The 57,671-nt window shown below is 42.7% G+C and carries 46 protein-coding genes (2 of these 46 only partly in view); 37 read left to right on the top strand and 9 right to left on the bottom strand.

Features of this window, described 5'->3' with window-relative positions; translation table 11 throughout:
- From Ami103574_RS08235 to Ami103574_RS08305, 16 genes are all read left to right on the top strand, one after another.
- Nucleotides 1–517, top strand: partial view of an AraC family transcriptional regulator gene (locus Ami103574_RS08235; RefSeq protein ID WP_163066472.1) — the 3' portion only. Its footprint begins 368 nt before the window's first position; the window shows 517 of its 885 coding nt (coding positions 369–885); the start codon falls outside the window, past its left edge; its stop codon occupies nucleotides 515–517.
- Nucleotides 501–632: a hypothetical protein gene (locus Ami103574_RS15960; protein WP_281350918.1), complete on the top strand. Its 132-nt coding sequence runs from the start codon at nucleotides 501–503 to the stop codon at nucleotides 630–632. Before Ami103574_RS08235 ends, Ami103574_RS15960 begins: the two co-directional genes overlap by 17 nt.
- On the top strand, nucleotides 629–1,579 hold the full coding sequence (locus Ami103574_RS08240) for an ABC transporter ATP-binding protein (RefSeq protein WP_163066474.1): 951 nt from the start codon (nucleotides 629–631) through the stop codon (nucleotides 1,577–1,579). The genes Ami103574_RS15960 and Ami103574_RS08240 overlap by 4 nt, the downstream gene beginning before the upstream one ends.
- Entirely contained in the window at nucleotides 1,579–2,334 is a 756-nt protein-coding gene (locus Ami103574_RS08245) for an ABC transporter permease (protein WP_163066476.1), read from the top strand. The genes Ami103574_RS08240 and Ami103574_RS08245 overlap by 1 nt, the downstream gene beginning before the upstream one ends.
- 258 nt (nucleotides 2,335–2,592) lie before the next feature.
- The gene (locus Ami103574_RS08250) at nucleotides 2,593–4,224 is read left to right on the top strand and encodes a MutS-related protein (protein WP_163066478.1); all 1,632 of its coding nucleotides are present in this window, start codon (nucleotides 2,593–2,595) and stop codon (nucleotides 4,222–4,224) included.
- The gene (locus Ami103574_RS08255; RefSeq protein ID WP_163066480.1) at nucleotides 4,202–4,897 is read left to right on the top strand and encodes a MerR family transcriptional regulator; all 696 of its coding nucleotides are present in this window, start codon (nucleotides 4,202–4,204) and stop codon (nucleotides 4,895–4,897) included. Before Ami103574_RS08250 ends, Ami103574_RS08255 begins: the two co-directional genes overlap by 23 nt.
- Nucleotides 4,898–5,066: 169 nt before the next feature.
- Nucleotides 5,067–5,258: a hypothetical protein gene (locus Ami103574_RS08260; protein WP_163066482.1), complete on the top strand. Its 192-nt coding sequence runs from the start codon at nucleotides 5,067–5,069 to the stop codon at nucleotides 5,256–5,258.
- Nucleotides 5,259–5,590: 332 nt separating this feature from the next.
- Complete coding sequence (locus Ami103574_RS08265) at nucleotides 5,591–6,610, top strand: M23 family metallopeptidase (RefSeq protein WP_163066484.1); 1,020 nt, start codon at nucleotides 5,591–5,593, stop codon at nucleotides 6,608–6,610.
- A gap of 506 nt (nucleotides 6,611–7,116) precedes the next feature.
- Entirely contained in the window at nucleotides 7,117–8,223 is a 1,107-nt protein-coding gene (locus tag Ami103574_RS08270; protein ID WP_163066486.1) for an S-layer homology domain-containing protein, read from the top strand.
- Nucleotides 8,224–8,458: 235 nt separating this feature from the next.
- Nucleotides 8,459–14,950: a hypothetical protein gene (locus Ami103574_RS08275; RefSeq protein WP_163066488.1), complete on the top strand. Its 6,492-nt coding sequence runs from the start codon at nucleotides 8,459–8,461 to the stop codon at nucleotides 14,948–14,950.
- Between the two features lie 117 nt (nucleotides 14,951–15,067).
- The gene (locus Ami103574_RS08280; RefSeq protein WP_163066490.1) at nucleotides 15,068–15,367 is read left to right on the top strand and encodes an STAS domain-containing protein; all 300 of its coding nucleotides are present in this window, start codon (nucleotides 15,068–15,070) and stop codon (nucleotides 15,365–15,367) included.
- A 20-nt stretch (nucleotides 15,368–15,387) separates the two neighbouring features.
- Nucleotides 15,388–17,337, top strand: a complete 1,950-nt coding sequence (locus tag Ami103574_RS08285) for an ATP-binding SpoIIE family protein phosphatase (RefSeq protein ID WP_163066492.1) — start codon at nucleotides 15,388–15,390, stop codon at nucleotides 17,335–17,337.
- A gap of 28 nt (nucleotides 17,338–17,365) precedes the next feature.
- Nucleotides 17,366–17,848, top strand: a complete 483-nt coding sequence (locus tag Ami103574_RS08290) for a hypothetical protein (protein WP_163066494.1) — start codon at nucleotides 17,366–17,368, stop codon at nucleotides 17,846–17,848.
- 10 nt (nucleotides 17,849–17,858) lie between these two features.
- Nucleotides 17,859–20,039 carry an NHLP family bacteriocin export ABC transporter peptidase/permease/ATPase subunit gene (locus Ami103574_RS08295; protein ID WP_163066496.1) on the top strand — a complete coding sequence of 727 codons (2,181 nt, stop codon included), beginning with the start codon at nucleotides 17,859–17,861 and terminating at the stop codon, nucleotides 20,037–20,039.
- Nucleotides 20,040–20,056: 17 nt separating this feature from the next.
- Complete coding sequence (locus Ami103574_RS08300) at nucleotides 20,057–22,240, top strand: ATP-binding cassette domain-containing protein (protein WP_163066498.1); 2,184 nt, start codon at nucleotides 20,057–20,059, stop codon at nucleotides 22,238–22,240.
- Nucleotides 22,241–22,352: 112 nt separating this feature from the next.
- Nucleotides 22,353–22,577, top strand: coding sequence for a hypothetical protein (locus Ami103574_RS08305; RefSeq protein ID WP_163066500.1), 225 nt, complete (start codon nucleotides 22,353–22,355; stop codon nucleotides 22,575–22,577).
- 121 nt (nucleotides 22,578–22,698) lie between these two features.
- Here Ami103574_RS08305 and Ami103574_RS08310 read toward each other — a convergent pair whose 3' ends face one another.
- The gene (locus Ami103574_RS08310) at nucleotides 22,699–23,523 is read right to left on the bottom strand and encodes a MerR family transcriptional regulator (RefSeq protein ID WP_163066502.1); all 825 of its coding nucleotides are present in this window, start codon (nucleotides 23,521–23,523) and stop codon (nucleotides 22,699–22,701) included.
- A gap of 220 nt (nucleotides 23,524–23,743) precedes the next feature.
- Here Ami103574_RS08310 and Ami103574_RS08315 point away from each other — a divergent pair, with 220 nt between their 5' ends.
- On the top strand, nucleotides 23,744–25,015 hold the full coding sequence (locus tag Ami103574_RS08315) for a RidA family protein (RefSeq protein ID WP_163066503.1): 1,272 nt from the start codon (nucleotides 23,744–23,746) through the stop codon (nucleotides 25,013–25,015).
- Between the two features lie 175 nt (nucleotides 25,016–25,190).
- Here Ami103574_RS08315 and Ami103574_RS08320 read toward each other — a convergent pair whose 3' ends face one another.
- The 4 genes from Ami103574_RS08320 to Ami103574_RS08335 all read right to left on the bottom strand — a co-directional run bounded on the left by Ami103574_RS08320 (nucleotide 25,191) and on the right by Ami103574_RS08335 (nucleotide 29,642).
- On the bottom strand, nucleotides 25,191–25,562 hold the full coding sequence (locus Ami103574_RS08320) for a hypothetical protein (protein ID WP_163066505.1): 372 nt from the start codon (nucleotides 25,560–25,562) through the stop codon (nucleotides 25,191–25,193).
- A 284-nt stretch (nucleotides 25,563–25,846) separates the two neighbouring features.
- On the bottom strand, nucleotides 25,847–26,191 hold the full coding sequence (locus Ami103574_RS08325; RefSeq protein ID WP_163066506.1) for a PqqD family peptide modification chaperone: 345 nt from the start codon (nucleotides 26,189–26,191) through the stop codon (nucleotides 25,847–25,849).
- The gene (locus tag Ami103574_RS08330) at nucleotides 26,181–28,097 is read right to left on the bottom strand and encodes an OPT/YSL family transporter (protein ID WP_163066507.1); all 1,917 of its coding nucleotides are present in this window, start codon (nucleotides 28,095–28,097) and stop codon (nucleotides 26,181–26,183) included. The genes Ami103574_RS08325 and Ami103574_RS08330 overlap by 11 nt, the downstream gene beginning before the upstream one ends.
- 81 nt (nucleotides 28,098–28,178) lie before the next feature.
- Nucleotides 28,179–29,642 carry an aminoacyl-histidine dipeptidase gene (locus tag Ami103574_RS08335; RefSeq protein WP_163066508.1) on the bottom strand — a complete coding sequence of 488 codons (1,464 nt, stop codon included), beginning with the start codon at nucleotides 29,640–29,642 and terminating at the stop codon, nucleotides 28,179–28,181.
- 262 nt (nucleotides 29,643–29,904) lie between these two features.
- Between Ami103574_RS08335 and Ami103574_RS08340 the strand changes: the two genes are divergently transcribed.
- The 5 genes from Ami103574_RS08340 (at nucleotide 29,905) to Ami103574_RS08360 (ending at nucleotide 37,052) form a co-directional block, all read left to right on the top strand.
- Entirely contained in the window at nucleotides 29,905–30,312 is a 408-nt protein-coding gene (locus tag Ami103574_RS08340; RefSeq protein ID WP_163066509.1) for a ribonuclease Z, read from the top strand.
- Entirely contained in the window at nucleotides 30,309–31,259 is a 951-nt protein-coding gene (locus Ami103574_RS08345; protein ID WP_246213113.1) for a DNA/RNA non-specific endonuclease, read from the top strand. The genes Ami103574_RS08340 and Ami103574_RS08345 overlap by 4 nt, the downstream gene beginning before the upstream one ends.
- Before the next feature lie 136 nt (nucleotides 31,260–31,395).
- Nucleotides 31,396–32,826 (top strand): dihydrolipoyl dehydrogenase family protein, encoded by a 1,431-nt coding sequence (locus Ami103574_RS08350; RefSeq protein WP_163066510.1) that lies wholly within the window; start codon nucleotides 31,396–31,398, stop codon nucleotides 32,824–32,826.
- Between the two features lie 10 nt (nucleotides 32,827–32,836).
- Nucleotides 32,837–35,956: a hybrid sensor histidine kinase/response regulator gene (locus tag Ami103574_RS08355; RefSeq protein ID WP_163066511.1), complete on the top strand. Its 3,120-nt coding sequence runs from the start codon at nucleotides 32,837–32,839 to the stop codon at nucleotides 35,954–35,956.
- The gene (locus tag Ami103574_RS08360) at nucleotides 35,931–37,052 is read left to right on the top strand and encodes a response regulator (RefSeq protein ID WP_163066512.1); all 1,122 of its coding nucleotides are present in this window, start codon (nucleotides 35,931–35,933) and stop codon (nucleotides 37,050–37,052) included. The genes Ami103574_RS08355 and Ami103574_RS08360 overlap by 26 nt, the downstream gene beginning before the upstream one ends.
- A gap of 11 nt (nucleotides 37,053–37,063) precedes the next feature.
- Here Ami103574_RS08360 and Ami103574_RS08365 read toward each other — a convergent pair whose 3' ends face one another.
- From Ami103574_RS08365 to Ami103574_RS08375, 3 genes are read right to left on the bottom strand one after another with little or no spacing between them, the layout of a single operon-like run.
- The gene (locus tag Ami103574_RS08365) at nucleotides 37,064–37,486 is read right to left on the bottom strand and encodes a DUF2000 domain-containing protein (RefSeq protein WP_163066514.1); all 423 of its coding nucleotides are present in this window, start codon (nucleotides 37,484–37,486) and stop codon (nucleotides 37,064–37,066) included.
- A complete protein-coding gene (locus Ami103574_RS08370) occupies nucleotides 37,483–38,391 on the bottom strand; it encodes a DMT family transporter (protein WP_163066516.1) in 909 nt (302 codons plus the stop codon). The genes Ami103574_RS08365 and Ami103574_RS08370 overlap by 4 nt, the downstream gene beginning before the upstream one ends.
- A gap of 22 nt (nucleotides 38,392–38,413) precedes the next feature.
- Nucleotides 38,414–39,238 (bottom strand): AraC family ligand binding domain-containing protein, encoded by an 825-nt coding sequence (locus Ami103574_RS08375; RefSeq protein WP_163066518.1) that lies wholly within the window; start codon nucleotides 39,236–39,238, stop codon nucleotides 38,414–38,416.
- Nucleotides 39,239–39,515: 277 nt separating this feature from the next.
- Here Ami103574_RS08375 and Ami103574_RS08380 point away from each other — a divergent pair, with 277 nt between their 5' ends.
- From Ami103574_RS08380 to Ami103574_RS08415, 8 genes are all read left to right on the top strand, one after another.
- Nucleotides 39,516–44,501: a DUF7601 domain-containing protein gene (locus Ami103574_RS08380; protein WP_163066520.1), complete on the top strand. Its 4,986-nt coding sequence runs from the start codon at nucleotides 39,516–39,518 to the stop codon at nucleotides 44,499–44,501.
- Between the two features lie 29 nt (nucleotides 44,502–44,530).
- On the top strand, nucleotides 44,531–45,286 hold the full coding sequence (locus Ami103574_RS08385) for a class B sortase (protein ID WP_163066522.1): 756 nt from the start codon (nucleotides 44,531–44,533) through the stop codon (nucleotides 45,284–45,286).
- 79 nt (nucleotides 45,287–45,365) lie between these two features.
- Nucleotides 45,366–45,899 (top strand): GNAT family N-acetyltransferase, encoded by a 534-nt coding sequence (locus tag Ami103574_RS08390; RefSeq protein ID WP_246213114.1) that lies wholly within the window; start codon nucleotides 45,366–45,368, stop codon nucleotides 45,897–45,899.
- Complete coding sequence (ygiD, locus tag Ami103574_RS08395; RefSeq protein WP_163066526.1) at nucleotides 45,896–46,675, top strand: 4,5-DOPA-extradiol-dioxygenase; 780 nt, start codon at nucleotides 45,896–45,898, stop codon at nucleotides 46,673–46,675. Before Ami103574_RS08390 ends, ygiD begins: the two co-directional genes overlap by 4 nt.
- Before the next feature lie 41 nt (nucleotides 46,676–46,716).
- Complete coding sequence (locus Ami103574_RS08400; protein ID WP_163066528.1) at nucleotides 46,717–47,547, top strand: pirin family protein; 831 nt, start codon at nucleotides 46,717–46,719, stop codon at nucleotides 47,545–47,547.
- A 397-nt stretch (nucleotides 47,548–47,944) separates the two neighbouring features.
- Entirely contained in the window at nucleotides 47,945–49,045 is a 1,101-nt protein-coding gene (rsgA, locus tag Ami103574_RS08405; RefSeq protein ID WP_330586973.1) for a ribosome small subunit-dependent GTPase A, read from the top strand.
- A gap of 133 nt (nucleotides 49,046–49,178) precedes the next feature.
- A complete protein-coding gene (locus tag Ami103574_RS08410) occupies nucleotides 49,179–49,454 on the top strand; it encodes a CD3324 family protein (protein WP_163066530.1) in 276 nt (91 codons plus the stop codon).
- 146 nt (nucleotides 49,455–49,600) lie between these two features.
- On the top strand, nucleotides 49,601–50,320 hold the full coding sequence (locus Ami103574_RS08415; RefSeq protein WP_163066532.1) for an SAM-dependent methyltransferase: 720 nt from the start codon (nucleotides 49,601–49,603) through the stop codon (nucleotides 50,318–50,320).
- A 115-nt stretch (nucleotides 50,321–50,435) separates the two neighbouring features.
- Here Ami103574_RS08415 and Ami103574_RS08420 read toward each other — a convergent pair whose 3' ends face one another.
- On the bottom strand, nucleotides 50,436–52,115 hold the full coding sequence (locus Ami103574_RS08420) for an arginase family protein (protein WP_207710486.1): 1,680 nt from the start codon (nucleotides 52,113–52,115) through the stop codon (nucleotides 50,436–50,438).
- A 136-nt stretch (nucleotides 52,116–52,251) separates the two neighbouring features.
- On the opposite strand from Ami103574_RS08420, the gene Ami103574_RS08425 reads away from it, so the two are divergent.
- The 7 genes from Ami103574_RS08425 to Ami103574_RS08455 all read left to right on the top strand — a co-directional run.
- The gene (locus Ami103574_RS08425; protein WP_246213115.1) at nucleotides 52,252–53,154 is read left to right on the top strand and encodes a LysR family transcriptional regulator; all 903 of its coding nucleotides are present in this window, start codon (nucleotides 52,252–52,254) and stop codon (nucleotides 53,152–53,154) included.
- Between the two features lie 174 nt (nucleotides 53,155–53,328).
- Nucleotides 53,329–54,420, top strand: a complete 1,092-nt coding sequence (locus Ami103574_RS08430; protein WP_163066538.1) for a putative NPN-dependent ornithine cyclodeaminase — start codon at nucleotides 53,329–53,331, stop codon at nucleotides 54,418–54,420.
- Nucleotides 54,421–54,470: 50 nt separating this feature from the next.
- The gene (locus Ami103574_RS08435; protein ID WP_163066540.1) at nucleotides 54,471–54,695 is read left to right on the top strand and encodes a DUF6485 family protein; all 225 of its coding nucleotides are present in this window, start codon (nucleotides 54,471–54,473) and stop codon (nucleotides 54,693–54,695) included.
- A 132-nt stretch (nucleotides 54,696–54,827) separates the two neighbouring features.
- Entirely contained in the window at nucleotides 54,828–55,025 is a 198-nt protein-coding gene (locus tag Ami103574_RS08440) for a CDIF630_02480 family spore surface protein (RefSeq protein WP_163066542.1), read from the top strand.
- 228 nt (nucleotides 55,026–55,253) lie between these two features.
- Nucleotides 55,254–55,595, top strand: a complete 342-nt coding sequence (locus tag Ami103574_RS08445) for a cupin domain-containing protein (protein WP_163066544.1) — start codon at nucleotides 55,254–55,256, stop codon at nucleotides 55,593–55,595.
- A gap of 42 nt (nucleotides 55,596–55,637) precedes the next feature.
- Nucleotides 55,638–56,741, top strand: coding sequence for an A/G-specific adenine glycosylase (mutY, locus tag Ami103574_RS08450; protein WP_163066546.1), 1,104 nt, complete (start codon nucleotides 55,638–55,640; stop codon nucleotides 56,739–56,741).
- Nucleotides 56,742–56,773: 32 nt separating this feature from the next.
- Nucleotides 56,774–57,671: the 5' portion of a methyl-accepting chemotaxis protein gene (locus Ami103574_RS08455; protein WP_163066548.1), read on the top strand. 821 nt of this gene lie beyond the right edge of the window; the window shows 898 of its 1,719 coding nt (coding positions 1–898); the start codon lies at nucleotides 56,774–56,776; the stop codon falls past the right edge of the window.

Raw genomic sequence — 57,671 nt, forward strand, 5'->3', positions numbered from 1 at the left:
AGGGGGTAATGTTATGCCCTACCGGGTGGAAGAAAAAGAAGCCATGAGACTTGTTGGTATCCGCATGCCATTGACAATGGATATGGAGGAGAACAAAAGGAGTGTTCCGCATTTTTGGGAAAATACATTAAAAAGCAGACAATTTGCAAATATATGCAACTTGTCAACTAGGCTGCCCATGAGCATTTTAGGAGCTACAGTTTGCCAAAATGATGAAATATATTATTACATTGCGGCAGCAACCGACCAGCCTGTACCAGAGGGAATGGTTGAATATCAAATTCCAAAGGCTACATGGGTGGTGTTTGAAAATAACGGTTTATTTAAAACATCTGTACAAGATATTTTTAAAAGATTTTTAACGGAATGGCTTCCTTTTTCGGGCTATGCCTATGCAGAACTACCAGATGTAGAAGTCTATCCGATCAGCAAGGAGATAAACCGTTCAGGCTATTGTGAAGTATGGATTGCAGTAAAAAAGGAAAAGGAGAATGAAACCCATGGAATATCAAATTGAAATTAGAAATATTGAGCCAATTCACGTTGCTTACCAGCATTACAAAGGAGTTGCAACAGAAGCAAAGAAGTTCTTCCCTAATGTTTTCAAATCCATTCAGGGAGGAATAAAATGACTGCTATTTATGTGAATGATTTGGTGAAAAAGTATAAAAGCGGAGTGGTGGCATTAAACGGTCTTACTTTAACGGTAAGGGAAGGCGAAATTTTTTCTCTTTTGGGAGAGAACGGAGCAGGAAAATCAACGCTTATTAATATACTGACAACTTATCTAAGTCCTACTTCTGGAACTGTTACCCTGTTTGGAAAAGATACTTATGGTAAAGCGGCTGAAATCCGTTCAAAAATTTCTTGTGTGGCACAAAGAACTTCTATCGATACACACTTATCCCTTACAGAAAACATGATGTTTCAAAGTAAGCTGTATAAAGTCCCGAAGTCAGAAGCTGTAAACCGTATGGAAATGCTCATTTCCTGTTTTGGATTAGACAAGTATTTGAACGATTCGGTTTCGACCTACTCCGGCGGAGTAAAAAGGCGGCTTGATATTGCACTAAATCTGATGTCCAAACCCAACGTGTTATTTTTAGACGAGCCAACTGTTGGTATGGATATTCAATCCCGGATGGCAATGTGGGATATGGTAAAGAAGATTAGAAATAATTTTGGAACTACCATTTTCTTAACAACTCATTATTTAGAAGAAGCCGATCAGTTGAGTGATACAATCTGTATTATGAAAAATGGCAAAGAGGTCATTCAAGGTTCTCCCAATTTGCTCAGGGAGCATCTGCGGCAGGATATGCTGCAAATTAGCTTTTCAGGAAAAAAAGAAGCTGAAAATTATTTTAAAGCCCTAAAAGGAGCCTTGGCTCTCAAAGAGTCCGATTTACGTCAGAATAAAATTCTTACTAGCTTAAAAAGAGGACAGAGCGATTTAGAAAAAACAATCCGTCTTCTGTTGGAGCATGGCATTCCGTTCTTGGGAATTGAAATAATTCAGCCTACCTTAGAAGATGTTTTCATCAGCCTGACCAGTGAAAATAGAAAGGAGGTCAGCTAATGGATAGTCTAATCTTGTTACACCGTAATATAAAATGGCGTTTTCATCATGTTTTTACTATCGTGATTACTATTTTACAGCCAGTGCTATGGCTTGTTTTGTATAGTGTTGTTGCCGGACAATCCATGAAAGGGATTGGAATTGCAAATTATACGGCTTTTGTGCTCCCAGGATTGATTGTGCTGGTTAGTTTTGGGGCACGCAGCAGCAGCGGCATGATGAATTATTTGATGAAAAGAGAGGGGAGCTTTTACCGGATATTGATTGCTCCGGTTAAAAGAAGTACTATTGTACTGGGTCAGGTGTTGGAAGCCGTCCTATGTACTTTCATCGAAGTCCTGATTATGTGCATAATCAGCTTGTTTTTTTCTGTAAGGATTGCCACTGGATTCACGGGCATACTTTTAATCGCTCTTTTGATATTTTTAACGGCTTTTTTCCTTTCGGGCCTTGCTTACGCCATCAGTCTTTGCCTTCCAAGTGAGGTCCTGTATGAAACGATAATGAACGCAATTGTTCTTCCCATCTTTTTTCTAAGTAGCGCATTGTTTCCGGCAGATGGATTGTCTGGGGGATTAAAAATTGCAGTCAATCTAAATCCATTTACTCATGTAATCAATGTTTTGCGTGAGTTAATCTTACACGGAGATATTATCATTCATCATGTCGTTTTTGTTCTTCTTCTGCTTATCAGTATGTGTGGTATCAGTTTTTCGTGGGCTCTTTATAGATTGAAAAAAGAAACGGATTTATAGAAAGAAAAAAGTGCTTCACGACGGAAATTAGAAATGTTGTTTGAGCAAGGAGGTTGTTCTGTAGCCATAAAGATGAATGGACAAGCAGCGGTCTTGAAATAAGCATCAAGTCCGCTGTCTATTGGAAGTCCAGGGACACGAGCCCTTGAGATCGGGTTGCTATGCTGTAGACAAATCATAAAAAATTAAAAAAATATTGACACTCACCTTGGTTTATGGTTTAAATTATGGCTATAATCAAGGAAAAGGGGTGGTGAGATGAGTAGCAGTTCAAGAAAATTACGTCAAGAAAAACTGAGAGAAAGATTTGGGAAGAATCCAGCAGAAAATGATGAAATATTTACAGACAGAAATCAATTTGACAAAATCAAAATCTATCACGATGAGAAGTGTGAACAGTTTGGTGAAGCAGAAATAGACGATATTACCTGGAATGATTTAGAAATGGACCAAGTATTTTTAAGGATGAACAATACGAAGAGCTATATCGGAGAACAGATACTTTATCATCGCTTACATGACTTAGACCGTTGTAGGGATTGGAGTAAACTTGAAAATCAAATTCGTTATTATACAGAAAATGAACCAGGACGGATTCAGATTGAAGAAAAGTTAGTAGCTATCGGGAAGCAAAAAGAGGATTACTATCTACCAACCTTTTTAATGAATCCGGAGTATTGGCATATTCAAAATAGTTTTATTTTACATTTGCTTCAGGTTTGTTTGTCGGTTTTTATAGCTGGAAGTATATTTACGAATAATACTATATTTCTAGCAGGCCTATTAATTGTTGCACCAATTAATCTAATGGTTTATCTTACAACGAAACAAAGCTGTGAAGTGTACCTATACTCCTTGGGCAGTTTGAAACAATTATTGAAATTCAGTAAAATGGTGATGTCAAATGATAAATGGCGAGAAATATTTGCCACAGAAGAAATAGAATCTGCTATTATGGATTTAAATAAATTATCGAGGATGATCGTATACCGGCCGGGCAGGAAATATGCAAGCATACCAGGTGATCTATTAGGTATTTTACAGGATTATCTGCTGGGAATTACTTTATATGATATTGCCACTTTTAATTATATTATGAAAATTATAAATCAAAAGCAGGATAACGTTTTAAAATTATACGAATTTGCTGGAAACATTGATATGGGGATTGCTATTGCATCGTTTCGGAAAAGTAAAGCTATTCATTGTCAGCCACAATTTATAGATGTGTCTGAAATTCATGTTCAAGGGATATCCCATCCATTAATTGAACAGGCAATAACAAATGACTTTACCTTAAAAGACCGAGCTATTATAACAGGTGCCAATGCATCTGGAAAATCAACGTTTATGAAAGCCTTAGCAGTAAACATCATCATGGCACAGACGCTTCATACCTGTACAGCGAAGTCTTTTCAACTACCGATGCTTCAGGTGATGACCTCTATGTCTCTACGCGATGACATTCTGACAGGTGAAAGTTATTATATTAAAGAAGTAAAATATTTAAAGAGAATGTTAGATCAAACGAATAGTCCGATATTAACATTATTTATAATAGATGAAATCTTGAGAGGTACAAATACCGAAGAAAGAATGGCAGCAGCTTCTGCTATTCTTGATTATTTTGCGTATACAAAAAGTCTTATAATTGTGGCAACACATGATATGGAATTGGTCTCTGATATGAAAGATAAATATGAGAATTTTTATTTTGATAGTTATATTGATGAACAGGAAGTAAAATTTGATTATTGTATCTACAAAGGGATTGGTGGAAAATCTAATGCAATTGAACTGCTGTCATTATTGCACTTTCCAGAAGAAATTGTACAGGCAGCCAAAAACAATATAGGGGGAGTAGCGCGTGAGAATTGGAGAGGTTGCTGAGCAGACCGGACTCAGTATCAGTAATATTCGATTTTATGAAAAAAAGGGTTTAATAGAGCCGGCCAGAGAACGGCACAATAAATATCGAGATTATACAGAAGAAGATATGAAACGGTTAAAATGGATTATCTTATATCGGAAAATGGGCATTCCCCTTGAGAGCATTTATTTGTTGGTGAAAAAAGAGCGCTCAATTGAATTCGTGATTGAAAAGCAGATAGAGGATTTATTTGTAAAGCAGGAGAGTATACGAGGTTCAATTGTTTTGTGTCAAAAGATGATAAAAGACCAAGACTTTAAACAGATGGATGTAGATTATTATTTAAATTATATCAAAAGTGAAGAAGCAGCGGGAACGAAGTTTGATGAGATGGATGAATTATTAACAGATTTTGCTGCATTTACACAGTTTAACTGGATTGCTGGAACTGCATGCGTGAGGTCAATATTCTTGAAGACTTGGATGAATAGGTTAGTTCTGTTGCTTTGGGGAATGGTATGGCTGTCGATACCAGCTAATGGAATTGTTGGTGCGTGTTTGAAGATGAACAGTAGTAGCCCTGGAATAATACTATTCTGGGTAATCTGGTCGTTTTTTTTGGGTATAGCATTTTTACAGTTCAGAACTTTAAATTATCCAGTTAAATGTAGCATTTCATGTAAAAAAATTTGAGTCAGCAGAATCTTTTTAACGACTAATCATGTTGGTGCTTATGTGTTGTTGCACCAGATATATTCGAAAAATTCTTAATTTTACCAAACCGACAGTTGCGATTTTCCTTTTATTGGAGTATAATAAGCACATCGGTTATATGTATGTGTAAATTGCGGAGGTACGTGAGTTGTTTAGGGGAAACTTTGAGAGTGACGGATATCAGTATGATCCGAGTGTACAGGAAGAACGGGAAGATTTTTTAAGAGAGATTATGATTCAGCTGGTTGAGTCTGGAATGACTGGAAAAGAAATCGCTGAGATGACCCAATTCACGGAAGAAGAAGTCATTGAGGTGTTCGATAGCAAGGCGTGGAATTGAAGCTCCCAAGGTTGGAACTTTATTATATAAAAACATAGATAAGGTATAAAAGGATAGACTTGCAGGTCTGTCCTTTTTTTATGCTTTCTTTTGCTCCGGAGCAGCGAATAAAGGGGGGGAGCGTGTCAGCTCCCTGCCTCCATTCTCTATCGGCATAAATTTACAGCTGAAATAATATATTGTATTTATATCACTCAGATTTAAAGAAGAGATGCAATTGCTGCTCAGAGCGAAGCAGAACCAGGAAGTATGTTGAATCTTGCGACGAGAGCTAATCTTAAAAAACACATAATGGGTAGGAACGGAAAAAGGATTCAAAAGGGAGAAGTAATATGGCAAGGGTGCGAAGAAGGCCAAGAAAGAAAAATATGCGAATCCCAAGGCTTATCCTTGCAATAGTGGTTATACTGCTGTTTTTGGGTTCCCTGCTAACTATTTTAGGGCGATTTATGACTGCAACAAATGACAACCTAGAGGAGGCTTATAAGAAGGCGGCAGATTTGGCCGGATGTACCTGGGAGGAATTGGTAGTATATGATATGGTACGTTTCGGCAATAAGCTGGACGATGTGGATCCATATCAATCGGCAGTAGATTTTTTAAATATGTATTATCAAATTGGGGAATATACTCAGGTCGATGGGGAGGGCTTTTGGAAGATGGTATCCTCAGGCACGTTAGGGGCGTCGGAGGATATATGCGGCTGGCTTCACTTGTCTGCTAATAGCGATATCCAGAGTATTCTGGAGGCGGCTAGTGAATATACAAGACCTCAGTATCTGGTGCGGTTTTACCCCAAAGAATTGGACGACCTGATGCTGGAAAAGAAGTTTAATGAAGAGCAAATCCGGTGGGCGGATAGGCTTATGAACGCGGGAACACTGGAGCAGCTGTTTGAACATGTTAATGACTTGCCATATTACATCCAATCAGAGGTAGGTGGGTATTTTGCTTGGCCTACGCCGGAGCTGCATACGGTAACCTCAAAGTTCTCTGCTGCAAGAAAGCATCTGATTCTAGGCATTACTAGAGCACATAATGGTGTAGATATAAGCGGAGCTGACGCCATGGGATCTCCAGTGGTAGCCATCGATGATGGTGTCGTTCTATCGGTTAATCTAAACGGCGGGGAGCGGGGCGTTAATATTCGCGTGCAGCACAACATGGGCGAAGATGTATGGGTATCCCGCTATCAGCATCTAGCTTCTGTTGAAGTGGAGGTAGGGCAGGTGGTAGCCAAAGGGACTGTCATTGGCACAGTGGGTAATAGTGGAATCAGTACTGGACCACATCTGCATTTAGAGCTGACCTACAATGGCGTGCTGGTAGATCCTTTGCCGATGATTAAGTAAAAGAATAGAACAGCATATTCCATAACTTTGGGTTGAAGCTTTCAGAAAAAGCGGTCCTAGCTGAGCTAGCAGGATTGTGAATCATTTAGGGAGCATCTGGATGGGCAAATTAAATTATTAGAAATCAAATTTTTCATCCACACCATAAAAGTAAATATTTTACAGTAAAATATTTACAAAAACAAAAAAGCATGATAGAATAAAGATATGCCAGACTTAGAACATACCGAGGGTGTATCTTGACAAGAGAATAATATGAGGGTGAAATATAAAGATGGACAAAAAGGATTTGTTGTATAGACAAGTTTAAGTATGTGGACCTGATTTTTACATATAAAATATATGCATGCAGAAAAGTCTATAATTTACTTGCCGTGTGCAGTCCATGTACGGCATAATAGGTTATATAGAGGTAAGATGATTTTATACGAGACTATAATGCTATAAAGAAAAAAGCTGATTTATAGGATTCTATCAGTCGAGTCATTGGGTAGAGGGGAGAAGCCATGAAGAAAAAAATAGTGTGTGTAATTTTAATAGGAATTCTGCTGTTGGGAACGGTATCAATCGTTTATGCCGAAGAAAGCGCCATATCTGTATGGAATCCAGCATCTAAAATGGAGTTTAAAACCATTTATACCGATATCGAGAGCGGCAACTGGGCCTATGAGGCAGTAAATGCTATGGCTGAGAAAGGTGTGGTTAAGGGTTATCCTGATGGCAGCTTTAAGCCGCTGGGTACTGTAACCTACGGAGAATTCATCAAAATGGCCTTAATTGCGGGCACAGGTGAGGATATAGGAAATGCTCCGGCAATCAACGAAAAAACTGGAGCAAAGCAGAACTGGGCTTTAAACTACTATACTGAAGCGTTGGGAAAAGGCTATTTTGGCAGTACAGACATCAAAGCCGAACAGCTAGACCGCAGTATTCCTAGAAGCGATATGGCCTTGATTACGTCCTCTATACTAGGAGACATAAAAATAGAAAACTATGACAAGCTGGAAAACAGTTTAACCGATGTAAACTCAACTGTTAAAAACGACTATGACATCATCAAATCCTACGCCAGCGGTATTATAACTGGGTATGAGGATAATACCTTTAAACCGGAAAACACCTTGACCAGAGCCGAGAGCGCAACAGTAATTTATCGCCTGACCGATGAAAGCAAAAGGATACTTCCTGGAGAAAAGAAAGAAGAAAATAACAGTACCTCCGGGACAGACATTGCTTCTGTGATAAAGAATTATAAAACTTATGGTGAGAGTAAGTATAGTGGTACGGATTCTGATGGTATATATGAGGAGTGGATGGAGCCGGGAGCCTTTGCGGAGGCCACCAGTTACGAATTTGTAACAGATATGTCAGCGTATAAGGTGGAAGAAAGAATTAACAACGGAACGAAGGGCCTTAGAATCAATGGTAAGCATCCTTTAGAATTAGGATGGGGAAACTTATATCTAATGAAAGATGATGCAATAGTGGAGTTTACAAGCAATGGTATTCATGAAGCAGATATTACCACCATCGAATATTTCGTTTTTCCAAGATATAAGAATACGCATCACGTTGTTGGAATTATGCCAAATCCTTTATACAAAGGGCAGTAACTTATTAAAAGAAGCGAAACCACTTAAGATTATAGGTATAATAAAAAAAGAGCCGTAATGATGACCGGCTCACTTAAAGGGAATAACGAATTACGCTAAACCACTCAAGGGTGCCAACCGGAAGAGTGATTTTGGCGTTATCTTAGGCTACAATAGCAAGCATTAACATAGCGAATCTCAACTGAAACAACAATAAAAACAGCTTAAGAATGGGTAGAAGGAGGAATCCTAATATATGATAAATAACTTAATACTACGAAACGGAATAGCGTTTCTTTTAATTATGACCCTGATTTTTTCGGGGTCTTTTCTTTATCCTGGTGAAGCTTATGCTCAGGTAGTAGAGAAGCTGGTCACCAAGTATCACCTGGACATCGGTGTGCAGCAAATCTGGGGAACAGAGGATAAATACGGAACTATTATCTGGGATGATGATGTAGGCCCTGGAGGCAGTATGTATGTATCAACCAGCATACCCCTTCCCAAAGAGGTATATAACGTGAAAGCTTATCAATATAGTTCCAAAAAGTTCGATTGGAATGACTCGGAACATTATACCAGCAATATGACAAGCATAGCGTATTATGAAGATAATTATGAAGATTATGCAGCTAGCTCAATTACTGTGTATAGTGCTGTGCCAAGCGGTAAAACCGTCAACTTTTCATATAATGCCAGTATGAGCAGTAAGCGCCAATATGACTTAACTCAAAAATTAAATGATATACAAATCAATGAAGTCTTCCAGCTGATGGCCGGTCCCTATTCCAAGAACCCGGAAGAGGATGTTAAAAAGGGCTTTCCGGACCTATATAAAAAGCTAAATGTTGGAAGAAATGGTGTCGATAAAAAAGTCCATGCCTACATGTTTTTCACTCCTGTCATTCTTCAGTATGACGTAAAGGAGATGGTAGAGATTCCCGACCCAGACCCAGAGAGCCTTATTGCAGACCTGGAGGCACCAAAAGAGGCTAAAAAGGGGGAGGACTTTAAGGTGCTGGATGCCTGTAGAGTAGGGGAAAAAACGAAGCTTGCTTATGCAGAGCTTTATCGGAAGGTGGATGATGGACCAAAGGAACTGATTGCAACCTGGGAGGGGACGGGCGGAGTCGGCAAAAATACGGGTCAAAGCATCAGTCAATTCTTTTTAAACGAATGCACAGTAGTTTATGAAATAAAAGGGGTGACGATAAGCGGATTATCCGACACAGCTAGTATTACCGTAAACGTCATAGACGGAAGGCAAATCGGCGCAAAGGCCGTATTGGAGCTCGACCCATATACCTATGAAGGCCACCCGGCCGATGCGGAGGACTGGTCGGAGTTTACGGTGGATGGGGACCGATATTCCGCCAAACGGGCCTATGAAGAAAAGCTTGCTTCCAATAAATTTAAAACGGAGGGGGGAAGCATCAAAAAGGATGGTTATGATGCCATTGTAACCTATCCGAAAAAAGGCTTTTATCCGGTTAACCTGGAAGTCACCATAAAGTCTACCAGAGAGAAGCTGACCGATACAAAAAATATCGAAGTAAGAAAGACCCCTTATGTTATGGACAATCTGGGGGGCTTTCAGAAACAGAACCGGAAACAGATTCTGACCTTCAACATTGCCACCTACCCGGACAAGCCTATCACCGATTACGACATCACCATTAAGGATTTAAAGAGCAATGAAGTCATTAGTCTAACTAAAGATGCTCCCCAGGAAAATGGCGCATGTATAAAGACCCGGCAGGTAGACAGTGAGGTGCAAAACACATACTGGACGAAGCTCACCGTAGAGTTCTTGACTAAGTACCCCCGCTACAGCCTGACAGGAGAGGAAAGCAGAAGATTTTCCTATAGAATCAAGGTAACAGACAGCAAGGGAGACACCGACGAAGCATATAAGGAATTTGATGTGGCTCCGGACAAGCCGCCTTTTCCGGCAATAAATATGCAAACCGTCTTTTTAAGAGCCCAAGGGACGAATACTGCTGAGCTGAAAGCAGAAGATGCGAGTCAAAGTGACGGGGACCAGCTCCTTAGAACGTGGAGTCTCTTAAATTACAGTCCCTTGGACCAGAAGAAAATAGGAGACTTCACAAAGGCGACCCAGGCCGAAGGCTATGAGAACCTAGCCTTTGGCACCAATCAAGCCATCGGCTGGAAAAAGGACGGGGTAGGCAAGACAGCCATCAAGCTTCACGTTAAAGACATCTGGATTGAGCCTACACTGGAGGAATACATTACCCCGGCGGATTATCTGGAAGGGGAAATCACCGCAGACACCGAGGTCATCAATATTGCTCCCCAGGTGAGCATCGAACCCCTTGAGACATTAAAGGCCAATATCGCTATCCTGGTAAAGAAGAATCAATACAGCAAGTTTAAAAATGCCGGCAATGAACTGAATGCAGCCCTGCTGGAAAAAGGGCTGGATGGACAAGTGAGCTTGATTCCTGTGGCGGAAACCTCTGAGGAAACAGGTGTCACAAGTAGGCTCAGTATCCCCAATGCAGATGGCACGGGCGGGGTAAGGATTGCAGACAGTAAATACATTTACTTTATTGCACCGGTGATTTTGGGAGACGGCACAGCAAACGGTGGAAAGATTCAGGCAGTAGATGAAGACGGAAAGACTGCCTGGAGTTACCTTTTACCGGAGAAGTCGACGTACTATCATAAACTCTATATCGATCAGAAAGAGAAGTATCTGGTTTACTCCTACGGATACGATAGCACCGCCGATTCGTCGGGGAAATACACCCTGCTCTTTGACAGTCAAACCGGAGCACTGCTGGCTACGCTGCCAGAGGTTTCTTTCAGCAGCGGAAGCAAGGTGTTCTTAAGCGGAGATGGAAATCAGCTGTACATTGCCGATGAAAAAGGCATCCAGCGGCTGGCCTTTAAAACCGGCAAACTCACTAGAATCCTAAAGGAAGAGCTCTATGAACCCCGAATTGAAAAAGGAAAACTCGGCTTTATTGGCAAAATGGCCGATGCTAAGTATTACATTGGCCGCTTGGATTTAACTTCTGAGGAACTGGACAAGACCGCTCTGCCCATGCTGGACTATAAGAATCCCCTAAACCTAGACGGGATGTCCTCGTTAAAACCCGTAGACTGGGATGGGGAAGGAAGGGTTTTGGTGGTGCGCAGGTTTGATGAGTACTCTGATGGGGCCAATGGCGGGGAAGTGTGGATTTTAAACAGCAAAACCCAAAGTCAGACGCATGTGCATAGAGGTGTAGGCGATGATAAGGGCTGGAACGCTTTCCTGATCAAGGATAAAGACGGTATTGCAGACTATTTTGGTATATCCTATGGGCATAAGGGGACCTCCAAGTTTTACAATGACGTGGAGCTGTATAAAAGCGATGTAGAAAAAGCTTCAGAAAGCCCGCTTGTTGCCAGCTGGGATTCGGGCAAGGTCGGTACAACCAAACTAGCTAACAGGGGCTATTATGACCGGGACCAAGGGCTGATTTATGCAGTTGGCGTGGAGTATTACGGACGGGTGTGGGTATACAACCTGAATACCGGTAAATGGGAGGTAGAATCAGGTTCCCTGGGGAACCTGGGGCTGGAGGACCTTTCCAACTCCATCACCAGCAATTTAGAGGTCTTTGATGGGAGGCTGGTGAACATGTATTACGGTCAGGACCTCAGTTCAGCACCGATGTACCTCTTTACACAGTCCAAGCTGCCCATTACAGCAGAGCAGTCAGCCTATAACGGTCTGGCAAAGCAAGGAGAATTTGAGAGCCGGGCAGAGAATTATGTGGTAAACCTAGCCTTTGAAGAGCCTATGGAAAAGGTACGGCGCTATGCACAGCAGCAGGGAGCCGCTTTGCTGGATATGGACCTGGGGGGAAAGATAGCCGACATAGCCGAGCAAATTGCAGAGCTGGGAAAACAAGCAAAATACCGACTTCATTTAATCGGGGGCGGCAGTGGTAATACAGCCAGTGCATGGAAGGATTTTGTGCTGGAGGGAAATACCCAGTATGAATACAGCTACGATATGCAGGTGGTATCCGGCAGTGCTGTAGACGTATTTCAGGCGGAGAAAAATCCGGCCGAGACAGTAAATGGGACCCCTGTGTACAAGGAAATCGTCTATCAGGCAGACTTGACAAACGGAGAAAGCAGCTATATAACAGATGGCTTTGTGACCTATGAAAAAGGCGTTTGGTTTAACCGAAGCAAGTATGGGGAGAATGGATATGGCGGCGGACAGACTTCCAAAAGCGGAAACACCGGAGGCCCTAGTCTTTCCTTTACGATGGAAAAGGATGGCTATCTTCAGCTGGATATGGCCAATGACTGCTATGGTTACAATTCCTATTCTAGATCTGTTTGGGTGGATGGACTGCTTGCAGCCCAGCAGACTGGGGATACTCAGGACTACGGAAAGCAGAAGACCACCTTTTTCATCTTTTTAACGGCGGGAAAGCATAAGGTAGAAAGCACCGCGGAAGATAACGATGTCCACAATGTGATGAAGGCCATTGAGATTGGGTATTTCTCCAGTGAGGATAATACCATGTCAAAAGAAGTCTTGACTAGCTCCCCCGGAGATACTATACAGCGGGTGACGGGGCAGTTCACCTCGCCAAAGGTCGTGACTTATTCTCAGCAGGAGTCTGCCAGTCTAAGGGTTATCAATCTATGGGATTTACAAAACGCTGGGAATGTAAGCTTAAGAGACTGCGGTAATGGCTGGGTAAGTATTTCAGGAGATGGTCAGTCGGTTACCACCGGCTGTAATCATTACAGCAGCAGTGCGCCGGTTATCTGCTATATCGATATCACGGCACCGGCAGATAAGATGCTATGGATCAGTTATAACCAAGAGGTTAAGCTTTTAGGACCGTCTGAGAAGTTTAGTGCCAAATATTCGGTAAAGGGCGGTCTTAGTTACACCCATATTAAGGACTTTAAAGCGGTGGAAATTCCCCTAGGCACGTTGGATATATCGGCTGCCAGCCCTGTTTCCCTCAGCGAGAAAAGTCCTTGTATCAAATACACCATCAAGAATGAGGACAGCAATCTCTTTTACAAGATGTCCCTCAGCGGCAGCACAGCCCTTTTGAGCAAATGCCAGACCAGATACGCACCGGATATATCGGCCAGGCTGTCCTTTACGGCACCGGCAAGCAGCAGTCTGGGAAGTATCCTCCTATCGGATTTTACTTTGAAGTCCGTATACAGCAAGCTGAATGCCAAGGGGACCGTGTATGAAAACCGGTTTAATCATGAAGACAGCCTGGAAGGCTGGCAGACGTCGGTGAAGGGAAGCGGCAGAGCAGAAATGGCTTTGGCAGAGCCAGGGAAGAAAGAGGAAGATGCTCCCTTGGTGTACAAGAAAGGACAATTAGTCAAGTACAACATCTATTATTCAGATTATGAGGCAGACCTCAGCAAGAGCGGCTATTGGCTGTATGCGCACACCCCATACAACGACGGAGAGCACCCGGAGGCAGCAATCCTTTATGATGAAGACGGAAACATCAAGTCCATCTGCGGACAGGCCGTTACTCCAGGGGCTGTCACCATTGATGATGCACTGTCCATCGCCAAGAGAAAGGGCCTTAAAATCCTGGAGGCCCCCATTGACCGCTTTTATGTGGACGGTAAATATACCGTTTACCATTGGGAATATGATGACACCTCCAGGGGGCTGGTTTCCGGCGGCTACCCTGCGTATGACAAAGAGTCCAACACAGCAGATTTGACTTTCTACGTAGAGGGGAGGGCCACTGCGCCCTGGATTACCGGCATCAGCACCAGCCCGGCCAAGGTGACAGAAAACAACTACTTCAGTATCAATATTGGCATAGATGACTTGGAGAAGGACGTGCTGAGCCTGACTACAGAGGTGTATAAGGATAAGAAGTTGATATACACCCATAGAAAGAAGAATATATTACCCCTAGATGATAAAGGCCGGGAAGTCGAATTTGGCGGATACGAATATTACGGGCAAGTCTATACCAACGATCCCAATACCGGGCAGGCTAAATATTTTAATGCCTACAGATATGTGGATCAATTTATGGCCAAAACAGGAGAAGTTGTCAGAGGGTATAACGAAACAACTAGAAAAATTGAAAGTATTGCTGTTTCTGAAAAAGGGGACCCCATAAAATATCCAGTTATCAATACGGGAGCCTTGCCGGATAAGGCCCTGGCAGGGACCTATGAAGTGGTTTGCACCGTCCGAGATCAAACGGGAGCGGGACTGGGCACCTACAAATTTATTGTCGTATCGGAAGGCAAGATCATTGGCGAGGTGTATCATACGGAGCAGTGGGATATTAATAGGAAAAAATATAACCTGGGCCGCTTCAAGGAGGAGATTAACCGGAGCATTGCCTATAGCGACTACTTAAAGCTGAAAGAGCCGAGAACACGAGGCACTAATGTATTTTGGAGCGGGGAAAAGTTCATGCTTCAGGCAGCTGTAGCCGGCAGCCCTACCAAGGTCACCTGCGCCATCAATGGCACATCTTATAGTACAGCCATGAAGAATAGTGGGAAGAAAAATGCAGCCGGTGAAACTATTTATACCGGCAGCTTGTGGGACAAGGCGATGATTAGCAAATGGGGACGGAAGGAGCCGGTAGAGCTGACCTTTACCTTTACAGCTAGCTACAGCGGAGGCATCACAAAGAGGCATGAAGTGAATGTCATCGTGGACAACATGGATGATTACTGGAAACTCCATCGGGTGTTTTAAGGAAACAAGTTCAGACATGTTAAAACAAGTATTGCTAAAAAAAGAAATTCTATTATATAATGAAAGTAAAACAATTTAGAAGACGACCTATCCCCAAAGAATGAAGGAGAAATAAATATGCAACTGTCGAAGAAAATAGAAGACAACCGGTTAACCGTATTAATTGAAGGACGCATTGACACAACAACGGCACCTCAGTTGGAAGGCGAATTAAGACAGATAGTGACCGATGAGGTCATCGACCTGATTTTTGATTTTTCAAAAGTAGAATATATGTCATCGGCAGGCATTCGAGTTATTATGTCGGCGGAAAAAATCATGAGACGGCAAGGAGCTATGACATTGATACATGTTAATGAGGATATTATGGAGATTCTTGAAATGACAGGGTTAATAGATATTTTGACCGTTCAATAGAAAAAGCAGAGGTGTAGAGGATGATAGTAGACATATTAGATTGGGCTAGGATTGCTCGTGATGCTTCCGAATTAGTTTTGGTCAGCTGTTTTTGCATATCAATTTTGGAGATTACCTTAGGTGGGAAGGCAGATAAGAAAAGACGCTTTTTAAAATGGTGTATCGTAATAGGTGTTATGCAATTTGCGTTGTTCTTTTCTACAATGGGCATGAATGCTCTGGATTTACATATTGCCACAACCATGCCCGAATTCTGGATGACTACTTCTGCTTCACGATTAATGATGACGGCTGTCTATGTCCTTTTTAATTCGATTACCATGCTTTTGCCTACTATTTTATCCTTTTGGGGAGGGGTATGGATTTACCCTCAGCAAAAATCGGCAAAAATTTTTACTGCTGTTTTAGCCGGGCTGGTTGCTGCGATTATTTCCTCGTATATCAGCCAGTTGATTCTGTTGCCTTTCTATAGAGATAACGGTGAGAGCAACATGAAAGATTATCCTGAACTTTGGGTTTCCTGTCTAATTTTTTCTTTATGTATGCTTTGCGCCTTTATGGTGTATCGACGGGTATGCTGCCATCGATTAAAAAGAATGATAGAAAGCGCTGATGGCAGAATCGACAGTTTTATAAGAATACCTGTGTGTTCGAGTATTCTTTTTGCCCTTTTGATTTCTACTCTAAGCACCTTTGGCATAGGTCCGGCTTCGATCAATTGGATGGACACCACGATTTATGTAGTGGTATTTGCTTGTCTGATTTCGGCGTATATGTTGATGTACTGGTCTATCTTTCGAGGTATGACACTTTCGGCGCAAGCGGCCAAAAGCAAGGCAGAGCTGGACGTGGCAAAGAATATTCAAGTATCAGTCCTGCCCCGTACGTTTCCGGCCTTTCCAGAGAGAACGGAATTTAATGTTTATGCTCTGATGGAGCCGGCCAAGGAAGTGGGCGGAGATTTCTATGATTTCTTTTTTGTGGATGAAAACCATCTGGCTATTGTTATAGCCGATGTGTCCGGCAAGGGAGTTCCTGCTGCGCTTTTTATGATGACCGCGCGAACCCTTCTTAAAAATCTGGCCCTGACCGGTAAACAACCAGAAGACGTACTATTCGAGGCCAACAATCATCTTTGTGAGAATAATGAAGCGGAAATGTTTGTAACCGCTTGGATTGGCATATTACAAATTGATAGCGGCAGACTTTGTTTTGCTAATGCCGGACACAACCCGCCTTTGTTGAAAACAGCAGGACAAGCTTGTACATACCTGGATTATAAGACCTATAAACGAAGCATCATGCTGGGCATGAGAGAAAATATTGTTTATTATCAAAATGAAATTTTTATGAAAAGGGGAGAAATCCTCTTTCTTTATACAGATGGTGTGACAGAAGCTTGCAATAAGGATTCTAAATTGTTTGGAGAAGAACGATTAAAATCTTATATCCAGACGACAGATAGCAACAGTCTGGAAAATATTTTACATCGTCTTCAAGAGGAGTTAGAGCTGTTCATGGTGGGAACAGAGCAGTCGGATGACATTACTATGCTGGCCCTTCGCATGGATGTCCTGCCTGATATGTTAGAGGTAAAGGCGTCTGCTAATCAAATAGCAGAAGTATCTGACTTTATCGAGCAAATTCTTGAAAAAAATGCTTGCCCCACTGGGGTTCTTCGCCGAGTTTTAGTGGCTGTAGATGAAATTTTTTCTAATATTGTGCAGTACAGCGGTGCAGATTCAGCAGTCATTCGTTGTCTGGTCAATGAAGAAGAAGTTTGTATTTCTTTTGAAGATAACGGAAAAGCTTATAATCCATTGGATGCCGAAGAACCGGATATTACAGCCCCAGCCGAAGAACGAAAAATAGGTGGATTGGGTATTTTGATTGTCAAGAAGAGTATGGATACCGTAGAATATAGCTATTCTGAAGGGAAAAACAGGCTGACCGTTAAGAAAAAAAGATAAGTTGCAGGATGGATAAGGAGAAAAATAAATGTCTAAGCCAATTTTCAGAGAAAAAAGTCTGAAAAACATATCTTCACCCGACGAATTTAATCAATATATTAGAATCGCAGCACCCAGAACTTGGTTGATTTTGTGTTTTATTTTGATCATGCTGACGGCTGTTATCGTTTGGCTTTTTTTAGGAAAGCTCCCGACTACCATTACATCTATGGGATATGCAGAGAGCGGGCAGGTTGTCTGCTATCTTTCCCCCACACAGGCAGATGAATTGACCGAAAATGTGTCGGTTTTAATTGACGGAATAGAAGGTTGTTTGATTTCTGTTTCTGAAATGCCTCTTTCACAAAAAGAAGTGTCTCAGAAGTATAACTCGGATTATATAACTGATAGATTGGCAGTAGCAGACTGGAATGTAGAAGTTCAACTTTCTTCAAAAAATATGGAAGATGGGCTTCATGAAGTGTCACTCACAACAGAAACAGTCCAACCTATTTCTTTTTTGCTGAATTGAAGGAGTATATATGTTTGCAGCCAAATACAAGTTAAAAGCTGAAACAGGGACTGTAAAAGTACCGATGATTATGCAGATGGAAACCGTAGAATGCGGTGCGGTCTGCCTGGCGATGATATTAGGGTATTATGGGAAATGGATATCTTTGGAACAGGTGAGAAAGGATTGTGGGGTTTCTCGCGACGGCTCGAAAGCCTTGAATATGCTAAAGGCAGCAAGAAATTATTCTCTTTCGGCTAAAGGTTATCGCTATGAGCCAGAGGAGCTGCAACATGTTGGGAAGTTCCCTTGTATCATCCATTGGAACTTAAATCACTTTGTTGTCTTGTGCGGATTTAAGGGCGGATATGCTTATTTAAACGATCCGGCACAGGGAGAAATAAAGGTTGACATGCAGACTTTCGATAAATGTTTTACGGGAATTTGTTTGCAGTTTGAACCCACAGCGGATTTTCAGAAAGAAGGGCAGCCCCATTCTATTTTACCTTTTGTGAAAGAGCGTTTAGGTGGGGCAAAAGATGCCTTTGCATTCCTATTGCTGACTGCTGTAATTGGAGCCTTAACTGGTATTCTTTTTCCTGGATTTTCAAGAATCTTAATAGATCGGCTGCTGACCGGAAAAAATCCCGACTGGCTTGACTTCTTTCTCGTAGGGTTTTTAGCACTTGCAGCTATTCAGTTAACTGTATCCACTATTCGTGCTATCTATAGTTTGAAAATTGAAGGAAAGATTGCAGTTACAGCTAATGCGGCTTTTTTATGGCATGTATTCTGCCTGCCAATGGAATTCTTTTCGCAACGTATGGCAGGTGATATTCAGGAACGTGCGTCTTCAAACGAAAGAACGGCCTCCATTTTAATGGATCAAATGGCTCCGCTAATTTTGGACTTTGGTGTGCTGCTAATTTACTTTGCTGTTATGCTTAAATACAGTGTCATTTTAACTTGTGTGACCGTTACGTCCATGGGCCTTCATTTACTTTTTGCGAGAGCCATTTCGGAGAGACGTGTCAATGTGACAAGAGCGCAGCAGCGAGATAAAGGGAAACTGGCCAGCATAACTCTTTCTGGGATTGAAATGATAGAGACCATCAAAGCCAGTGGAGCAGAACATAGTTTTTTTCGGCGTTGGTCAGGGTGCCGTGGAGCTGTTAATAGGGCAGATGTGCGTTTCCTGGAGTTAAATCAGTATCTGGGGGCTTTACCCGGCATTATTTTGTCCGTAATGAATGCACTGATTTTGTTTTTAGGAGCCTTTTTGGTTATCAAGGGAGAGATGACCATCGGTATGATACTGGCCTTTCAAGGATTGATCGCAGTGTTTAGTGCTCCGGCTAAACGGTTGGTTGAAGCAGGGCAGAGCCTTCAGGAAATGCGAACAGATGTGGAACGAATTGAGGATGTTCAACAATACCCAGCTGATGTTATCTATGAAAAGGAAGACATACAGCAGCAAATTTCCTATCAAAAGCTTTCGGGCCGGATTATGATAAACGATTTAACCTTTGGCTACTCTAAACTGGAAGAACCCCTGATTCGTGATTTCAGTCTTTTATTGGAAACCGGAAAAAGTGTAGCTGTTGTTGGTACTTCAGGCTGTGGAAAATCCACTCTGGCTAAGCTGATAGCCGGCCTTTATCGGCCGTGGCAAGGAGAGATTTTATTTGATGAAAGAAGGGTGGAGGACATTCCGCGGGAAGTCTTCACCGGTTCGGTGGCAGTGGTGGATCAGGATATCATCTTGTTTGAAGATACGGTTGCGGCAAATATTAAAATGTGGGACAATTCCATTGAAGATTATGAAATGATTTTAGCAGCCCGTGATGCGCAGCTTCATGAAGACATTATGAAGCGGGAAGGGGGCTATAGAGCAAAGCTTTTGGAGGGTGGTAAAAACCTTTCGGGAGGGGAACGCCAGAGGATGGAAATCGCTAGGGTATTGGCTGGAGATCCTACGCTGCTGATTATGGATGAAGCCACCAGTGCACTGGATGCCCAGACGGAATATGAGGTGGTCCAGGCTATTCAGAACCGGGGAATCACTTGCATCATGATTGCCCATAGGTTATCTGCTGTTCGCAACTGTGATGAAATTATCGTCATGGATAAAGGAAAGATTGTTGGCCAGGGAACCCATGAAGTGCTCTATCAAAACAATACATATTATAGAAGTTTGGTAGCCAGTGAATGAGGAGGTGAGGAACGGTTATGGGGTGGTTTGACGAACAAATTAGAGAACGTATAAAAAAGGATGATAACCGTTTTTCAGAGGCTTTTGCAGAACTATCGTCGGCTGTAACGGGACAGGCTGGATTTTATGATGTTGAAAAGAATCAATTGGAAAAAAATAAAGATGCTATCCGTCAAATTCTGAAATATTACCATATTAAAGAGATGGAAACAGAGCAAAAATTTAGAGACATACAAGAACAGCTTTCCTATTATTTAGAGCCTTCGGGCATTATTTACCGGGAAGTTGTCTTGGAAGAAACTTGGTATCAAGATGGCATCTTACCTATGCTGGGAAAGAATCATCTCGGTGAACCGATGGCATTCATAGCAAAGCGAACCGGCGGGTATATGGTCAGGGATAGCAAAAGCGGAAAATTAGTGAACGTTACTGCGGGTATGGCAGCACAGATTCAAAAACAGGCCATCTGTTTTTATCAGCCTCTTCCGCCAAAAGAAGTAAGTACGAAAGAGTTTTTCTCTTTTTTAATGAAAAGCATTTCTCCTACCGACATCGTCATCATTGGTGCGGCAACGCTATTGGTGATGCTGTTGGGGCTGCTTCTTCCGCTGGTGAATAATTTGATCTTTAAGCAAATTATTCCAAGCGGAAAAGTAGGGATGATGGGCCCGATTTTTGTGATACTGTGCTGTACAATTTTAGGGTCTGCGGTAATTGATACCGTCAGAGAGATTATAAAAAGCAGAGTGTTGATTAAGCTGAAGATAACCGCTGAATCAGCTGTTATGATGCGAATACTTTCCTTACCGGCAGATTTTTTTAAACGGTACAGTGCCGGAGAATTGTCGGAGAGGCTAAACGTCACACAGAAATTATGTGAGCGTTTGAGTCATTTTTTCCTCAGTGCTGTTTTTTCTGCTATATTTTCGCTTGTATATGTGGTGCAGATTTTCAGGCTTTTTCCTTTTTTAGTGTTACCTACTATTTTTATTCTACTGTCTCAACTTTTATTTACGATAATTGTGATGCTTTTAAAGATGAATCTGCAAAAAAAATATATGCCCCTTGCGGCTAAACAGCGTGGATTGGAATTTTCCCTGATTTCAGGCGTACAAAAGCTCAAGCTGGCTGGGGCAGAAAAACGGGCGATTTCTAAATGGGCACATACGTACAAAGAAGTTGCCCGATTGAGGTACAATCCACCATTGTTTCTCAAATTACATACAGTATTTTCGGTGGCGATCAGCTTAATTGGCTTGGCGGTTCTTTATTGCTTATCGGTGAAGAATCAAATGGATCCAGCAGCATATATGACATTTTATGCTGCATACAGTTTGGTAAGCGCTGCTTTCTTTTCTTTATCAGAGGCGGCCTGGAGTTTTGCAGATGTTCCGTCCATGATGGATATGATAAATCCAATTTTGAAAACGGTGCCAGAGGTCTCTTTGGAGAAAAAAACATGTACAAGACTTACGGGAGCAATTGAATTGAATAACGTTTGTTTTCGCTATCAGGAAAATATGCCCTTCATATTGAACAATGTGTCTACAAAAATTCGTCCAGGGCAGTATATAGCTGTCGTGGGGAAAACGGGCTGCGGGAAGTCTACGCTGTTTAGACTTTTGCTGGGACTTGAGACACCTGATCGAGGAGCTGTTTATTACGATGGAAAAGATCTTTCCTCTTTGAATCTTAAATCCTTACGACAAAAAATGGGCGTTGTATTACAGGATGGCAAGCTATTTCAAGGAGACATTTTTTCCAATATTGCTATATCCGCTCCAGGACTTACGATCGAAGAGGCGTGGCAAGCGGCAGAGCTGGCAGGCATAGCAGGGGACATTAAAGCGATGCCTATGGGTATGTACACTTTAATTTCAGAAGGCAGCGGCGGAATTTCTGGCGGTCAGCGTCAAAGACTTATCATTGCCAGAGCAATCGCGTCAAAGCCAAGAATTTTGTTGTTTGATGAAGCCACCAGCGCATTAGACAATGTGACACAGAAGACGGTATCCGACTCCCTGGCAAAGCTAAAATGTACAAGAATTGTCATCGCACATAGACTTTCTACCATTCAAGACTGTGACCGCATTTTAGTTTTAGAGAATGGTGTCATTGCCGAAGACGGTTCCTATGAGGAACTGATTAAAAAAGAGGGCATTTTTGCAGCTTTAGCAGAGAGGCAGCGAATAAAAAACTAAAAATCGAGGTAAAAAACGTGCAAGTTACAGTCTTTCCTGCTATAATAAATTCAAGAGAAGAAGACGTATGGATTGTTAACGTGTTGATAAAAATGAATAAGGAGTAGAGCCTATGACAAGAAAAGAATTTTATGAAAAATTAGATGCAGATCAAAAAAAGCTGCTGAACACCTTCAAAACAGCGGAAGACGTTATATCCTTTGCTCAAGAACTTGGCATTAGCCTAGAGGTGCAGGTTGCCCAAGAGATTGCTGGTGAATTGCCGGATGAGCTTTTAGAGGCAGTAAGTGGCGGGACTTCAACGCGAGCTGCAGCTCAAAAGGATTTGTATCAGTAAGAAAAAGAGCTAAGAAATTTTTGTACGATTAAAGGCAAATGATTGATTTCATACCTAAAACTATTAAAAATGCACGTTTTCAAACATATGAAAACGTGCATTTTAGTTTTTATTCAGAGTCTTACCCCATAAGTCTTTTTCTTATGGGAATTTGAATTTCAGATATGTATTCATTTTCTGAGTCTGAAAAATCGTAATCCACAATGTTTTTTTCAATGGAGTCGCCTGCAATTTGATATCCATTTTCTTCAATCCATCGTATCAGCAGTTGATAATGTTTTCCCATATCCCGATAGGGGCCTAAAAATGCCATACAAACATATTCATTTTCCGGCATTATTGTCAATTGCTTAGAAAATTCGGCATCAATGGGCACAATTTCAATAAAATATCGGAATTTATTTAAAATACCCTTGTCCATGTTTTCCTTTGATAAGGAGGTATAGATTTGTCCTTCACTAAGCCAAGAACTGATTTTTAAGTATTTTTCATTTTGTTTCAGTGTCTGCTTAATTTCATAATCACTTTCAACATCGTTCATATCGATAAATGCTCCGACTCGTTGAGGAATTTTTTTTATTGTGATTTGATTTAGTTGGCCTTCAATATTTTCAAAAAGCTCCAGTTTTGTCTGGATTTTATTTTTGAGATTTACCAGCTTGTTCATCTTTATATCAATTTCTTCTTCCTTCTTTTTCAGCAGGCAGAGTAAATTGTTTGTATTTTTATTCCCCATATATTTTTTTATCTCACCTAATGAAATATCAAGATTTTTTAAGAAAAGAATGCGGCTTAACTTGAAGAAGTTTCGGATGCTGTAATAACGATAGTCATTTTTTTCGTCATACTCCGGTTTAAGCAGATTGATTTTGTCATAATACCTCAAGGTATCGGTGCTAATATTAAAAAGCTTTGATAGCTCGCCAATTAAAAACTTATCCTTCATAAAAATCTTCCTTCATTTCTTTTTAAAATCGTATAGGAGTTAAGGGCTATTATACAGTAGGAAGCCTGTATCGGCAATACTTAAGGGCATTATTTCAGCTGGATCAAAATTTATTTTGACAATCGTAAAAATATCTATTGACCTTGGAGTTAGTCAAAGGTTTATGATTCACTTAAATAAATTTTAAGATTCAGTCAATAGAACAAAGGAGAATATTATCATGAGCGACTTTAACGCAGTATTAGCAAGAAATACGGAAAATGCTCCAACCGGTATCGGCCCATATTCACAAACTGTAGCTTTCTCTCATTACAATAATCTTTCAGCTCAATTACCTATTGATCCCAAATCTGGTAAATTGGTAGCTGGTGGTGTAAGAGAACAGGCGGAGCAGTGCTTGAAAAATATCAAGGCGATTGTAGACAGCATCCACCATGTTATGAGCGATGTTGTTAGAATCACTGTATTCGTTAAGAATATTAAAGATGTGGACACTGTAGACGAAGTTTATAAGACCTTTTTCCCAACCTATGTTCCTACTCGGACGACGGTTGCCGTTAACGCTCTACCTATGGATGCGCTAGTGCAGATTGAAGCCCTTCTTTCAAATGGAGAAGGTACCATTCCAAACGCACCACAAGCAGGGGATCTTATAAAGCTTACCAACAACACTACAAACGCACCAACCAGCACTTTATCTACACAAACCGTGTCTTTTTCTCATTATAATAATATTTCTGCACAGTTGCCGATTGATCCGAAAACAGGAAGATTGGTAGTTGGCGGAGTAAAAGAGCAAGCAGGACAGTGTTTAAAGAATGTTAAGGCAATTTTAGAAAGTATTGATGTTCCATTTGACGATATTGTTAAAATTAATATTTTCTTGAAGAATCTTGCGGATGCGGATGCTGTAAACGAAGTTTATACAACCTTTTTCCCAGATTCAGGAATTGCCAGAGCTGTAGGTTATGTACCTGCACGGACAACGGTTGCAGCTTCAGCTTTACCACTGGATGCCTTGGTGCAGATTGAAGCAGTGGTATCACATGGAGATGGCACACCGCCACAAGCGATTGAAGACAGACATGGCCTCATCATAGAAGCAAATAATACCGAAAATGCACCAACAAGCATGTTATCTACACAGACTGTAGCATTTTCTCATTATAATCACCTTTCTGCACAATTACCTTTAGATTCAAAAACAGGCGAACTGGTAGCTGGCGGAGTAAAAGAACAGGCTGAACAGTGCTTGAAAAATATCAAGGCGATTGTAGAGAGTATTGATCACGCGATGGATGATGTAGTTAAAGTAAATATCTTCCTGAAAGATCTTGCAGATATGGATGCTGTGGACGAAGTTTATAAAACTTTCTTCCCAGGAGGGATTCCGGCAAGAAGAATAGTAGGCGTATCTGCTTTGCTTAAAGACGCTTTAATCCAAATTGATGCAGTTGTAGCAAACGCTGAAGGAACACCACCAATCGTATAATTATATAGTTAGAATAAAAAGCTGTTTCAAGTGAAAATTGAAGCAGCTTTTTTGGTATTCCGTCAATATTGCAAGCGATATTTCCTACATAATAAAAAAGCTGCCAAGTGAATAGTGGCAGCCTAAAAGGCATGGGTAAAATACATGAAGTATTAAATTTTTATGAGATATTTTATTATTTAAACTTTGACTTTTCCCATTGAAGGTAGGCATCATACATTTGAAGTGCTCGCTTCATATTTTTATCAGTTACTTTTGACGGATCTTTTAGAATGCTCCCCATTTGTATCAGCTGTGTTTCTACAAGCTTAGGGTTATTCATTCGGCTTTCCAGATTAACTTTCTTATTTTTTACAGAAAGAATACTCTCTTTGAACATAAAAAGGAGAAAGCGGTGTCTCTTTTGTTTTGGTACTTGTTTGGCAGATTCAAAAACCTGTTCAAACATTTGATACAATCTTTTTTTTCTGAGGCGTGCGTAGAATATAAGTCCTACAAGGGCTAAGATTAAGACTACTAAAAGTATAATCCATTTTGTCATGTCCATTATTGTATACTCCTTTTATAAATTTCTATATGTATTGTACTATAAATTCCTTCAAAATACACGATATTTCTGCATAAAGTAAATTATTAAAATTTCAAATAATAGATTAATTGGAGGTGTTATGATTTGTGAGTGGAGTTGGCACACAGAATGGATAGGAAAAGAATCTAGAAAAAGAACATTTTACCTTTTAAAACAAAGACTTAAAATATAGAGACGCCCCCTGATGTAGTTTATCCTGCACCAAGGGGCAGTTTATTATTGCTCGTTATTATTGTTTATGTTTATACAGTTTCAATGTAATGGCATTGGTCTTGAATATGAGTCAGGAATAAGGACAGTCTTTCATAGAGCGGCTGAACTTTATCGCCAAACTTTGCTTCAAGGGCTTCGCCAATTTCTCGTACTGTTTTATAGCCGTCAATTTGCAAAAAAGCATAGCTTCCGAAGTCATCCAGCTTAATCCGCCGATATTCTGGGATTTTGACTCGCAGCTTTCGGAAGAAGCATTGAATGGGGTGATTCTGCTGAATCAGAATCGTTACGATGCCTTCATCACTGACTTCATATCGAACTTGATGGCAAACTCGAAAGACCACATCGAGCAAATTGGCTGGCTTAGCTGACATGCTTGGATTTACCATTTAGCAGAGGAATAGCGGTAGCAACCAACAATATAACTAATAAGAGTGCCGCCATACCGTTGGAGCTGGCAAATCCAGCTGGAGAAGCTGAGCCAACTACGCCAGTTACCTGGAGGATAATGCCGATCAGGCCAATGATAGAGCCGCCAGCAACCAGACCAGAGGACAGGCTTACGCCGTTGGAAAGTCTGTAATCCTTCTCTTCGTCGTTTTTAGAAGTCTTTTCAACAAACACACGAAGCAGAGCACCTACCAGAATGATGGATGTGGTAGAAATTGGAAGATAAAATCCGATAGCCACCGTCATAACCGGCAGATTTAGCAGGAAGAAGACAATGCCGAGACACACGCCAGCAATAATCATCACCCAAGGCAGCTCGCCGGACATAATACCAGAGGTCAGTGTTGCCATTAAATTGGCCTGAGGAAGGGCAAACGGCACGTTGTCGCCGGTCATGGACAGCTGATCAGCAAGTAACAAGATTACGCCAGTAACTACTGCTACACCAACAATAGAAGCGATAGCGTAGTATTTCTGCATTTCATTCTTATCACCACCGATGATGAAGGTAACCTTCTGAGACTGGCAATAACCGCCGGCTGTAGCAATCGCTGTAACGATAAATGTACCGAATAGCAGAAGGGTTCGGTTATCTGCCTGGCTGGTCCAACCCATGCTGACAAACAGCAGCGTAACAATTACGATGGAAGCAATTGTCATGCCAGAGACTGGTAAGTTGGAGGTACCGATAGTACCGGTCAGACGGCCGGCAACAATGGTGAACAGCATGGATAGAATCAGGGATAAAATGGTGGTCAGAATAGCCATAATCGTGTTGCCGCCGGAGATGATAAAGCCGCCGACAAAGCCGACAATCATACCACCTAGCAGGATAACGGTCTGCTGAGTGCCGCTGCCCTTTCCTGTAGCTTTAGCGTTCATGGTCTCTTTGATGGAGGATACAACAGTAGGAATCAAACGAATTGCGCCAATCAGGCCTCCAGAAAGCATGATGCCCGCACCAATGTATTTAACGTAACTGCCCGCAATATCGCCTACCTGCATCGTACCGATGGTAACCGATGGATTGTTCCACACTGGAGCAGTGCTTGCGCCCAAGGTGGCAAAATAGCCAATTAGAGGCGTAATAACAAAGTTGGACAGGATGGAACTAGAAAACATCGTTAAGGCCACTGGCAGACCAACAATAAAGCCGATACCCAGCAGCAAGGGGTTTACTTCCAGCTGGAAACGCCATTTGTAGAAAGATTCATTTACAAAACTGATGACGTTGTTGGTCACATTTAGGAAGGAGCTGGTCACAACCGTCAATAGACCACCAATAACAAAGCCTATTCCCATGAAGCGAATGGAATCTTTAGCACCTTCAGACGCTACCAGGGTTTCCGAAATAGCCATGGATTCTGGATACATCAAATTGCCGTGCTCTTCAACAATTAGGTAATTATAAATCAAAGAAGTGGCACCCAGGCCGAACAGGGCGCCGCCTACACCAATGATAAAACCTTCGAGAGCCGAAACATGTGCACCGATTAATAGGATGGCAGGCATAACAAAAATCATGCCGCTGGCGATGGATTCACCACCACTGGACATACCCTGCATCAGGTTTTTGCCTAAAATACCTTTGCTCTTAGCAAAAATAGTAACAAATACAGATCCTAAGATGGATCCAGGGATACCTGCGGCTACCGTAAGACCGGCCTTCATCCCCGAGTAAGCGGTTGAGGCTGAAAACAGTGCGGCTAACAAAATACCAATGATTAAAACGGTAACATTTCCTCCAAGTTTGGAGCCGTTCGTGATATATGGCACATAATCCTTTCCGGATACGCCGCCATACGCTTCTTTGGACAGTTTTTTGTTCATAAAATACTCGCCTTTCAATAATTACTAGGAGTAAATTTTGTTTTTAATTCAGTTAACATTTAAAAATTCAGTTGTTTTTCATTAGTTCATGGCTTTAAGTACTTCTTTCAAGAATTCCCATGTTCGCTTGGTAGAAGGGATGCTCAAATGTTCTTCTGCTGTGTGAACCCCTACCATCGTCGGCCCGATTGAAATCATATCCATTTGGCCGGCAAACATTTCATCAAACAAGGCACACTCCAGACCAGCATGGATAGCATCCATCACCGGCTTTTTACCAAACATCTTTTCATATGTATCAGCAAATACCGTGCGGATTTTCGATTCAGGATTGTACCGCCATTCAGGATAAGAAGATTCTTCAATCACCTGACCGTTAGTAAGATTTGCAAGGGAAACAATTGTATGGAAAATATTTGCCTTAATACTGCCCACAGAGCTTCGAATTGCGCTGATGATTTCCACTGAATCCTGTTTTGTCTGAATAACCCCTAGATTCAAAGAACTCTCTACTAGGCCTTCAATATCCATGCTCATGGTCTGAACTCCATTCGGAATCAGATACAGAAATTGGATGATTTGATGGGCACTGGCAGCTATAAAAACATGTTTTGGCTGATTCTCTGGTGGAGTTAAACGAATGCAGAGATCTGGGTCTACTGTTTTGAATTCATCTTGCAGGACGATCTCTAGTTCCTTTAATTGCTTGCGCAGCAAAGCGTCATCTTCCTTACGGATTCCGATGACAGAGCGAGCGTCACGGGCTATTGCATTGTGCTTGGAACCGCCGTCTATAGAGCATAAAACAAAATTAATCTCTGTGCTCAAATGGTTCAGCACGCGGGCAAGCAGCTTATTTGCATTGGCTCTGCCTTTGTGAATCTCAATTCCAGAATGTCCTCCCTTAAGACCTTCAACAGTCAAGGTTAGAAAGGCCATCTCCATATCAGGTTTCTCCCAAGACACGGGAAGGCTAATCCGAGCGGAGCATCCTCCAGCACAGCTAACCGTTAGAATACCTTCTTCTTCGGAGTCGATGTTAATTAGGGTTCTACCGGAGATGGTTTTAGGGTCTAGAGCGTGAGCTCCGTCCATGCCAGTTTCTTCACAAGTAGTAACTAACAGCTCCAACGGGGGATGGGGAATGTCTTCTGCCGCCAGCAGGGCCAAGCCCATGGCAACCGCGATACCATTATCGGCTCCCAGCGTTGTACCTGTGGCATATAACATGTCATCACGCACCTGTAGACCAATTGGATCGTTTAAAAAATCGTGGAGGACACCGGGGGCTTTTTCACAGACCATATCCATATGACCTTGAATGACTACTCCGGGTCTGTTTTCATAGCCTGGGCTGCCCGGTTTTTTGATCAGCACATTTAGTGCTGCATCCTGCAGGACATCCAAACCATGAGCCTTTGCAAAAGAGACCAGATAATCACTAACTGCCTGTTCGTTGCCGGAACCTCTGGGGATCTTGCTGAGTTCTTCAAAATAGAAAAACACATCAATAGGCTCTTGGTTTTCCAACACTCTGTCTTCCATAACAAACCTCCTTTTAAATTAGAATTGCATAATATTACCTTATGAGTTTACCATAAAAAAACAAGAAATCAAGACGAATAAAGGGACGATTTTTATATATTTTTTTAGTCCCATAAGGGCAGAAAAGACTGTTATTCTATCACTAATAATGATAAACTTAAGCTAAATATGTTATCTTTACTAAAGCTTGTTGTAATAGACAAATAAAGCTGTTTTTGATTTGTGAAAAGCACCAATATATAGAAGACAATAAGGGGGAAAAATGATTGTTATTACGTGCATAGATGATCATAATGGTCTGATGTTTAATAATAGAAGACAGAGTAAGGATTTTGTAGTGCAAAGGGATATTATAGAGATCGTGAAACATAGGCCGATTTATATGAGTGAATATTCCTATAAGATGTTTGCTGATTTTCATTCACCAAACATCCGAGTGGAGGATGAATCTTTGTTAAAGGCCAAGCAGGGAGAGTATTGCTTTGTAGAGAATCAACGTCTTCTGAATTATGAAGATAAAATAGAAAAAATGATTATTTACAGATGGAATCGGGAGTATCCGGCCGATGTCTTCTTAGACCTTTCCTTAGATAGTTGGAAAAGGGTGGAGACAGAGGACTTCAAGGGGTCTTCCCATGAAAAAATAACGAGGGAGGTTTATAGGAAATGAACAGGGTAAGACCTATAATGGCAGCAGTGCTTCTCATAGCAGTGCTGCTCTTTTCTGGTTGCAGCCAGGAAGTCGGACAATTGGCATCAGAGGAACTCGCGAGGATTGCTGCAGAAAATTCTGCGCAAAAAACGGCGGAGGCGGCAGAACCGAGCAGGGAGGCCGGGACGATTGTTGCAATAGACAGTATTCCAGCTTACAGCGGGGAGGCTTATATTGCCATAGGCAATAATCAGCCTACTTTTTCTGAGGAGGAGTTGTCCAGACAAGCTTTTGAGCAGTATAGCCCGCTGGATGCTTTGGGTCGGTGTGGAACGGCCTATGCTAACATCGGAACTGAGTTGATGCCCAGCGAAAAGCGAGGGAGCATCGGGCAGGTAAAGCCAACTGGCTGGCAAACCGTGAAATACGATAATGTGGATGGAAAATACTTATATAACCGCTGCCACCTGATTGGTTACCAGCTTACCGCTGAAAATGCCAACGAACGAAACCTGATAACGGGGACGCGATATTTAAACGTAAAGGGTATGCTTCCCTTTGAAAATCTAGTAGCAGACTATATAAAGGAAACAGGCAATCACGTCTTGTACCGAGTAACGCCTGTCTATGACGGAGATAATCTTCTGGCCAGCGGCGTTCTTATGGAAGGTTATTCTGTAGAAGACCGGGGAGACGGAGTCTGTTTCTACGTCTATGCCTACAATGTGCAGCCGGGCATCCAAATTGACTATGCCAGCGGTTACAGCAAGTTGATTGAAGACAGTGATGCTTCTGACTATTTAGGTCAGGCAGAAGAGGCGGAAATACGAGGCAATTCTCGGTCTAAGGTATATCATAGCCCGGGGCAGTCCGCGTATGGAGAGATGGAAGAATCCAAATATCTAGTCGTGTTTCATAGCGAAGAGGAAGCCTTGGATGCAGGTTATCGAAAGGCCAAGCGGTAAGGGAAATAATAGTTGGTCTTTTTTCTTGGAAAAGCTTATTGGAACCATGTATAATGGGGTATATAAAAGGGGAAAGAGTATAAGGATAAAGTCAAACAATGTTAATTATAGAAACGTAAAAAATGGAGGTGCTTGCATGACACGGTATGATATGGTAGTAATCGGAAGCGGAGCAGGCCTGATGGTCTTAGAGGAAGCGTTGAAGCAAGGCTTGAAGTGCGCTTTGGTGGAGAAGTCAAAGATCGGCGGAACCTGCCTGACAAAAGGCTGTATTCCGTCGAAAATGTTGGTCTATCCGGCGGATTTTATCCGGGACATGGAGCGGGCAGGTCGTATTGGTATCGGTGTCGGCAAGCCGGAGCTCCATTGGGACACCATATCAAAAAATATGTGGGAGCAAATTGACTTTCATGAGAAAATTGAGAAGAACCTGCTGAGCATGTCGAATCTTCACGTATATAAAGGAGCTGGCCGATTCACTGGACCAGATAGCCTCGCAGTTTGGTATGAAGATGGCAGACCGGAAGATCATATTTCCGGGGAAAAGTTCATCTTGGCGGCAGGAGCCAGAAGCTTTGTTCCCGACATCCTGGGATTGGAAGCAACCGGTTATCTGACTTCCGAAACCTTTTTTGGCGAAAAGTTCCCGGACAAGCCTTGGGAAAGTCTGGTGATTATTGGCGGCGGGGCTATCAGCACAGAATTTGCCCACATTTTCTCCGCTTTTGGCACCAAGGTGACTATTTTGGCCAGGGCTTCCACCATCCTTAACAAGGAAGAAGAAGAAATTGCCCAGTTTGTCACCCAGCAGTTTGTTCAAAGCGGCGTGGAGATTTTGACGGATGTTGATGTGACTTCTGTCTCCAAAGACAAGTATGGGAAATATGTTACTGCTGTCAATCGGGTGACTGGAGAACGTCAAACGATTCTATGCCAGGAGATTCTGATAGCTGCTGGGGTTCAGTCCAACGGCGACACCTTGGATTTGGAGCATACTGGAGTGGAAGTAGATCGGCGGGGCTGGATTTCCACCAACGAATATTTGGAAACTACTCAGAAAAACATCTGGGCTTTAGGAGATCTTAACGGAAAGTATCAATTCCGGCACAAGGCCAACTATGAGGCTTTGATTTTAAGCCACAATCTCTTTAAAGCCGGCAAAGAAAAGCGGCGGGAAGCCTTTTATGATGTAGTGCCTTGGACCATTTTTACCCATCCGCAGGTGGCACATGTGGGTATGACGGAACGGGAGGCGCAGAAGAGCGGCCTTGCTTATAAGACGGCAAAAAACTACTACTCGGAAGTGGTGGGGGGCATTGCTATGGGCTTTCGCAAGCAGGATGGGGACAATGGCTTCATCAAGATTATTGTGGGACAAAACAAGAAGATTCTAGGGGTTCACATTGTAGGTCCGCAGGCGGCACTGTTGTTGCAGCCATTCGTCTATTTGATGAACGAAGGCTATGAGTGTCCGCAAATGGGCACCTATGAGCCTATCAGTGAGTCCATGGTTATTCACCCGTCTCTGAACGAATTGACGGCTTGGGTATTTGAAAAATTCGACTGAGAGGGCAATCATGAAAACTAGTGTAAGGACAATTGCTGTTCTTTTGTGTATCTTTATTATTGGGGTGCTTTTTACCTCGGATTTGTTTTTTATCAAAGAGTCGCCAGCTGCCCTGAAGGGACAGCTGGATTTGTCTGCTTGGGATTTCCAGCAGGATGGACTGGCCAACTTAGATGGGGAATGGGAATATTATGAGAATCAATTGCTTACTCCGGAAGATTTCCATAATACAAAAGATGGTAAACCTAAAAAGACCGGTTACATCAACCTGACGGCTAGTCGATTTGAAAAAGATCAGGGGATGCAAGCAAAACCTATGGGGGCACAGACCTATAGAATGATTGTAAAGATGAAGGCTTCTGAGGAACCCCTTGGATTAAAAATCGATAATATCCGCATGAGTAATAAGCTTTATATAAATGGATTATTTAAAGGTTCCAGCGGAAATCCATCGAAAAGCCAAGAGGAGTATATACCTAAAAATGCCCCTTATAACGCCTATTTTGACGTGATGGAGGGACAGATAGAGATTGTGCTTCAAACGGCAAACTATAATTACCCTTTTCCAAGTGACAACTCTTATACAATTATTTTAGGTACACAAAAGCATATTGAAGCACAAAAATCGATGATTTCTGCGGTAGAATTATCAGGAGCTATTTTAGCGCTGTTCTTTGGTATTTATTTACTATATGTCTGTTACACCAGTGAGAAGAATAAGGGGGATTTATACTGGGCTTTTCAGTTTTTTACCTTCGCTGTTCTGATGCTTTTTACAGGTCAGAAGCTAATTTACGGCTTTTTCCCCAGCATTCCCTTTGAATTATTCTGTAAAATTCAGTTGTTCAGCCTGATGGGTGGCCCGTTTTTTTCTATATCTTACATAAAATATCGAGAGAAGAAGATGATACCGGATCTGGTGATGAAGATTGTGCGGGTGTTGTTTCTTCTTTATGCTTTAGTCGTTTTGGTAGCGAATTATCGATATAGCAGTTATTTCAATGGCGTGATTTATCTGTTCATCTGCCTGATTTATTTATATCTGATTTTTAAACTATGGAGGGCCTATAGAGCGGCAAGCAGTGATGCCATTCAGAAGAAAGAGATTCTGCTCTATTTGTTGTGCAATATTTGCTTACTTTTGACTTTTTCTGATAACTTTCTTCGAAACCTTACCTGGAGCTCCAGTCGAATCATTGGGTCTATCGGCTTTTGCGGATTTGTTTTTTTCTCTCAGATTACCTTGGCTTTTCAACTGTCTTCCAGCTATGAAAAGGTGGTGAAGATGGACCGGGTAAAAGACGAATTTATGATCAAGACTTCCTATGCTTTAAAGGCTCCTTTAAACAGCATCTTAAATATGGCAGAACAGATTATCAGAGAATGTTCAGGAGAAAAGGAATTGAACACAAGTTATTCTCAAGCAAAATCGCTGGAGAATGCTTTTTTTACCAGAGGCATCATGCAAAAATCTCTAAATATCGTCAATACTTCACAAGATTTGGCACTGCTGAACAATAATCAGTTAAAATTAGAATCCTCCTTGGTGGATATAAAGGTTTGTGCAGAGTTAGCGGTGGCCAGTATGCAGGAGCTGACAAAAAACAAAGAAATTAACCTATTAGTGGAATTACCATCCTTCCTTTTTGTACAAGCAGACGAAAGCCGAATTCGGCAGATTTTATGCAGCCTGATTCTTAATTCCTTGCAGAATATGGATCGGGGTACCATACGGATTCGGGGAAGGTATGTAAAGAATAAAGTCCTTATCTATGTGGAGGATGACGGCATGGGAATCCCAGAAAATCGATGGGGTGACATATTTCAACCTTATGTAACCTTAACTGCGGAGGGAATTGGACTAGGCTTATATGTTTCCCGCCGTCTGGCAGAGCTCATGCAGGGCAGGCTTTATGTGGAATGGTCCAAACCAAATGAGGGCAGTTGTTTTGCGCTGATATTACCTCGGGCAGAAGTCGAAAAGAAAAAATTGCCCACGCTTATACCTCAGAAAAAGTTACAAAAAGAAAAAAAATCTTACACAGCAGAGCATAACTCAGAACTTTTGTCTCTGGCAGAAGTCCAGAAGTGGGAAACGAAAAAACGCACAGTTTTGATTGTTGATGATGAAAATGTGAACATCCAAACTGCTATGTCTATTTTAGAACAGGACAATTACCATATTTTAATGGCACTTTCTGGTGAGGAAGCTCTGCAAATTATCGCGGCTTATAAAATTGATCTGGTCATATTAGATGATATGATGCCGGGGATTTCAGGAATTGCTCTCTGTAAAAAGATTAGAGAAAATTATTCGCTGATTGAGTTGCCTATTGTCCTTTCTGTTATCAATATGAACAAGGATGATTTAAATTGGGCGCTGCAATCTGGAGCAAACGACTTCATCAAAAAACCATTTCGAAATTCTGAACTGAGAGCCCGTGTAAAAACGCTGATTGAATTAAAAAAGTCCTTGGATGAGACCTTGAAAAATGAATTATCTTTTTTACAGGCACAAATTAAGCCACACTTTTTATATAATGCCATCAACACGATTATTTATTTTTGTTACACAGACAGTGAAAAAGCAGCCACCCTGTTGTCAGATTTCAGTAAATATCTGCGGATGATTTTTCACGTGGATCAGCGATTTTTGCTGATTTCTTTGAAACGGGAGCTGGAACTGATAGAAGCTTATGTTGCCATTGAAAAGGCCCGATTTGAAGATAAAATTCAGATGGTCTACAATATTGATCCGGAACTTTTGCAGGCGGAAATACCGCCCCTTTGTATCCAGCCTTTGGTAGAGAATGCCATTAAGCATGGTCTTTTGCAAAAGTCGGAGGGCGGTACTGTGCGGCTGACTGTGGAAAAAAGGGCGGGAGATATTTATATAGAAGTTATGGATGATGGTATCGGTATGACCAAAGAAAAGCTGTATGCCTTGCAGTACGGTGAAGGAGAAAATCAGGGTATTGGCTTTTCTAATATTAACCAACGGTTAAAAAGGTGGAGTCAAGCGCAGATTCAAATCGAAAGTCAGCGGGAGCGGGGAACGACCGTGACAATTATTATGAAGCAAAATATGGGAGAGTTAAGTAAGCATGTTGAAAGCGATTATCATAGATGATGAGCGGCCGAGCTTAGAACTGCTAAAGCGAGCCATTTTAAAAAACGGAAACATTCAAATTTTGGGAGAGTTCTTAAATGGAAAGGAAGCGCTGGAACAGATATCGGCGCTGAGACCTGATGTGATTTTCTCCGACATTGAAATGATGGAGTTAAATGGTATTCAGCTGGCCAAAAAACTCTTGCAATGGGAGGATGTGCAGGTGGTTTTTGTGACCGCTTATGAGCATTACGCATTGGAAGCCTTTGAAGTAGGGGCTGTGAATTACATCTTAAAGCCTGTTACTGAAGAAAATCTGAACCGTACTATTAGCCGTCTGCTAAAGAGGCATAACGTTCAAAAACAGCCAGAAGAGCAGCAGAGAAAGAATAAGGTGGAGACACTGGGAGGCTTACAGGTGTATGGTCCTGGTGAAGAAGAGGCGATTGGCTGGCCTACTAGCAAAGCCCAGGAGCTCTTTGCCTATTTTCTTTGTCAACAGGGCAGACCCGTGGATAAATGGCAGCTATGTGACATTCTCTGGCCCAGCGCTACACCGGAGAAAGCGAATCATAGCCTCCATAGTACCATAAACCGCATGAAAAAGACTTTGCGGGAAGCAGGTATGGAAACGGCTATCCGCTGTGTCAAAGGAAAGTATACCATGGATATGCAGGACTTCTGGTGGGATGGTGAGGAAATGATGAATTATCTCCAGCACAATCCCACGGTCAATTTGGAAAATGCCTATAGCCTTGAAAAAGTCCTAGACTTATACCATGGAGAACTCTTTGAGACGGAAGGCTACCTATGGGCGCTGGAGCACGGTGAACGCATTAATCGGGCTTATCTGCAAGGAAGGGAGAAACTGGCTGATTACTGCATGTCCTGCCAGCAGTATGAGCAGGCGGAAGACCATCTGGAAGCGGTGCTGAATCGAGAGCCTGCCAGTGAAGAGACGGTGGTAAAGTTGATGAAGCTTCATTACCTCACCGGCAATAAGGAAAAGCTGATTCGCTGCTACAGACGGTTAGAGGAGTATTTGATTCAAGAGTTGGCATTGGAGCCGAAAGCCTTTACAAAAGATTCTTATAAGAAGTTTTTAAATAAAATTTAACAGCAAGCCTATCATCTTAAAAGTGGCATAGAACCGGTTAGTTTGTTTACTTTCTTCCTGTTGCCATAAAGGGCAAGGCCTAAGTACATATAATCTTCCTCTGTAGTAATGGCTGCCTTTGCAATATATTCAGCATATATATTGCAGCTTTGCGCAATATCAGAAAAGTCAACTACGACCAAATCAGTAAACTCCGGGGTGTGTAGCCGTTCTCGCAAATTTCTCAATATCTCTTTATTTCCACGAAGCATGGTGACTGGAAGGGTAATAATACCTAAATGGGCTTGACCAGAGGCATCGGTTACATTTGAGCCAACCTTTTCAGGTATATGCTTGCCCAATGTGATTCCTAGAATAGCAGAAGTGTTTGCGACAATGCCAATCGGCAGTTCGGAATCGATAATCATGACACATTTCATAGTAGAATCGTTCATTCTTGAAGCTCCTTTTGTTTTATAGAGATTTTAAGTTCCGAAAGAAATAATCCCGCCAATGTAAACATAATGCCCAAAATCGCCATGCTGGTAATTGTTTCATGAAGTACAATGACAGAAGTAATAACGGTTATGACTGGAACCATGTAAATATAGACACTGGTTTTTACTGCCCCTAACATTTTAATCGCAGAATTCCATGTTACAAAGCATAGAGCAGACGCTCCTAATCCTAAGAAGAGAATATTAAACCAATTGACTGGCTGGAGCAATTGCTTCAGGTTTGGTTCAAATCCAAATAGAAACAATGCGGGCAGCATAAACACCAGGCCATAAAAGAAAACTCGCCGGGTTGCTTGGATGGTATTATAATGAAAACCACTGATTTTTTTTGTCAAGACCGAATAGATGGACCACACTACTGCAGCTAAAACAGCCAATATATCTCCCAATGGATTCAGCTGTAAGTTACTGCTTCCGCTAAAGCTGAGGAGAAAAATACCGCTTACAGCAAGCATAAAACCTATAAAAAACTGTAATCTCAATTTTTCACCATCTAAAAACCTGTGTGCAAAGGCAGCAGTAAAAAATGGTGCGATCGAAATGATGACTCCTACATTGGAGGCCAAGGTGTAAGTTAAAGCAATATTTTCGAGCAAATAATATAGTGTGACACCACACAAACCGGCGGCAGCAAAATACAATTCCTGTTTTTTCTCTTTGACTTTCAACCAATGAGGGTATGCCATGAACAATACCATGAAACCGATGATGAATCTTAAGAAGAGTATTTCGATTGGTGAAAAGGCTTCCAAAAGTAGTTTTGTGGAGATGAAAGTTGTACCCCAAATAAAAATTGTAATAAATGCAAATAAATGTCCTGTAATTTCTTTTCTTCTATTCATGAAAACCCTTTCTGCAAAAAAATTAGTGATGAGTATCTTTAAAAATATTCATATACTGTTTTGGAGTCAGTCCGATAAACTTCTTAAAAAAATTGGAAAAGTGACTCTGATCGGCAAACCCTGTCTGTAAAGCCACATCTATGGGCAAAATACCTCGCTCCAACATTTTCTTTGCTTTATCAATGCGTATCGTTTCTAAATAGCTATAAGGAGAAATGCCTTTTTGCTTGGTAAAAGAGCGGAGAAGGTAGTATTTGCTGAGCCCCGTCAGCTCGCCAAGTTCATCTAGGGTAATATTCTCCATGTAATGCTTTTCTAAGAACTCACAGATTGTTTTTACTTCGACACTTTGCACGGTGTTTTCGAGATCTACGGTCTGTTCCGTGTATTCTTCTATCAATTGTTTTAAAAGAAAAAAGAAGATTTCTTCTTTTCTAAAATCTTTTTCTTCCGTCATCATCATTTGATGTAATTCTCGGAGGTCAGAAACCAATTCACTACGAAAAACTACTGGTGGTGTAAAATAGGGTAAGTGCTCTTTTCCCGTTATTTCAAAAATTGTCTTGCTCATAATTTCTGATTGGATGTTGATACAGCGATAATCCAGTCTGCTGTTGTCGAGTTGTTCACAAGTATGGTTATCCCGGGGATTAAATAGCAATAAATCGCCTGGCTCTATGGTGTACTCTTTATTCTTACAGGACAAAAGACGTTGACCCTTTTCAACAAAGCCAATTACGTAATATTCATGAAAATGATTGGGGAATTTCTGCATAATTCCCTGAAAGTGATAGGCTTCTACTTTCAATTCAGCATCATACTTTACCGTTCTTATCTCTTGTTTCACGAACTTGTCCTCCTTTCCTGAGGCTTTGATACTTAGTGTACCACAAGAGGCTATAACATTCTTGTATGATATTGCCTTTCATTTTAAAAGTTTAGTTACTTATATGGCTGTTTCTTGGTCGTCCATCCGTCGGTGGCGTATCTCTTAAATAGAGGAGCTCTTGTGAGTGTTTTGTGAGGAAAGCCAGGTACAATAAGACAGGGTATACTAGGCAAGGAATTTATTGCTGAAAAGTATACACAGGAAATATGAATAAAAGAAGAAGGAGGAAATGAACATGAGAAGAAGAGAAAGAAACCCAGCAGCACCCATTGCCTTTACCCTTGTACTGCTGTTGTTGTTCTCTCTGATTCCGCCGCCCATAGCGTATGCGGATATGAGTGGAAAAGATGTGACGAATATTGTGACAGTGACTGCATCCAAAGTCTCTCAAGGCGGCGAGGAAATCACAGACGGAGTGCTGGACTATACAAAGGATATTGTAATCAGTTATTCGCTGGCATTCCCTGTACTAGGTGACAATCCCAGCAATACAGATCCAAGCACATATGTTGTAGGTGGGGATGGCTGTACAATGCCACTGCCTAATAACCTGGTTCTATCCAATACGGCGGCGCAAGAGGCAAAACAGGGCTCAGAGACAGTGGGAAATGTCACTTTTGGGGGAACCAAGGCTGCAATTATATTTACAAATATTGTGAATTATGAAGAAGCAGATCCTCGTGAAAATTTTTCCGCTAATTTCAATGCTACATTGAAATTGGATGAATCCCTGATTAAGGATGAAGGCGGTACCTACACCGTGACTATTCTGGATAAGGATTACACTATCGTGGTTCCAGCCAAGCCTGTTACGATCAACGGCAATAAAAGCGGTACTGTGGACTTAGCCAACAAAGTGGTGAACTGGAAGGTGAAAGTATCAGCCGTACAGGGAAGCACGGGACTTAGCATGAATGGATATACGTTTGAGGATGAGCTAAATACCTCAGATAAAGCGTATATTCCAGGCAGTTTTAAAATAGGTAAAATAGATGATAGGGATGCGGCCAGTCAGGTGGCTGATTCAAGCGTCTATGATAGTAACACTAAAAAGCTATCCTATGCGTTCACAGATGATACATATACAGGAGATAATTATATTTTTTTCCAAACAGCTATTCTAGACAGCATGCTTTACACGACGAACCAGCAAAATATCTCTAATACAGCAACTATTACTACTGGAAGTAGTATCGTTGCAAAAGAATTATCTGGTAAGGCTGGATTTAAGATGAGCTGGATCACTAAATCAGGTAAAGTGGTAGATGGATCCCAGGGAAGTGATACAGAGTATAAGCCGGAGAATCGGCGAATCCAGTGGGAAATCACGGCTAATCCCAATTTTGCAGGAATCAATGGTGCAACCATAGCGGATCAGCTGCCAGAGGGTTTGGAATATGTTGATGGGTCAGCTACAGTTCAATATCGAACGACCTCATCTGCTGCTTGGAGCACGGTGGCCACTTCTGCTGCTGTTGTAAGTGCTACAAATCCCTTGATCTTTAATTTAGGAAATGATTTATCCGGTAAAGAGGTGCGGATTCTCTTCGAAACAAAGGTGATCAGTACCGATGAATCCTCAGAGATAAAAAACTTTACCAATGCTGCATCCCTAAAAGGGACTGGAATCTCTGCACCAGGAGGTCTCAAAAGCGATGGTGTGACAGTGGGCATAGGTATGAAGCCTATTAGCAAGTCAGCAGGCTCAAGCTATGATAAAGCTGATCACAAAATCCACTGGACGGTGAATGTGGATACGAAGAAACAGACTTATGGAGGAAACCTCCGAGTGATGGAGCTACTGGTTTATGCAAACAGTGCCTTTACTACGTCGGGAATCGAAATAGAATCACCTGAGGGAGCCACAGGTCTGACCACTATTACCAATTTAGATGTAAGTAAGCTGACGGCTTCTTACAATCAGCGGTATGTGACGAATTCTTTTATCGGCAGCGGGTTGAAAGTGACCGTGCATACGATAAAAGACAGCAGTGGAAAAGCAGTGGCTGATGTGCTGGTAATCACGCAAGCGGATGAATCTGCGTTGGATTCTGCTAAAGCTCACAACTTCACCTATGATACCTTAATCACGAATCCAGATATCTACGCCTCCAATAATGGTGGCACGCTTAAAAACACAGCTACGCTTTTCAGCGATTCGTCTGTGATTACTTCGGCAGAGGCACAAAAAACTGTTTCCAGCGATATGCTGAAAAAGAGTGTGCTGAACGGTGGGTTTGACTACATCGATAAGTCTGCTACTTTTCGAATCGAAGTAAACAACAATGGCCTGACAGATGCAACTAGAGATGAGACAACTGTTGACGGAACGGCACTGGGCAATCTGAAGGTGACCGATACGTTGCCGGCAGGCTGGGAGTTTAAAGAAATCTCTGGTTCAGCGTTTATCCTTAAAAACAATTCGGGAAACGTGATTTCAGATTATTCCAGCATACTAACTTATGAGGGGATAACGAAAGGAACTGACAGCACACCGGAGGCCATGACCTTTATTTTCAAAAAATTAGATAAACCATATTGGATTGAGGTAAAGGCCGGTCCGAAGGAAGTGTTGCTGAATGACTACTTTGCCGAAAACCTTACTTCCACCGCATGGAATTCAGTGGCTATGACCAATGAGCACTATTCGTCTAGCAGTAATCCGACTGATACGGCAAAAGTTACCATCATCAGTAAAATCTTGAGTAAGGTCTATGGAAAGGATATCCCGACAAAGGGCGCCTTGACTTGGACGGTAAACTATAAGCCGTATGAGATGGAGCACCTAGGGGAGTATATTACAGATAAGTTGCCAGCGGGCTTAGATCTTCGGCTAAATGCCCAAGGAAATTTGGACCTGGCCAACGGCAATATCACGGTGACGAAGCTGACACTGAAACAGGACGGTACCTATGAAGATGGGGAGGCCTTAACGCAGGGAGCTTTAGCAACCTATATCGCCTATGATAATACAAAACGCATCCTAACCTTTACGCTGCCAGATACGCATCAGGCGTATCGATTGATGTATGTGACTGATATCACAGGAAATCCGGGCACTAATCTGACCAACAAAGTGAGCTTGTATGGGAAAGACATAATGGCAGAAGAGGAAGAGCAAAGTTATGTGGTTGCACAAGCCGATGCCGATGCTACCTTCTTACGAGGCGGTTTGATTAAAATATCGAAGAAAGATATAAGCAGCAAACTACTAACCGGTGCTGTGTTTACCTTGTATGCCAAGGATACCATGAAAATCATTAAAGAAGGTATCTACGATGCCCAGGGATTAATTCAGCTGAGGACCATTACCCCGGGTGAATACATCCTGAAAGAGACTAAAGCACCGACAGGCTATAAGCTTACGGAGAAAGAATGGGCGGTATCCATTGTAACGGATTCGGCTACGGGAAAAGTAATCACCAGCATTGACGGCAATACAGATGGAAATGCACTCAAAACTTTGGATGTCGTAAATTTCCAAGAAGGAACGGTTGGTAACCTGAACATTACCAAAACCGTAACCGGCAGCGAAGGAGAACAGGATAAGGAATTCGAATTTACTTTGAACCTAGGTGATAACAGCACCTACGATTATCAAAAATCAGACGGCACTTCTGGAAAAATTCATAACGGAGAGAAGTTTACCCTGAAAGGCGGTCAATCCATCAATATTATGAATATCACAAAGGATATTAGCTACAGTGTATCAGAAACAGACTATGCGGATGCAGGCTATGTGACATCGGCTACTAATGCAACTGGTTCTATCCAGGTAGATCAAACGGTCCAGGTGGCTTTTACTAACAGCAAGAACAGTGCCGGCCTGACTATCGGGAAAACTGTGGCAGGAAACAAAGGAGATCAGGAGAAGTCTTTCGATTTTACCTTGCATCTGACCAACTCGGCAGTAAACGTGGCCACTAGACCGTTCCAGTACGACAAGTATGATGGCACAGATAAGATTGGCGACGGAACCATTGTCAATGGAGGTACCGTTAGTCTGAAACACGGTGAGACAATCACTATAGCTGATATTCCAGCAGGTACTGCCTACGGGGTGACAGAAAAGGATTACCGAGCGGATGGTTATTTGACAACGGCTGTGGGAGAGAACGGAACAATCACAGATGAGACCAAGAGCTATACGGCATCTTTTACTAACACCAGAGACATCGGTCAGTTGATGATTAGTAAAACGGTAACAGGCAACCAGGGTGATAAAAACAAAGAATTTAATTTTACGCTGTCTCTGATGAATACCTCTCTGGATGTAGCTGTTAAACTGTTTGATTATGTTAAGTCGGATAGTGCTACTGGAAATACCACCAATGGGAGTATTGCCAGCGGCGGTATCGTTACTCTGGCTCACGGTCAGACCATTACCATAGCCGACATTCCGGCAGGTACGGACTACACGGTGGCGGAAGAGGACTATACAGCAGTAGGCTATAAGACAACTGCTACAGGCGACCATGGTACGATTGTTATAGACGGCAATACTGCAGCCTTTATCAATGACAACCATAAAAGCAGCGGTGGAGGCGGTGGCGGTGGTACCACCACACCAGGCGGTGTAACGCCAGAAAAACCGTCCACCACACCAGGTGGTATTACTACAGATGAAGCCATCACGACTACAAAAGAGGCTATCACCACGCCAGAGGCGGTGGTTCCTGAGATCATTCCAGGAAGCATTAAGATTATCAAAGTGGACGGTGATAATACCTCAGATACGTTGGCAGGTGCAGTATTTGTACTGCTGAACGAAAATCGGCAGGTTGTCCGCACGCTGACTACGGATGGTAACGGAGAAGCCCTGTTCGATGGCTTAGATGTAGGTTCCAAATACTTCCTGTATGAGAGAACGGCACCGAATGGATACAAGGCTAGCGAAAAGGTCTATTCCTTCCATCTCAGTGAGAAGAGTGGTAAGACTGCCTTAGAAATTCAGTTTAAGAATTACAGAAACGACAGCGTCAATATTTCAGAGATTGAAGATGATGATATACCTTTAGGCTGGATTATTGAAGAAGAAGACATTCCGTTAGCACAGCTAATCGATGAGGGAGTTCCTACTGGAGCCCTGGACGATACGCCAAAGACAGGCAGAGAATTCATGGCCATGGAGCTGATGATGAGTTTGATGATTCTGTCAGCCATCGGTGCACTTCTTACCGAAGCTGTTCGGAGAAAGAAAGCAAAAATTATTAATAAATAACTAGATGAAGAAAAGAGAGGCGGTGTGACATGAAATTAAAAATTTTATCCATCGCCCTCTTTTTTATATTTATTCTCAGCGGAGCCTATATTGTTTATCAACTGACAGAAGGCTATTTATTCTATCACCTAAACCAGCAGTGGAGTAAGTCTGTAGAAGAGTCCAGCAAAGACGAGGGGAATTCGAAAATTTTAGCTAAATATCGAGATATCTATGAAGAAAACCCCGAGTTTGCAGGCTGGATTAGAATTAAAGATACAATGATGGATTATCCGGTAATGAAGCCGATGGAGGACAATGATTTTTACTTGACTCATGGTCCCAGCGGGGAGCGAAGCAAATACGGCGCGATTTATCTGGATGTGGCCAGCGATCTATTCAATCAGCAGGGAAACTGGATTCTCTATGGACATTATTTTAAGGATGGCAGCATGTTTGGTATGCTGCAAGAGTATGAGCAGGAAGCTTTTTATAAGGAGCATCCGACTATTGAATTTGATACCATTTATCAAGAAGGCACCTATGAGATTATTGCCGTCTTTTTATCGAAGGTGTATCAGCAGGATCAGAATATTTTTAAATATTACAAGTACACCGACATTCAATCCCAAGAGGAGTTTGAGGCTTATGTTCGGGGCATCAAAGAATTATCCCTGTATCCCACAGGCAAGACGGCATCCTATGGCGATTCGTTGATTACTTTGTCCACCTGTGATTATTGGACAGAAAATGGTCGTCTGGCTGTAGTGGCAAAAAAGCTGGAATGTTCTGCAAAAAAGCAGTAGAATAGATATAAAGAAGAGGAGATATGAAAGCGGGTGAGGCTGAATCAGCTTTAGACCTGGACAGATGAAGGAGGACAAGATGATACGCAAAGCTGTAGAAAGAGACCTCGCAGGAATTGCCGGTATCTATGAGGCTATTATTGATCAAGAGGAAAAAAATGCTGCCAGCATAGGCTGGAAGCGCGGCGTTTATCCAACGGAGGATACCGCCCGCCAGGCCCTGAACCGGGGGGACTTGTATGTGATGGAGGCGGATGGGCAGACTATTGTTGGATCAGCTATTATCAATCAGGTTCAGGTTGCGGAATATGCAAACTGCCCTTGGCAGTATCCCGCAGCAGAGAAGGATGTTTTAGTGTTGCATACGCTGGTGGTGGATCCGGCTCAGTCAAAAAACGGCTGTGGACGGTCTTTTGTAAACTTCTATGAGGAGCTGGCCAGAGAGGCGGGCATTCGCTATTTACGCATGGATACCAATGTCAGAAATGAAGTAGCTCGAGCCTTTTACCGGAAAATGGGGTATAAGGAGCCGGGGATTGTATCTTGTGTGTTCAATGGTATAGAAGGTGTGCAGCTTGTCTGCCTAGAGAAGAAATTGGAGGAAGTGATATGAAGAAAATGCCTGTGCTGTTCGTCGGTCACGGTTCGCCTATGAATGCCGTAGAGGAAAATGAGTTTGTTGAAGAGTGGCGGTCTCTGGCTCAGAAGATGCCTAGACCAAAGGCTATTTTATCCGTGTCAGCTCACTGGTATACAGAAGGAACGCGGGTTATGACCTCGGAGGCAGGAGAGACCATCTATGATATGTATGGATTTCCTAAGGAACTTTATGATATTACTTATCCGGCCAAGGGAGCCCCTGAGTTGGCAAAAAATGTAATGAAACTGATAAGCCGGGAAGTGTTGGCGGATAATTCCTGGGGATTAGATCATGGAACCTGGTCTGTGCTGCATCGGATTTATCCTCAGGCGGATATCCCGGTGTTTCAACTGAGCGTGGATCGCTATGCATCTGCGGAAGAGCATTATCAGATTGGGCAGCAGCTGGCAGTTCTTCGGGAACAGGGCGTGCTGATTTTTGGCAGCGGTAATGTGGTACACAATTTAGCTCGGGTGGATTGGAGCATGGAACGGTCTGGGTATCCATGGGCGGAAGAGTTTGATCAATATATAACCGAGAATATTCGGAAGCAAGAAGATAAGGCGCTGGTTGGCTATGAGCAGGCCGGCAGAGCAGCGGATTTGGCGGTTCCGATTTTGGATCACTATGCCCCGCTGCTTTATGTACTGGGCGCATCCGATGCGGATGATCAGTTGACTATATTTAATCAGGCTTGCGTGCTGGGATCTCTGTCCATGACCGGGTATCTGTTTGGAGCAGCGGTATAGCTAAGATAGAAATAAGATTTTAAGAAAGGATGTTGGTTTTTATGAGTATTTGTAAGGTAATACAGGAAGTAAAGGGACAGCGGGCTATTGATGGAGCAGGGGTTCATCTTGTTCGTGTTTTAGGCAATAAAAATGTGCAGGAGTTTGACCCTTTTTTGATGTTAGATTCTTTTGATTCCAAGGAGCCATCAGATTATACGGCTGGATTTCCGATGCATCCTCACCGGGGCATTGAGACGATCACGTATCTAATCTCCGGGGAGATTGAGCATAAGGACAGCTTGGGAAACCGTGGAACCATCGGACCGGGAGAGGCTCAATGGATGACAGCAGGAAGCGGTATTCTCCATGAGGAAATGCCTCTGGCAGCAGAACGGATGCTAGGGTTTCAGCTGTGGTTAAACCTGTCAAGAGAAGAGAAGATGTCGGAGCCTCGCTATTTGAGTATTGGCGATGAGCAGATTGGGGAGACCCAGGTCGGTCAGGCACAGGTGCGGGTTTTGTCGGGCAGCTTTCAGGAGGCTACCGGGGTGACGCCGAATCACTTGCCGGTTTCGATTTATGACGTGACGCTGCCTAAAGGCGCGGATATTTCTATTCCGGTAAAGTCTGGAGAAAGGGCTTTTGTGTTCCTTATTGAAGGCGACGGCTACATGGATGGCAGTCGGATATCCAGCAAGACGGCGGTTCTTTTCGGCAGTGGTGACGAGGTCTTGGTGACAGCTCCGGCGGAATCTGATTCCAGATTTATCTTTTTCTCAGGCAAGCCACTTGAAGAGCCTATTGCTTGGGGAGGCCCCATCGTTATGAATACCAGAGAAGAGCTGAATAAAGCTTTTGAAGAACTGGAGCAGGGGACCTTTATCAAATAATGAATATACCATGGCAAGCCAATCCTGCATAGGGGTGTATATGTCTTAAACCTGGGCAGGGAAAGCTGCTAAATAAAATTGCTAAAACAAGTGTATCTATTCTTAATGGATGATGCACTTGTTTTTTTGTTCCTTAGAATAATCGATATTTGACAATTTTGATTCGTGGTGTTACTCTATATACAAATAAGTATTTGAAAGAGGTGTGTTGATGTCGGTCCTTCGATAAGGTAATTATTTGTATCACAGAAACAGGAATTTGACCTGTTAGTTTTGTGTGCCCAAATGCCTTACGAAATGACCAATAGATGTGTTTCATTGACACCTTTTGTTGGTTTTACAGCGCAGTGGGTAACTGCGCTTTTTTTGTCGCAAAGGAATTGGGGACACGTATACTTTGCGAAAGGATTTTGAAGCAGTGAATATCAATTTAAAAAACTATGGACTAAATGAACGATTTAACCAAGAAGCAACCCTATACGAGGGTCTGTTTATTGCCAGGGTGACCGAGCAACACCGTGAGTTATATAAAGTAATCAATGAATGGGGTGAAATGGAAGCGAGTGTTTCGGGAAAACTTGCTTATCAGGCAGATGATCAAACCAGTTTCCCTGCCGTTGGAGATTGGGTAATGATTGACCGATTGGAAGGAAGTAACGGCAAAGCCATTATTCATCACATTTTGCGTCGTAAAAGCGTTTTAGCACGGCAGGCCGCCGGTACGGAAAACGTCGGGCAAGTGATTGCGGCCAACATTGATACAATCTTCATTTGTATGTCCCTTAACGCGGATTTTAATGTTCGTCGAATAGAGCGATATTTAACCATTGCATGGGACAGTATGGCAACCCCGGTTATCATTCTGACCAAATCCGATTTGTGCAATGATTTACCGCTTAAGTTGAAGGAAATTGCTTCCGTGAGCATGGGCGTGGCTGTTATCATCTGTTCTTCTGAAAATGAAGAAGGGTTTGGCGAACTTAACGCTTATATTAGACCAGAAGAAACAATTGCCTTTGTAGGTTCGTCAGGGGTTGGCAAGTCTACACTTATCAATTGTCTTATGGGGCAGAATGTACTTGCGACAAACGGGATACGAGAAGAGGATGCCAAGGGTAGACATACCACAACCCACCGGCAGTTATTGCTGTTGCCAAAGGGTGGTATTGTCATAGACACGCCTGGTATGCGAGAGTTACAGATTCATACGGGCAACTTGTCAAAAACCTTTGAGGATGTGGAAGAAATTGCTGCCCAGTGTAAGTTTGGCGATTGTTCTCACGGTGTAGAGCCAGGCTGTGCTATTAGGGAAGCCATTGAAAAGGGGACACTGTCGCAAAAACGCTTTGAGAGCTATCAAAAATTGCAGCGGGAAGTATCCTATGATGGACTGAATGCTCGCCAGCTTGAAAACGAGAAGCTTCATAGAATGTTCGGTGGCAAGGCTGAAATGAAACAGTTAAAAAAATATATGAAAGATAAGAAGAATAATAGATAATATGAAAGGAGGGGTGTCTTATCCCTAAAGGTGCATTGGATTCGGTATTGTGTGCGGCAAGGGCTAGCGCATAATTCAAATGGAAGAATAGTCCTTGCGTAATCCTATTTGGCAATTATTTAGGAGGTACACAATGGTCTACAAAAATGCAAATCATGTACTGCCAGAGGAGTTGATTCTGGTCATACAACAACATATTGACGGCGAATATCTTTATATTCCTCGTAAAGAGGAAAACAAAAAAGGCTGGGGTGAATTGCGTAATAGCAAGACATTACTTGAGAAACGCAATGAAACTATTTTTATGGAATACCAGCGTGGTACACCTGTCCAGCAGCTGGCAAATACGTTTTACCTGTCGCCAAAGACTGTATACAAGATTCTGGCTGAAATGAAAAAGGATAGATAGAGAGGAAAAGCGGCAGGGCAGAATTGTCCTGTCGCTTTTTTATTTCTGTAGTGTTTAGTAGGGTGCCTTTACTGACGTAGTGTAATACACTTTAATCATGCAGAAAATAGTAGAACAGATAACAGAGAAGATAAGGAGCGATCACCATGGAATATCCAAAAAGCCAGAAATATAACACCCCCGAATTACTGTCGACGGCTATGGGACCTAATCCCTTTAAATTACAGGAAGAAATGCTGCTAAATCATAAAATTCCTGCTGAAAGTCTTGTTTGCGACCTGGGGAGCGGGCAAGGGCATACAAGTGTTATGCTTGCAAAAGATTATGGTTTCAAAGTGTATGCTGCTGACTTATGGAGTGAACCAGCGGAAAACCGCAGTTTTTTTTATAAGATGGGTTTAACGCTTAATCAGGTTACACCGGTTAAGGCTGATGCTACCGCGTTGCCCTTTGAAAAAGAGTTTTTTGATGCGGTAGTCAGCACGGACTCTTACAATTATTGGGGACGTGATCCAAAATACTTAGATGAGAAATTACTGCCTTTTATTAAACCCGGTGGATATATTTACTGCTGTGTGCCGGGACTGAAAAAGGATTGCCATGATAACCTGCCGAAAGAACTGCTCCTCTCCTGGTCACCAGAGGAACTTGCCTATCTGCGAGATCTTGTTTATTGGACGAAAATCGTGAGCAGCAGTCGGGATGCAGAGGTTCTTTCTATATACGAGATGGAAAGCAACGAGAATGTCTGGCAGGATTGGCTGAAACAAGAAGAAAATGAGGTAGCGGTTCATTGCCGCAAAACAATGGAGGCCGGTGGCGGAAAATATCTGAATTTTATTGCTTTTGTACTGCGGAAAAAATAATAGTTTAGACAGTGCGGCCTATATATAAAAGTCTCGACACACTGGTACATAAGAAATAGCGTAGCTTTTTAGCTACGCTATTTCTTTCTATCTTCAGTTCATCTTATCGTATATGTTATATGCTCATGCCCAGCTGGATAATTTCTTCTAGAATAGCAATTTTCTTCTGTCCTAAAGCGGTATAGCCTAACATGCACAGGCCCACTACCTCAAATTCTTCAGAACATAACTTTAATAACTTGGAAAGAGTCTCCGTGTGCAGGCCACCGGCTGCCGGAACGGGCTGGTAGGGAAATTCCAACGGGTCGATGACATCGATATCGATGTGGATATAGAGTTTTTTCTTGCCTTTTTCTTTTAAAGCTGAAAGAACGGCTTCTGGCTGGCGGTTAGCCGTAGGGGCTGTGATTACGCGAAGCTGATTCTCCGCGATATATTGCTCTTCAACTGGATCGCAGTCCCGAGTCCCTACCATAACCACCTGAGCAGGTGTGAGGGTGGAATACATCAGGTCCAGGATGGTTTCATGAGTGTCCCCCAGAAGTGTGCGGAGGGGCATGCCGTGAAAATTCTTACTAGGAGAGGACTCTGGTGTGTTGAGATCGCCATGAGCATCGAAAAAGAGCACAGCTAGATCTCCTTGGGATGTATAGTTCATGTAGGATAAGGGCAGGACTTCCACGTCATCGCCGCCTCCTACGGTGAATAAGGTGTGAGGCTCTTCTGTATCCAGCATCGCTTTTACGGTGTGAAGCTGCTTATAGATGGTGTGATAGCCCCAGATATTGTTTTCGATGGACAAGTCTTCCTGAAGGTCCACAGGAATTTCTACAAACTGTTCCATATCTAAATAATCTTTTTTCAGATCTAAGGCTCCTTCGTAGGTGGCCTTATTTGCACCGCCGCCCTGCCACTGTGGATAAAGAAGATTTAAGTGATTTCTTTTTTTAGTATCCATACCGCATCCCAGCCGTACAATTTCTTTGATGACCTCATCTTCCTTGCCGCCTGAGACATTATATTCTAAAAGTCCAAGTCCGATGAGGTGAAATTCTTGGTTCAGCCTCTTCAAGATCTCTAAGAAATTACGTATTTTCAGGCCATTGGCAGCAGGAACCGGTACGTAAGGAAACTCACCAGGGTCTAATACGTCTAAATCAATGTGCACATAGATATAGCGGTGATTCTTTTCCCGTACCATGGAAAGGACCTTTTCTGTACTTCTTTCCATATCAGCTACCGTCAGGGCTGTGATGGGAGCATCCTTGATGTATTGTTTCTCTGCTTCATCTAAGTCCCGTGCTCCCAGCAGCATAACCTGAGAAGGATCCAGACTGGAAAACAGTGTATGGACCATTTTTTCATCACCTTGTCCCTGGAGGGTTCGAAGGGGCATACCGTAAAAGTACTTGCTGTCAGAGGATTCTGGTGTGTGCAGATCACCGTGGGAATCAAAGTACAGCAGGGTCATGTCCCCCTGAGTCAGTTGGTTGAGGTAGGAGATGCTGGCCATATCCGAATCACAACCGCCGCCGATGGTAAAAATGGTTTTCGGCTGGTGCTGTGAAATCTGCTCTTTGGCTTGACGTAGCTGGTTCATGATGTCGTCATAACCGAGAATGTTATTCTTTTGTTGACTGATGGGCTGAGTGCTTACATCAACAGTAGAAAGTTCACAATCCGGCAGGTAATGGTTGATGATTTCCAGGCCGCCTTCATAAGTAGACATTTCTTGTCCGCCGCTCTGCCATTGGGGGATAAAAAGGTTTAAATGTTTTTTTTCATATGGATTCACTCTCCTCACTTTTTCTTTTGCAAAATATCTCTTGTATCTTGTAGACAATTTAACTATAATATAAAAAATAAAATTAGTAAAACGCATGTTTGTTATTATAATAATGAGTATAACTCATTATTTGGAGGGACTTATTATGAGCTTGTCTCAATATGGGGCTTTTATTAAAACCGTGGAATGTGGCAGTCTGACTAAAGCAGCCGAAGCTTTGGGCTATACCCAGTCAGGCATCAGCCACTTGCTGAATGCCTTGGAAAAGGACATGCAAATGACGTTGCTTATTCGGGAGCGGTCAGGGGTGCGGATGACATCGGATGGACAGCAGTTATTGCCTTATTTTCAGGCAATTTGTAACGGGTATCACAACTTGTCAGCCAAGGTGAAGGAAATACAACGGTTGGAGTCGGGGCTAGTGCGAGTTGGTACGTTTACCAGTGTGTCCGCTCAGTGGCTGCCAGGAATGATTGCCGCTTTTCAAATAGATTTTCCACACATTCAGTTTGAACTGCTCCACGGCACCAATGAAGAAAATGAAGCTTGGGTCAAAAATGGACGGGTTGACTGCGCATTTGTCCGAGTGCCCGGGGATGAGCAGCTGGAAATCATATTTTTAAGGCGAGATCCACTGGTGGCCGTTCTGCCAGAGAACCACCCCTTGGCAGAGCAGCCAACTTTTCCTCTAGCCAATTTGCCGCACTATGCCTATATAAAGTTGTATGAAGGCATAGATGAGGAAGTACCAGAGGTGCTAGAGCTATTTCAAGCCTGGAATCTTCAACCGGAAGTTCGCTTCTCAGAAAAAGATGATTATGCCATTGTAGCCATGGTAGAAAAGGGACTGGGGATTAGTATTCTGCCGGAGTTGGTCTTGAAGGATACCGGCCGTCGGGTGGTGAGCAAAGTTTTGGATGTACCGGCTTATCGAGATTTGGGAGTCGCGGTTCGAGATCAAAGCCTGCTGTCTGCATCGGCTCAAACATTTTTGACTTATGTACAGAGATGGATTGCGGAGGAATACGGAGATGGTGATCGGTTCTAGGTCTAAAAATAGCGGTATCATTCCAAAGAAGGGAGTGATATAATGAATGCATTGATGAGAATACATCAAGCAGCCTTGGAAAAGTTTGAAAAACTGCCCATCTGCCCTTGGATAGGGAGGCGTTTTGTGGTATACTTATTCTAAAAATTTTGCAAAAGTAAGAAGGACGATGATATGCAGTTTAAATTAAATGACTATTGTGAGCCGGATTTTTCGCTGGACAAATTTGTGAATTCTCCGGATGTAATTTTAGAACACGCACCGAAGGACATGGTAGCCCCTCTGGGCTTTCACGCCACCTCTATTTTCCCTGAATATTATAAAATCGACGGTAAATGGCTGTTAGCAGAAGATTCCAGAATGGACTGTGTGGCAATATATGAAAATGGAAAGATTTACGTGCGGGAATTCCGGAATATCCGGGGCGGAGATGCTGTTGTCATGGGGCGAACGGAAAACTGTCAGGAAGGTATCTATGTTCACGCAGATTGCTTCCGCTCGAAGGAACAGAAGAACCAGGAAGCCTTTGCCTTTCGTCAGGGCAGGAGCAGAGAGACGGGCTTTTCCTGTGACTACGACCATATAAATGGTTTGTTGAAGCACGAGAAGGAAAATGGTTATGTGGTTTGGGTTCTGGGCCCAGCCTGTACCTTTGATTTAGAAGCCAGAAAGTGTTTTTCAAAATTGATTGAAAACGGGTACGTTCATGCACTTTTAGCGGGAAATGCTCTTGCTACCCACGATTTAGAAGCAGGCCTTTTGGGTACGGCTCTGGGCCAGGACCTGTATACACAGCGGCCGCACTTCAACGGGCATTACAACCACATTGATACCATCAACAAGGTGAACCTTCATGGCTCCGTCGCGAATTTCATTGAGAAGGAGAACATTCAGGACGGTATCATGTACAGTATGGTGAAAAGTGAGGTTCCTTTTGTACTCAACGGTTCCATCCGAGACGACGGACCGCTGCCGGATGTATATGAACATACTTATGACGGACAGGATGCCATGCGAGCTCATCTGAGAAAGGCCACTACGGTCATTGGCATGGCTACCACCCTTCACACCATTGCCTCTGGCAACATGACTCCTACCTATAGAGTCTTGGCAGATGGAACCATCCGAGAAGTCTATTTCTACACGGTAGATACGGCAGAATTTGCTGTCAACAAGTTGGGAGACCGAGGCAGTCTGGGAGCAAGAGGAATCGTGACCAACGTGCAGGATTTTGTAGGAAACCTCTGCAAGGGTCTGGGCCTGTAAACATAGTAAAGACCATTTGTATACACGGTGAAGAATAAGGAGGAAGAACGATGGCAGAACGTGAACATTTCTGTACATGTACAGACACGGCGTGCAAGTTAAATCCCTGCAATCACGATTTAGGGTGTGATCCCTGTATCAAGAAAAACCTTCGAGAGGGAGAAATTCCTAGTTGTTTTTTTCATCTGGTGCGGGAGGATATTTCTGAACTCAGCGAGTTTACGCTGGAGAGCTTTACCGACTTTTACTTGAAGAATAAACGTATAACTTCATAGCTTTAGATTGAAGAGAGTGTCTTATCTGTCAATAAGGCACTCTTTTTTGCTTTTTAGATAAAAGAGCATAATAACCTCTTTTTTGGTCATTGTAAGACTGTTATAAAAATTATTACAAGAGGAGGAAGAGCGATGAAAAAAGAAATAAATTTAGCAAAACATGAGCTGAAAGGACAACGGCTGGCAGAGCATATAGAAAATGCCGGCAGCAACCGAACAGCAGCCTTGACGGATACAGCCTGGATCGTAGAGGATACCAATATGACCATTCCATCGGAGCGGGCGGTGGAGGAAGCAAAGGACTGGGTAGACAACGGCAGCCAACTATAAAAGGCAGAGAAATGGCAGCCTTTACTGAAAGACGAGCAGCCACAGAAAGCCTAGAAAATAAGTAGAGACTTTGCTGTTTGCTGTCGGCGACATCGGGTATAAGTTATACAACAGCAAGCTGTATCACTCGCCTGGAGGCTTTTTCTCTGGAGAAGCCTTCATTTATAAAAGCTTGGCGGGCATTAGGATGTAAGAGAAGGATGTAAGGAAAATAGGAGGATAAATTATATGAGCAATGTATGTATTAAAAATATCAATCACGAAGAAGTGGTTTCGTTGGCTGGACAGGTGGAGATTATGGCTGGACAGGTGGTCAGCAAGACTTTGGCACAAAATTCGGCTGTAAGTATTACCTTGTTTGCCTTTGCCAAAGGAGAGGAGATCAGTTCACATGATTCCAACGGAGACGCTATGGTTACCGTATTAGAAGGCACCGGACGGTTTACCGTAGACGGGAAGGACTATTTACTTCATGCCGGAGAGACGCTGATTATGCCGGCAAAAAAGCCTCATGCGGTCTATGCACAAGAGACCTTTAAGATGATGCTGGTAGTCGTTTTTCCTCAGTAGGAGGTTTAGTTTTCACGGGTTTTGGATGTAGGGATGAAAGGTATGAATAAGAAAAGGTTTATTTTGGACAGCGCAGCAGAAGGATTTCCAGAGCTGGAAGTTCCAGCACAATTTCAAAAGGATCTGCTGAACTGGTATCATAAAAATGCCAGAGTTCTCCCCTGGAGAAGCCAGCCTTCTCCTTATCGGGTTTGGATATCGGAGATGATGCTGCAGCAGACCAGAGTGGATACGGTGATTCCTTACTTTCAGCGGTTCATGGAAGCGTTGCCAGACATACCGGCTTTGGCCGAGGTGACAGAGGATAAGCTGCTGAAACTGTGGCAAGGTCTGGGATATTACAACCGGGCTCTGAATTTGAAGAAGACAGCCCAAGTGCTGATGAGTCAGTATGGAGGCCAGCTGCCCCCAGATCGGGAGGCACTGCTGGCGCTTCCGGGGATTGGGCCTTACTCGGCAGGGGCCATTTCCTCTATTGCTTTTGGCCGGGCGGTTCCGGCGGTGGATGGAAATGTGCTGCGGATTATGGCGCGACTGTTGGCTAGTTATGAGGACATAAACCAAGGGGCTCACAAGAAAAAAATGCAGGCCTTTATGGAAAAGCTGGTTTCACCAGAAGAACCAGGAAATTTCAATCAAGGGTTGATGGATCTGGGCGCGGGGATTTGTCTGCCAAACGGTCAGCCAAAATGTCCGGACTGTCCCGTTCAGGCCCATTGCAAAGCATACAGGCAAGAACTGACTGCCCTTATTCCGGTGAAGATACCGAAGAAGAAACGGCGGATAGAAGAAAAGACCGTTTTTGTGATTGCCTGGCAGGAGCGGTATGCCTTGCAAAAGAGGAAGTCTGGCGGATTATTACCCAACCTATGGGAATTTCCAAACCGAGAGGGACACTTAAAACCAGAAGAGAGCCGGGAACTTTTAAAAGATATGGGCATACAGGCGGTGAGCATAACACCGCTGGCGGCTTCTAAACATATTTTCAGCCATATAGAATGGCACATGAAAGGTTTTTTGGTGACCGGAGAGGTTGACGAGAGGGGGGCTTCCCCCTTCACATGGGTTACGAAAGAAGAGATACAGCAGGAGTATTCTATTCCTACGGCCTTTCAGGCCTATACAAAGTCATTGGAGGAAGAGTGAATGCAGAGATTTGGAGGAGCGATACTTAATATATGAAGAGTTTAAAGGGAAAAATGATTTTGCTGGTGCTGATACTTGTGGTATCCTCCACGCTGATTACAGTGACGATAGGTCTTTTGGAGAGCTTTAAGATCACAGAAAACATGATTGATACGCAAGTTCAGAAGCAGTTAAATGGGGCGAACAACATGCTCCAGTTGTATTTAAAAGAGCAGCTGGGTTCTATCCGTCTCGCTAAAGACGGGGTTCTCGTGGATAAAGAAGGACAGGCCATCGATGGCCGCTACGAGTGCGTGGACCAGCTGGCAGAAAAAATGGATGTGGTCGTGACCATATTTGCCAAAGAAGGCAGCGATTACAGGCGAGTGTTGACGACCATTACCGATGAAAAAGGCGATCGAGTTATTGGGACTACTCTGGATACCAGCGGAGCGGCTTATGAAGCTATTGCCAAGGGCCAGAATTATTATGGTGAAGCCAATATATTGAATCAATCCTACATGACCGGATATGCACCGATGCTGGATGAAAATAACGAGATTATTGGCGTTTACTTTGTGGGTGTGACCACGGCGTACATAGATCAGATTGTAGATCAGGGGACCGTATCAACTGTTAAAATGGTGGCGCTTTCCATCGCTGGGATTTTGTTGGTGATAGCTGCTATCGTTTATCTGATAGCCACTTCTATTGTAAAGCCTATCCAAAAGATTACCAAAGGGGCTCATCAGATTGCTGATGGGGACTTTCAAGTGGATTTGGACGTTCAATCTAAGGATGAAGTCGGGAATTTAGCAAATTCTTTCAGGAGGACCATTGACCAGTTGGTCAACTATCAGGGCTACATCGACGAGATATCCGATTCCCTGCTGGATATTGCCAATGGCGATTTAACAGTTGAATTGCAGCGGGAATACGTAGGTCAATTTA

Source organism: Aminipila butyrica (assembly GCF_010669305.1).
GTDB classification, from domain to species: domain Bacteria; phylum Bacillota; class Clostridia; order Peptostreptococcales; family Anaerovoracaceae; genus Aminipila; species Aminipila butyrica.

Excerpts from the sequence above, each read along its gene's own strand:
- Ami103574_RS15960 (WP_281350918.1), top strand. The coding sequence starts at position 501 with ATGGAATATCAAATTGAAATTAGAAATATTGAGCCAATTCACGTTGCT.
- Ami103574_RS08240 (WP_163066474.1), top strand. The coding sequence starts at position 629 with ATGACTGCTATTTATGTGAATGATTTGGTGAAAAAGTATAAAAGCGGA.
- Ami103574_RS08245 (WP_163066476.1), top strand. The coding sequence starts at position 1,579 with ATGGATAGTCTAATCTTGTTACACCGTAATATAAAATGGCGTTTTCAT.
- Ami103574_RS08250 (WP_163066478.1), top strand. The coding sequence starts at position 2,593 with ATGAGTAGCAGTTCAAGAAAATTACGTCAAGAAAAACTGAGAGAAAGA.
- Ami103574_RS08265 (WP_163066484.1), top strand. The coding sequence starts at position 5,591 with ATGGCAAGGGTGCGAAGAAGGCCAAGAAAGAAAAATATGCGAATCCCA.
- Ami103574_RS08270 (WP_163066486.1), top strand. The coding sequence starts at position 7,117 with ATGAAGAAAAAAATAGTGTGTGTAATTTTAATAGGAATTCTGCTGTTG.
- Ami103574_RS08275 (WP_163066488.1), top strand. The coding sequence starts at position 8,459 with ATGATAAATAACTTAATACTACGAAACGGAATAGCGTTTCTTTTAATT.
- Ami103574_RS08280 (WP_163066490.1), top strand. The coding sequence starts at position 15,068 with ATGCAACTGTCGAAGAAAATAGAAGACAACCGGTTAACCGTATTAATT.
- Ami103574_RS08285 (WP_163066492.1), top strand. The coding sequence starts at position 15,388 with ATGATAGTAGACATATTAGATTGGGCTAGGATTGCTCGTGATGCTTCC.
- Ami103574_RS08290 (WP_163066494.1), top strand. The coding sequence starts at position 17,366 with ATGTCTAAGCCAATTTTCAGAGAAAAAAGTCTGAAAAACATATCTTCA.
- Ami103574_RS08295 (WP_163066496.1), top strand. The coding sequence starts at position 17,859 with ATGTTTGCAGCCAAATACAAGTTAAAAGCTGAAACAGGGACTGTAAAA.
- Ami103574_RS08300 (WP_163066498.1), top strand. The coding sequence starts at position 20,057 with ATGGGGTGGTTTGACGAACAAATTAGAGAACGTATAAAAAAGGATGAT.
- Ami103574_RS08305 (WP_163066500.1), top strand. The coding sequence starts at position 22,353 with ATGACAAGAAAAGAATTTTATGAAAAATTAGATGCAGATCAAAAAAAG.
- Ami103574_RS08310 (WP_163066502.1), bottom strand. The coding sequence starts at position 23,523 with ATGAAGGATAAGTTTTTAATTGGCGAGCTATCAAAGCTTTTTAATATT.
- Ami103574_RS08315 (WP_163066503.1), top strand. The coding sequence starts at position 23,744 with ATGAGCGACTTTAACGCAGTATTAGCAAGAAATACGGAAAATGCTCCA.
- Ami103574_RS08320 (WP_163066505.1), bottom strand. The coding sequence starts at position 25,562 with ATGGACATGACAAAATGGATTATACTTTTAGTAGTCTTAATCTTAGCC.
- Ami103574_RS08325 (WP_163066506.1), bottom strand. The coding sequence starts at position 26,191 with ATGTCAGCTAAGCCAGCCAATTTGCTCGATGTGGTCTTTCGAGTTTGC.
- Ami103574_RS08330 (WP_163066507.1), bottom strand. The coding sequence starts at position 28,097 with ATGAACAAAAAACTGTCCAAAGAAGCGTATGGCGGCGTATCCGGAAAG.
- Ami103574_RS08335 (WP_163066508.1), bottom strand. The coding sequence starts at position 29,642 with ATGGAAGACAGAGTGTTGGAAAACCAAGAGCCTATTGATGTGTTTTTC.
- Ami103574_RS08340 (WP_163066509.1), top strand. The coding sequence starts at position 29,905 with ATGATTGTTATTACGTGCATAGATGATCATAATGGTCTGATGTTTAAT.
- Ami103574_RS08345 (WP_246213113.1), top strand. The coding sequence starts at position 30,309 with ATGAACAGGGTAAGACCTATAATGGCAGCAGTGCTTCTCATAGCAGTG.
- Ami103574_RS08350 (WP_163066510.1), top strand. The coding sequence starts at position 31,396 with ATGACACGGTATGATATGGTAGTAATCGGAAGCGGAGCAGGCCTGATG.
- Ami103574_RS08355 (WP_163066511.1), top strand. The coding sequence starts at position 32,837 with ATGAAAACTAGTGTAAGGACAATTGCTGTTCTTTTGTGTATCTTTATT.
- Ami103574_RS08360 (WP_163066512.1), top strand. The coding sequence starts at position 35,931 with ATGTTGAAAGCGATTATCATAGATGATGAGCGGCCGAGCTTAGAACTG.
- Ami103574_RS08365 (WP_163066514.1), bottom strand. The coding sequence starts at position 37,486 with ATGAACGATTCTACTATGAAATGTGTCATGATTATCGATTCCGAACTG.
- Ami103574_RS08370 (WP_163066516.1), bottom strand. The coding sequence starts at position 38,391 with ATGAATAGAAGAAAAGAAATTACAGGACATTTATTTGCATTTATTACA.
- Ami103574_RS08380 (WP_163066520.1), top strand. The coding sequence starts at position 39,516 with ATGAGAAGAAGAGAAAGAAACCCAGCAGCACCCATTGCCTTTACCCTT.
- Ami103574_RS08385 (WP_163066522.1), top strand. The coding sequence starts at position 44,531 with ATGAAATTAAAAATTTTATCCATCGCCCTCTTTTTTATATTTATTCTC.
- Ami103574_RS08390 (WP_246213114.1), top strand. The coding sequence starts at position 45,366 with ATGATACGCAAAGCTGTAGAAAGAGACCTCGCAGGAATTGCCGGTATC.
- ygiD (WP_163066526.1), top strand. The coding sequence starts at position 45,896 with ATGAAGAAAATGCCTGTGCTGTTCGTCGGTCACGGTTCGCCTATGAAT.
- Ami103574_RS08400 (WP_163066528.1), top strand. The coding sequence starts at position 46,717 with ATGAGTATTTGTAAGGTAATACAGGAAGTAAAGGGACAGCGGGCTATT.
- Ami103574_RS08410 (WP_163066530.1), top strand. The coding sequence starts at position 49,179 with ATGGTCTACAAAAATGCAAATCATGTACTGCCAGAGGAGTTGATTCTG.
- Ami103574_RS08415 (WP_163066532.1), top strand. The coding sequence starts at position 49,601 with ATGGAATATCCAAAAAGCCAGAAATATAACACCCCCGAATTACTGTCG.
- Ami103574_RS08425 (WP_246213115.1), top strand. The coding sequence starts at position 52,252 with ATGAGCTTGTCTCAATATGGGGCTTTTATTAAAACCGTGGAATGTGGC.
- Ami103574_RS08430 (WP_163066538.1), top strand. The coding sequence starts at position 53,329 with ATGCAGTTTAAATTAAATGACTATTGTGAGCCGGATTTTTCGCTGGAC.
- Ami103574_RS08435 (WP_163066540.1), top strand. The coding sequence starts at position 54,471 with ATGGCAGAACGTGAACATTTCTGTACATGTACAGACACGGCGTGCAAG.
- Ami103574_RS08440 (WP_163066542.1), top strand. The coding sequence starts at position 54,828 with ATGAAAAAAGAAATAAATTTAGCAAAACATGAGCTGAAAGGACAACGG.
- Ami103574_RS08445 (WP_163066544.1), top strand. The coding sequence starts at position 55,254 with ATGAGCAATGTATGTATTAAAAATATCAATCACGAAGAAGTGGTTTCG.
- mutY (WP_163066546.1), top strand. The coding sequence starts at position 55,638 with ATGAATAAGAAAAGGTTTATTTTGGACAGCGCAGCAGAAGGATTTCCA.